This is a genomic window from Prevotella sp. KH2C16 (assembly GCF_900113305.1).
Taxonomy (GTDB): domain Bacteria; phylum Bacteroidota; class Bacteroidia; order Bacteroidales; family Bacteroidaceae; genus Prevotella.
Window position 1 is genome coordinate 1 of record NZ_FOOW01000011.1, and the last position, 57671, is coordinate 57671.

Annotated in this window: 48 protein-coding genes, 1 tRNA gene and 2 pseudogenes (1 of these 51 running past the window's edge); 24 read left to right on the plus strand and 27 right to left on the minus strand. The window is 52.8% G+C overall.

The genetic code is table 11. The annotated features are described in order from the left end of the window. The 8 genes and pseudogenes from BM114_RS08520 to BM114_RS08560 all read right to left on the minus strand — a co-directional run. Positions 1–262 (minus strand): annotated as a pseudogene (locus tag BM114_RS08520) (hypothetical protein); the annotation flags it as partial. 2 nt (positions 263–264) lie between these two features. After that, a pseudogene (locus BM114_RS08525) lies at positions 265–1185 on the minus strand (relaxase/mobilization nuclease domain-containing protein). After that, complete coding sequence (gene mobC / locus BM114_RS08535) at positions 1182–1535, minus strand: plasmid mobilization protein (RefSeq protein WP_092112438.1); 354 nt, start codon at positions 1533–1535, stop codon at positions 1182–1184. The pseudogene BM114_RS08525 and the gene mobC overlap by 4 nt, the downstream one beginning before the upstream one ends. Positions 1536–1678: 143 nt before the next feature. After that, positions 1679–2608: a toprim domain-containing protein gene (locus BM114_RS08540; RefSeq protein WP_092112440.1), complete on the minus strand. Its 930-nt coding sequence runs from the start codon at positions 2606–2608 to the stop codon at positions 1679–1681. Positions 2609–2868: 260 nt separating this feature from the next. Then, complete coding sequence (locus BM114_RS08545; RefSeq protein WP_092112442.1) at positions 2869–4059, minus strand: primase-helicase family protein; 1191 nt, start codon at positions 4057–4059, stop codon at positions 2869–2871. A 3-nt stretch (positions 4060–4062) separates the two neighbouring features. Then, a complete protein-coding gene (locus tag BM114_RS08550) occupies positions 4063–4356 on the minus strand; it encodes a helix-turn-helix domain-containing protein (protein WP_092112444.1) in 294 nt (97 codons plus the stop codon). Positions 4357–4480: 124 nt separating this feature from the next. After that, the gene (locus BM114_RS08555; protein ID WP_092112447.1) at positions 4481–5401 is read right to left on the minus strand and encodes a hypothetical protein; all 921 of its coding nucleotides are present in this window, start codon (positions 5399–5401) and stop codon (positions 4481–4483) included. 234 nt (positions 5402–5635) lie between these two features. Next, a tRNA-Leu gene (locus BM114_RS08560) sits at positions 5636–5720 on the minus strand. A 125-nt stretch (positions 5721–5845) separates the two neighbouring features. On the opposite strand from BM114_RS08560, the gene BM114_RS08565 reads away from it, so the two are divergent. Further along, a complete protein-coding gene (locus BM114_RS08565) occupies positions 5846–6937 on the plus strand; it encodes a mannose-1-phosphate guanylyltransferase (RefSeq protein ID WP_092112449.1) in 1092 nt (363 codons plus the stop codon). Between the two features lie 99 nt (positions 6938–7036). Here the strand turns inward: BM114_RS08565 and BM114_RS08570 are convergent, their stop codons facing one another. The 4 genes from BM114_RS08570 to BM114_RS08585 all read right to left on the minus strand — a co-directional run bounded on the left by BM114_RS08570 (position 7037) and on the right by BM114_RS08585 (position 13156). Beyond that, entirely contained in the window at positions 7037–7438 is a 402-nt protein-coding gene (locus tag BM114_RS08570) for an HIT family protein (RefSeq protein ID WP_092112451.1), read from the minus strand. Between the two features lie 34 nt (positions 7439–7472). After that, positions 7473–7943, minus strand: coding sequence for a transcription elongation factor GreA (greA, locus tag BM114_RS08575; protein WP_092112453.1), 471 nt, complete (start codon positions 7941–7943; stop codon positions 7473–7475). 688 nt (positions 7944–8631) lie between these two features. After that, on the minus strand, positions 8632–9186 hold the full coding sequence (locus tag BM114_RS08580; RefSeq protein ID WP_092112455.1) for a porin family protein: 555 nt from the start codon (positions 9184–9186) through the stop codon (positions 8632–8634). Between the two features lie 76 nt (positions 9187–9262). Then, positions 9263–13156 (minus strand): AAA domain-containing protein, encoded by a 3894-nt coding sequence (locus tag BM114_RS08585; protein ID WP_255406474.1) that lies wholly within the window; start codon positions 13154–13156, stop codon positions 9263–9265. Between the two features lie 77 nt (positions 13157–13233). Between BM114_RS08585 and BM114_RS08590 the strand changes: the two genes are divergently transcribed. Next, complete coding sequence (locus tag BM114_RS08590) at positions 13234–13701, plus strand: nucleoside deaminase (protein ID WP_092112457.1); 468 nt, start codon at positions 13234–13236, stop codon at positions 13699–13701. Positions 13702–13827: 126 nt separating this feature from the next. Here the strand turns inward: BM114_RS08590 and BM114_RS08595 are convergent, their stop codons facing one another. Then, a complete protein-coding gene (locus tag BM114_RS08595) occupies positions 13828–14823 on the minus strand; it encodes a YqiA/YcfP family alpha/beta fold hydrolase (RefSeq protein ID WP_092112459.1) in 996 nt (331 codons plus the stop codon). Positions 14824–14910: 87 nt separating this feature from the next. On the opposite strand from BM114_RS08595, the gene BM114_RS08600 reads away from it, so the two are divergent. The 4 genes from BM114_RS08600 to BM114_RS08615 all read left to right on the plus strand — a co-directional run bounded on the left by BM114_RS08600 (position 14911) and on the right by BM114_RS08615 (position 22741). Next, positions 14911–18054, plus strand: a complete 3144-nt coding sequence (locus BM114_RS08600; RefSeq protein WP_092112461.1) for a glycoside hydrolase family 2 TIM barrel-domain containing protein — start codon at positions 14911–14913, stop codon at positions 18052–18054. A gap of 264 nt (positions 18055–18318) precedes the next feature. Beyond that, on the plus strand, positions 18319–19188 hold the full coding sequence (dapF, locus tag BM114_RS08605) for a diaminopimelate epimerase (RefSeq protein WP_369808415.1): 870 nt from the start codon (positions 18319–18321) through the stop codon (positions 19186–19188). Between the two features lie 20 nt (positions 19189–19208). Continuing rightward, positions 19209–20441, plus strand: coding sequence for an LL-diaminopimelate aminotransferase (locus BM114_RS08610; protein WP_092112466.1), 1233 nt, complete (start codon positions 19209–19211; stop codon positions 20439–20441). 110 nt (positions 20442–20551) lie between these two features. Then, positions 20552–22741 (plus strand): glutamine synthetase III family protein, encoded by a 2190-nt coding sequence (locus tag BM114_RS08615; RefSeq protein ID WP_092112468.1) that lies wholly within the window; start codon positions 20552–20554, stop codon positions 22739–22741. 55 nt (positions 22742–22796) lie between these two features. Here the strand turns inward: BM114_RS08615 and BM114_RS08620 are convergent, their stop codons facing one another. The 9 genes from BM114_RS08620 to tsaB all read right to left on the minus strand — a co-directional run bounded on the left by BM114_RS08620 (position 22797) and on the right by tsaB (position 32096). Beyond that, the gene (locus BM114_RS08620; protein ID WP_092112470.1) at positions 22797–23960 is read right to left on the minus strand and encodes a purple acid phosphatase family protein; all 1164 of its coding nucleotides are present in this window, start codon (positions 23958–23960) and stop codon (positions 22797–22799) included. Between the two features lie 196 nt (positions 23961–24156). After that, entirely contained in the window at positions 24157–25125 is a 969-nt protein-coding gene (locus tag BM114_RS08625; protein WP_092112472.1) for a bile acid:sodium symporter family protein, read from the minus strand. Between the two features lie 111 nt (positions 25126–25236). Next, positions 25237–26325, minus strand: a complete 1089-nt coding sequence (gene trpS, locus BM114_RS08630; RefSeq protein ID WP_092112474.1) for a tryptophan--tRNA ligase — start codon at positions 26323–26325, stop codon at positions 25237–25239. Positions 26326–26378: 53 nt separating this feature from the next. Then, positions 26379–27770 carry an RIP metalloprotease RseP gene (rseP, locus tag BM114_RS08635; protein ID WP_092112477.1) on the minus strand — a complete coding sequence of 464 codons (1392 nt, stop codon included), beginning with the start codon at positions 27768–27770 and terminating at the stop codon, positions 26379–26381. Positions 27771–27790: 20 nt separating this feature from the next. Beyond that, complete coding sequence (locus BM114_RS08640; RefSeq protein ID WP_092112480.1) at positions 27791–28951, minus strand: 1-deoxy-D-xylulose-5-phosphate reductoisomerase; 1161 nt, start codon at positions 28949–28951, stop codon at positions 27791–27793. A gap of 9 nt (positions 28952–28960) precedes the next feature. Then, on the minus strand, positions 28961–29482 hold the full coding sequence (gene rimM / locus BM114_RS08645; protein WP_092112482.1) for a ribosome maturation factor RimM: 522 nt from the start codon (positions 29480–29482) through the stop codon (positions 28961–28963). Then, entirely contained in the window at positions 29482–30792 is a 1311-nt protein-coding gene (gene murA, locus BM114_RS08650; protein ID WP_092112484.1) for a UDP-N-acetylglucosamine 1-carboxyvinyltransferase, read from the minus strand. Before murA ends, rimM begins: the two co-directional genes overlap by 1 nt. Positions 30793–30801: 9 nt before the next feature. After that, positions 30802–31401 (minus strand): DUF4290 domain-containing protein, encoded by a 600-nt coding sequence (locus BM114_RS08655; RefSeq protein ID WP_092112486.1) that lies wholly within the window; start codon positions 31399–31401, stop codon positions 30802–30804. A gap of 2 nt (positions 31402–31403) precedes the next feature. Next, complete coding sequence (tsaB, locus tag BM114_RS08660) at positions 31404–32096, minus strand: tRNA (adenosine(37)-N6)-threonylcarbamoyltransferase complex dimerization subunit type 1 TsaB (protein WP_092112489.1); 693 nt, start codon at positions 32094–32096, stop codon at positions 31404–31406. Positions 32097–32207: 111 nt separating this feature from the next. Between tsaB and BM114_RS08665 the strand changes: the two genes are divergently transcribed. The 13 genes from BM114_RS08665 (at position 32208) to BM114_RS08730 (ending at position 46025) form a co-directional block, all read left to right on the plus strand. Next, positions 32208–33083, plus strand: coding sequence for a YicC/YloC family endoribonuclease (locus BM114_RS08665; protein ID WP_092112491.1), 876 nt, complete (start codon positions 32208–32210; stop codon positions 33081–33083). A 242-nt stretch (positions 33084–33325) separates the two neighbouring features. Beyond that, positions 33326–34528, plus strand: coding sequence for a guanylate kinase (gmk, locus tag BM114_RS08670; RefSeq protein ID WP_255406475.1), 1203 nt, complete (start codon positions 33326–33328; stop codon positions 34526–34528). A 65-nt stretch (positions 34529–34593) separates the two neighbouring features. Then, positions 34594–35241, plus strand: coding sequence for a nicotinate (nicotinamide) nucleotide adenylyltransferase (gene nadD, locus BM114_RS08675; protein ID WP_255406476.1), 648 nt, complete (start codon positions 34594–34596; stop codon positions 35239–35241). Between the two features lie 527 nt (positions 35242–35768). Next, the gene (locus tag BM114_RS08685; RefSeq protein ID WP_092112495.1) at positions 35769–36383 is read left to right on the plus strand and encodes a hypothetical protein; all 615 of its coding nucleotides are present in this window, start codon (positions 35769–35771) and stop codon (positions 36381–36383) included. A 331-nt stretch (positions 36384–36714) separates the two neighbouring features. After that, the gene (locus BM114_RS08690) at positions 36715–37329 is read left to right on the plus strand and encodes a hypothetical protein (protein WP_092112497.1); all 615 of its coding nucleotides are present in this window, start codon (positions 36715–36717) and stop codon (positions 37327–37329) included. A 168-nt stretch (positions 37330–37497) separates the two neighbouring features. Further along, positions 37498–39303, plus strand: coding sequence for a phosphoethanolamine transferase (locus BM114_RS08695; RefSeq protein WP_092112499.1), 1806 nt, complete (start codon positions 37498–37500; stop codon positions 39301–39303). Continuing rightward, on the plus strand, positions 39296–40396 hold the full coding sequence (locus BM114_RS08700; protein ID WP_092112501.1) for an acyltransferase family protein: 1101 nt from the start codon (positions 39296–39298) through the stop codon (positions 40394–40396). Before BM114_RS08695 ends, BM114_RS08700 begins: the two co-directional genes overlap by 8 nt. Then, on the plus strand, positions 40386–41387 hold the full coding sequence (locus BM114_RS08705; RefSeq protein WP_092112503.1) for an acyltransferase family protein: 1002 nt from the start codon (positions 40386–40388) through the stop codon (positions 41385–41387). Before BM114_RS08700 ends, BM114_RS08705 begins: the two co-directional genes overlap by 11 nt. After that, positions 41384–42262 carry a decaprenyl-phosphate phosphoribosyltransferase gene (locus BM114_RS08710; RefSeq protein ID WP_092112506.1) on the plus strand — a complete coding sequence of 293 codons (879 nt, stop codon included), beginning with the start codon at positions 41384–41386 and terminating at the stop codon, positions 42260–42262. Before BM114_RS08705 ends, BM114_RS08710 begins: the two co-directional genes overlap by 4 nt. Then, positions 42259–42843: an HAD family hydrolase gene (locus BM114_RS08715; RefSeq protein WP_092112508.1), complete on the plus strand. Its 585-nt coding sequence runs from the start codon at positions 42259–42261 to the stop codon at positions 42841–42843. Before BM114_RS08710 ends, BM114_RS08715 begins: the two co-directional genes overlap by 4 nt. Further along, positions 42815–43213, plus strand: a complete 399-nt coding sequence (locus BM114_RS08720) for a GtrA family protein (protein WP_177207083.1) — start codon at positions 42815–42817, stop codon at positions 43211–43213. The genes BM114_RS08715 and BM114_RS08720 overlap by 29 nt, the downstream gene beginning before the upstream one ends. Then, positions 43210–44610 carry a DUF6080 domain-containing protein gene (locus BM114_RS08725; protein WP_092112512.1) on the plus strand — a complete coding sequence of 467 codons (1401 nt, stop codon included), beginning with the start codon at positions 43210–43212 and terminating at the stop codon, positions 44608–44610. Before BM114_RS08720 ends, BM114_RS08725 begins: the two co-directional genes overlap by 4 nt. Beyond that, positions 44604–46025 (plus strand): DUF6080 domain-containing protein, encoded by a 1422-nt coding sequence (locus BM114_RS08730; protein WP_092112514.1) that lies wholly within the window; start codon positions 44604–44606, stop codon positions 46023–46025. Before BM114_RS08725 ends, BM114_RS08730 begins: the two co-directional genes overlap by 7 nt. Positions 46026–46173: 148 nt before the next feature. Here BM114_RS08730 and BM114_RS08735 read toward each other — a convergent pair whose 3' ends face one another. The 5 genes from BM114_RS08735 to BM114_RS08755 all read right to left on the minus strand — a co-directional run bounded on the left by BM114_RS08735 (position 46174) and on the right by BM114_RS08755 (position 52256). Then, complete coding sequence (locus BM114_RS08735) at positions 46174–47085, minus strand: glycosyltransferase (protein WP_092112516.1); 912 nt, start codon at positions 47083–47085, stop codon at positions 46174–46176. Beyond that, complete coding sequence (locus BM114_RS08740) at positions 47085–47975, minus strand: glycosyltransferase family 2 protein (RefSeq protein WP_092112518.1); 891 nt, start codon at positions 47973–47975, stop codon at positions 47085–47087. The genes BM114_RS08735 and BM114_RS08740 overlap by 1 nt, the downstream gene beginning before the upstream one ends. After that, on the minus strand, positions 47972–49801 hold the full coding sequence (locus BM114_RS08745) for a glycosyltransferase (protein ID WP_092112520.1): 1830 nt from the start codon (positions 49799–49801) through the stop codon (positions 47972–47974). Before BM114_RS08745 ends, BM114_RS08740 begins: the two co-directional genes overlap by 4 nt. Positions 49802–49804: 3 nt before the next feature. Next, the gene (locus BM114_RS08750; RefSeq protein WP_092112522.1) at positions 49805–51241 is read right to left on the minus strand and encodes a lipopolysaccharide biosynthesis protein; all 1437 of its coding nucleotides are present in this window, start codon (positions 51239–51241) and stop codon (positions 49805–49807) included. Between the two features lie 295 nt (positions 51242–51536). Further along, complete coding sequence (locus BM114_RS08755) at positions 51537–52256, minus strand: porin family protein (RefSeq protein ID WP_092112524.1); 720 nt, start codon at positions 52254–52256, stop codon at positions 51537–51539. Between the two features lie 789 nt (positions 52257–53045). Here BM114_RS08755 and rplM point away from each other — a divergent pair. The 5 genes from rplM to BM114_RS08780 form a co-directional block, all read left to right on the plus strand. Further along, entirely contained in the window at positions 53046–53507 is a 462-nt protein-coding gene (gene rplM / locus BM114_RS08760; RefSeq protein ID WP_092112526.1) for a 50S ribosomal protein L13, read from the plus strand. Between the two features lie 12 nt (positions 53508–53519). Continuing rightward, positions 53520–53906, plus strand: coding sequence for a 30S ribosomal protein S9 (rpsI, locus tag BM114_RS08765; protein ID WP_092112528.1), 387 nt, complete (start codon positions 53520–53522; stop codon positions 53904–53906). A gap of 167 nt (positions 53907–54073) precedes the next feature. Next, complete coding sequence (rpsB, locus tag BM114_RS08770; protein ID WP_092112530.1) at positions 54074–54949, plus strand: 30S ribosomal protein S2; 876 nt, start codon at positions 54074–54076, stop codon at positions 54947–54949. Between the two features lie 38 nt (positions 54950–54987). Continuing rightward, positions 54988–55986, plus strand: a complete 999-nt coding sequence (gene tsf / locus BM114_RS08775) for a translation elongation factor Ts (protein WP_092112532.1) — start codon at positions 54988–54990, stop codon at positions 55984–55986. 506 nt (positions 55987–56492) lie between these two features. Continuing rightward, a protein-coding gene (locus BM114_RS08780) for an anaerobic ribonucleoside triphosphate reductase (protein WP_092112535.1) crosses the window boundary here: on the plus strand, positions 56493–57671 show its 5' portion. It continues 1053 nt past the right edge of the window; only the first 1179 of its 2232 coding nucleotides appear in the window; it begins with the start codon at positions 56493–56495; the stop codon falls past the right edge of the window.

Below are 57671 nucleotides of genomic sequence, written 5' to 3' on the forward strand. Positions count from 1 at the left end.
CCAATTTGTCTATGGATTTAGCCTCCTCGTCCTTGATGCGCTTTTGCACATCAATGTACTTATTGATAAAGGCTTCTGTACGCTGCTCATACTGATTGAGCAATGCTTCTTCCCGTTGTTCGTCACTTTGTACTGGGGTAGATGAAACAGGGAGAGAGACAGAGCTGTTCTCATTTTCTTTCAACTCCTTCAGTTCCCTGTAAATTGTTTCCAGCTTTTTTTTGATTTCCTCAAAGAGGACAAATGTATTATTGTCTGCCATAATTATAAATGTATTTTACGTTTTTTCTTTTTCTTCTTTTTGTCGAGCGTATTGTAAACTTCTGCAGGGACAGTACCATGAGTCTGGAATAATCCCAATCCTCCTTCTATGAGGTCGTTAGTTATTTCGCTCGTAACATCTGCAATGTTAGATATAAGGTTTGTCGTTTCTTGCATCTGCTGGTCGTGTTCCCTATTGTTCTGTTGCAGGGCAAAGTCAATCTTGGAATAACTGAAACTCCTGTCCACCTTCGAGCCATTGAAATGATAACCGTTCTTTTCAAAGATGACACCCTGAACATCCTGAGAGTTGCCTTTGTACTTGAAACGGACATCAATATCTTGTTCTTTCAAATGACTAAGGAGAGTTGTCCAATCCCTGCACCGAGCTATTTCTGCTTTCAATGCCTGATAGATTTCATATTTGGTCTTGTCAGGTTCTTTCAGGCGGTATTCCTTGACTTTCTCCTTACCACCGGCGAAGTACAAACCATATTTGGCGGTCAGTTCCTTGCACATCTTCTCACTTCTGAATTGGTCGTTACGGTCAGAAATAGTTTTGCCATTATTATCTATCCGATTGAAAGCAATATGAACGTGTGGATGTTCCTTGTCGAAATGGCGACCGATGATGTACTGTGTATCTTTTATCCCCATCTTCTCCATGTACTCATGAGCCACTTTCGTCATTCATTCATTGATGAGTTTGGAAGAGTCCTGTATGGAGAAACTCAGGGAGATGTGTCCGACAACCCTACTTACTCGTGGATTCAATTTCGTCTGGTCAATGAAACTTTGGACAATATGGCTGATACTACCTGTTCTCACTCCGGAACTGTCTATAAGCTCCGTTCCTTTCTTCGGGTCAAGAATGTAATTGATGACTCCCTTGAAGCCAGAACCTTTCATTATCTTGGCAATCATCTTCGTATCAGGTTTAGTATTTCGTCAATTTTCCCAATGATGATTTTGTGAAAAGGAGCAACGGTATAATACCCTTCCACATTGGCACGATATGCCAACTGATTGAGATTATTTGCCATTCCACACAGCTTACGGATGAAGTCTGCTTGCTCTATGTTCAGTCGTTCAATGACGTACCCTTTTGCAAGAACTTTCCTTACAAACTCACTCATGGATGTTCCTGCACTCTTGGCTTTGCCTTTGAGCGTGTAGTAATCCTCTGTGGTAAGTTTTACCGTGATACGGTATTTCTTCTTTTCGGCTGCACCCTTGGCTGGGCGACCGCCTTTTTTGTATTCTGATTTAGCCATATTTGTTTCTTTAATTTGTTTTGATGGAGACCAGCGGGATAATCCTCTGCACCGAGTGGCAGGAGGTGGAGCAAGTGGTTTTGGTATGCCCAAAACATAAACTTGCTCCCCGAAAAACTGATTATGCAAAGCAAACCCAACAATCATAGCTTAATCCCTTTGGGTTTCTTTATTTCAACTCTCTCTGAATGCTTGGATTCAGCACACAGATACTCGTTCAAGTCCTTAAAACCATTGTATAGAGGCGAAGCATCTGTAACAGAATTTCCTAATTCTTTTGAAAGTTGCAGATAGGCATCTCTTCCTGCACCGTCATTATCCAAAAAACATTGAACACTATCATAGCGTGATAAATTCTTTGCAGCCTTATGAATATTCGTTACAGAATTGAGTATCAAATAATCCTGTTTCCGCAGTCCTGTACTCTGCGGATTCTTTTTCCTGTTCATCGTCATGAATGATAGGAAGTCCATAAAACCCTCGAAAAGAAAACATACTTTCTTCGGCTCATCGGCACAGAAATGACTGATGTCTTTCGGTGCAATGCAGCCCTTGAAAAATGGGTTACGCAATTCATACCCACCTGCTATGTTGGGAATGCCTATACCGAAGTAATGCTTGCCATTGAAATTGTAATGCAGTTCCTTACAGACAGAAGTTGCCACCTCTATATCAATACATCTGTCATCGAGATACCTTATCAAAGCAAGATGCGATAAAGGAAGCACCTGCAAATTTTCAAAAGAGTTTATACGCTGTACTGACTTAGCATTTGCAAATGATGTAGAAGATATTGGCGTACAATGCGGAGCATCACTCGCTATTTTGCGAATGAGATACGGCACATCAGAGGATTTGTAAAGTAGTTCTGCCAAGTCTATGATGTTTCCACCTTTTCCAATACCGAAATCATACCACTGGTTACGCTCGGTGTTTACTTTGAAAGAAGCATGGTCCTCCTGACGAAAGGGAGAAAGATACCACAGGTTGTTACCTTGTTGCTTGGTGGGAGAATATCCCAAACTCGCAAGAAAATCCTGCAACTTTATCGTTTTTATTTCTTGTATATTCATATTATAATGAAGTTGGATGGTTTGAAAAATTGATGATTTGATGAAAATGCACATAATCGTTTCATAACAAACAAGTTACCTGTTCATCATAGTTTCATCATAGGACTTCTCAAAAGAGAAACTTGATGTGTTTCTCTTTTGGACAGTATCAAAGAGTCCTTTCATCATTCTTTTATATTGATGAGTGGAAAGATGAATAGAATAGGCATTATCAGTCAATTTGTTATGTGTACTTTTCATCATTTCATCAAAAATAATGATTAAATGTTCGTGAGTTGTTCTTTGGTTACGGTATAATACCTACCTGTCCGTTTGATGGGTAAGTAGTTCCGCAAACTGTTGTAGTCTATCTGATAGGTTAGATATGTCAACGTGTTGGATGCAGGAATGAGTTTCCATATGTCCTGCACTATCCTGCGGACTTGACTTTTATCAGCTTTGCATCCAGTGTTGTTCAGCAGGCACACCATGTCATTGATACAAAATGAAAACTCGGCTATATTCATCTGCTCCATTACCTCTAAACAGAGTTCTGACATTTCCAACTCAACCTTATTTCGGTTACTGCGGATAATGCGCTGCAAGGCTGGCGTAAATGTCAGCTTGGGCGCAAACCACATACGGCTTTCCTTGTGGGTGGACAGGGTACGGTGCTGCAGGAAATAGAGAAAGGCTGGGATTTCTGCTTTCAGCTTTTGCAGAAAGTCGGTATCATCGTTTTTAAGACGCTCTATCTTCCTTACCCAATATCGGGTTTCTCCCACGTCTATGATGACAGGGAGTAACTCGTTATTGGAGCACAGCACGAACTTGGCAAAGAAGGAGATCTCGTCTCGGTCTTTGCCTTTTGCTTCCACCTTATAGGAGAGCGTTGTGCTAAGATTTTTCAATCGTTCACTGTCTTCCCTGCGGTTGAGCAGAACTTCATCCACAACAATGAGCAGTTTTCCAGCCCAATCTACATTGAATTGGCTACGAAAATCCTCGTTAGTGTTGAAAGTTACATTGTTCTGGAAAACGGCTTTAAGGAAATTGAGGAACGTACTCTTGCCAGTATTGCGTTCCTCTGACACCATCAGGAGGATGGGGAGCTTCTGCACAGGTTGGAGATAGAGCAACTGCAAATAATCCATACCCAACTCGTATTGATCCCCGAAGATGTGTCTTATCAGAGATTCAATGTGTGGAAACTCTCCTTCTTTTGGCTGGTGTCCTATCGGTTCATAGAGATTAAGGAACTTATCAACTACTGGTTGATAGTCCACATGATTGGGTACAGTACAGAAACCATCGTACTTCGGGACAGTGGCAATGAAATCCTTTCCATAGTCCTGCCGTAGCGTTTCATTGTTCCACACGATACGCTTCTTGACAAAACCGCCATTGATGCGTGGTTGGTTCACGATCTTGTATAAGGTCGTGCCAACACGGATAAATTCTTCTTGTGCCATGAACTACTTCTGCATTAAAGGTTTATTGCCCATGATATACCGCTGTGCTTCTTGCGTTATCTGCGCAGAAGTTTTAATGGGATTCTGGCGTAGCCATGCTTCAAGTTCTGCTTTCTCAAAGTAAAGCATTTTGCCTTGTGGCTTGTAATGCGGTATCAGATTACCCGATGTGAGTTTGTAGAGATAACTCTTTGAGAGGTTTAAGAACCTGCTGGCTTCTTCAAAACTCAGCACATTCTTATTCATGAATACCATTTGTTCGAGTTCTTCAACTCGGTTTTCTAATGTTTTTTCCATATTGTAAACATTTTGAATTAAACAATATGAAGGTGCACCTTCGCTAATTATTCGTTAACGAGGGCAAAATTAGAAACAATAAAAGTGGATGGCGTTGAGCGATGTTTGAGGTATCAACCTATGCTCAACCTTTTTTCAGTTGTTTGATGTATTTATCTATTGTTTCCCATCCTTTCGGCTGCTTCATGTTGATTTGGTCTGTTGCAGTGGAAAGGTCGGTGCGTGTCAGCGGCGTATCTTTTGTTTTCCCCAAGACAAGTTCATTACGGGCAATGGTTGATTGCCATTCATCAGTAATGAACCCTTTAAGATTAAGACTTTGCATGAGATATGCCAACTGACGGTTGTTGTTTGATTTCAGGACACCTTTTAGTTTACAAGCGAAAAAGTCTTTGAGTATCTTGGGAGATATGCAGGTCGTGAATAATTGGATTTCGTTGATACAGGTTGTAAGAACTTCTATTTGCTCTTCTGTAAAATTGGATTGAAATGGATTTGTTTCTTTGCCTACGATGACTGGTTTGTTTTTCTGCTCACATGGTTCGTCGTTTATTATGATTGAAGAGCAAGCCAGAGTGGTTTGTGCCTCTGTTAATTCAATTTGTTCTATTTCTCCTGTGAGATATTTTACATACCGTTCATACAGAATTGCATTAACAAGGTACGAGAACATCGGTAGAACATCATTATATACAGTGTGTTCCTCGATGTACTTCGCATATTCAAATGAAGAAACAGAGAAGGAGGTATATTTCTGTTTTTGTTCTTTGGTCAGTGATTCAAAGAAAGTGCTTTCCCACAAAAAATTATCTTCTGTGCAGTATTTCTCTACACATGCAAGGGCAGGATAATTCAGATAAATAGAAGAAAGTTTGTCAGTTATTCGGATATATTCTTTTTGCAAAATCTCTTTGAGTTGTATATTGCTAATACAACTCTTCTTCCTCAGAATATTTCCAATGAGCACATTGTAGGTCTGAGTAATGCAGTAACTTAATATTCGTTGAATACTGTCAAGTTGTATCTTTAGACTATCATTCTCCATTTTTGCAATTTCTAAGGTGAGTACTGCTTGCAAAGATAGGGCATTCGTTGGAGAAAACGCTAAGAAAGGGAAAGAAACAGAATAAAAGGGAAAAGTTGTCGTTAATTAAATATAAATCTGAGTGGCGAAAAACTATAAAAGTATACTTTTCTCATAATATTGTTGCAAAGTACACTTTTAGTACATGTTGAAAAAGGAAAATCCTTTGTAAATCAGTGACTTACAAAGGATTTGTGGTACCCAGACCCGGGCTCGAACCGGGATGGGTTGCCCCACTGGTGTTTGAGACCAGCGCGTCTACCGATTCCGCCATCTGGGCTTATTGAGCGGTGCAAAGGTAACATATTTTTTGGAATTAGCAAAGTTTTACTTGAAAAATATTAAAATTCTTGCAGGTGCGAAATATATTGGTTATATTCGCAATATAATTTTAAATCTGTAATTATGGCAAGCAGGCTCAATAATGACTATTGCGTTATTCTGGCAGGAGGAAAGGGGCGGCGACTCTGGCCGTGCAGCCGTGCAGAGAAGCCGAAGCAGTTTATTGACTTCTTCGGATTCGGCCGGACGCAGTTGCAGCAGACCTTCGACCGGATTGTGCAGATTCTTCCCAGGGAGCATATATTCATCAATACCAATGAGCTGTATGTGGATTTAGTGAAGGAGCAACTGCCCGGTATCTCCGACGATCATATCATGGCGGAGCCGATTCACCGGAATACGGCACCGAGCGTGGCATGGGCGTGCCATCGTATCGCCCACATCTGTCCGGACGCCAACCTGCTGGTAACGCCTTCCGACCAGGCCGTGAACAACGAGAGGGCTTTCTTCCAGAACATTGAGGAGGGCTTCGAATTTGTGCAGAATAATGACGGACTGCTCACCTTGGGCGTGAAGCCTACGCGTCCGGAGCCAGGATATGGGTATATTCAGTTGGGCGACGAGGCTACTCATGACATCTACAAGGTGAAATCGTTTACGGAAAAGCCCGAGCGGGAGTTTGCCAAGATGTTTCTCGAGAGCGGGGAGTTTTATTGGAATACAGGCGTGTTCCTCGCCCGAACTTCTTATCTCCGTGAGTGTTTCTATCGTTTCCTGCCGTCTATTCTGCGGGTTTTTGACCGCGAGCATGCCGACTGGACCATTGCTGAAGAAAACGAGTTTATCCGTGAAAACTTTCCTTCCTACCCCAATATCTCCATCGACTACGGTATTCTGGAGAAGTCGGAGCATGTCTTTGTGCTGAAGGGCGACTTCGGATGGGCTGACCTGGGCACCTGGCACAGCATTTACGAGGCAATGAGAAAGAGTGAGACCGACAATGTGGTCATCGATTCCGAGGTGATGCTCGACGACGCTCGCAACAATGTCATCAAGTTGCCGAAAGGTAAGCTGGCGGTCATCAATGGCCTCGACGGCTATATTGTGGCGGAGCAGGACAATGTGTTGCTGATTTGCAGAAAGGAGGATTCCTCGTCGTTGGTCCGCAAATATGTGAACGAGGTACAGATTCAGAAAGGCGACAAGTATGTCTGACATCCATGAAGCAGGGCCTGCCAGGAGAATCACTCCTGGCAGGCCCTGCTTTTTGTGGCTGCTTCGCACCTTCACCGCGGAAGGGTGAGGGGCGCGTTCCTATAGTTTTTTAAACTCCTTGAAGATTTTATCGGCGATGGCTTTCATCTCCTCATCTTCGAGCTTCAGGTGGGGCTTGCCGAAGTTGATGTCGGCCTCTGAGTTCATCGGAATCAGGTGGATGTGGGCGTGCGGCACCTCTAGTCCCAGCACAATCTGTGCCACTTTCTTGCACGGGATGGCTGCCTTGAGGGCACGAGCCACTTTCTTGGCGAACAGTTCGAACTCAGCCAATTCTTCGTCTTCCATGTCGAAGATGTAGTCTGTCTCCTTGCGGGGAATCACCAGGGTGTGCCCCTTCGCCACCGGACTGATGTCGAGGAAGGCATAGAACTTCTCGCTCTCGGCGCATTTGTAGCTTGGAATCTCGCCGGCTGCGATCTTTGTGAATATTGTTGCCATGTTGTCTTGTGGTTTTGGGTTTCCTGTTTTGTCGTTAGGTGCCTAAGGAGATTTTGTCGATGCGCAGCTTGATGGTGCCGTTGGGAATCTTGATTTCCGCAATGTCTCCCACCTTCTTGTTAAGCAGGCCCTGTGCGATGGGGGTCTTGATGGAAATCTTGCCCCCCTTGAGGTCTGCCTCGCTCTCGCTGACGAGGGTATAAGCCATCTTCGCCTTGTTTGCCATGTTGGTCATCTCCACCTTGGTGAGAATCTGCACGGAGTCTGCGCTCAGCCGGGTAGTGTCCACGATCTTAGCTTCTGCTACGGTCATCTTCAGCTGATTGATTTTGTCCTCGAGCCTGACCTGGGCCTCTTTGGCCGCCTCATACTCTGAATTCTCACTCAAGTCGCCCTTGTCGCGGGCTTCGGCGATTGCAGCCGATGCCTTCGGGCGCTCTATTGCTTCGAGCTCGTGAAGCTCTGCTACGAGCTTGTCGTAGCCTTCCTGTGACATGTAAGCCATAATCTTTCTATTTTATTTTTTATTGTTATCAGACCGTTGGATGATTAAAATAAAAGAATTCCAACAACCTTTGCCGTCGTCGGAATTCGTTATCTCCTAATGTCTTGTTGTTTCAATATCGTTTTGCAAAGGTAGGAAATTAAAATGAAAGCACCAAGCGAAAACGCGAAAATCTTCTCTTCGAGGTTGATTTATGTCAAGAAATGCGGAACGATGATGTAAAAAGCAGGGAAAAGTCTTGGTTGTTTGCGCAAACAATCGTAATTTTGCAATGTGTTTTTCATAGTATTAGATTTAAGGTTAACAAGGTAGGGACTCGGCGGAGTCCCATTTTTTATGCCCTTAAGTCTGGTGTCTTCATTGGTTGTTCTTGAACGGCATGGCTGCCTGCGATGGTTCCCGCCCGTGCATGAATTCGTTAGAGGCAAGCCCTCTGATGGTTGCGGGGCATGGCCTTGACAACGGAGAAAAATACCATGGGAGTCTGCTCAAAAAGTAAAAGGCCGTCGAAAGGCTGGAAAAATCGCCGATTTTGCCGCACAATCTCGCCGATTTTGTCCTGTGATTTCGCCGATTTTGTAAAACCCGCAGCCGCTCTTGGTAACAGGTTTCATGTCGTCCGCGACTGTAAACGAAAAAGGGGAGCACCCGTAAGGGCACTCCCCAGTAAGTTTTTATGCCGTAAGGCTTAGAGGTGGAACTTGTATCCGAGAGTAATCTGGAATACGCTGTTCTTGGCATCTCCATGTTCATAAGCCTTCGTCAGCCCCCAGTTGTAGCGGCCGTCGATCACGAAGTTGTTGATTTCATACGAGAGGCCTACGGGGATGGAGAAGTCAACGCTCTTGGCGTCATTGTCATCAACCTCTACTCCTTTCGCCTTAAAGCTGCTGTTTACATTGAATCCGGGCTGGATACCGAGCTTCACAGCCAAACCTTTTGTTACATAGACATTGGCCAGGATAGGGATGTTGATATAGTCGAGCTTCACGGTTGAGTTGTCGCCCTTGCATCCCTGCATAGAGTAGAGGGCACCTGCGCTGAGGCTGAAGATGTCGGTTACGCCGTATTCCAGTTCTGCGCCGGTAACGATTCCGATGCGGGCGTCGCTTCCATCAACTTCGGTGAGGTCGGCGATGCTCATACCGAACTTAGGCATGATGCTGAACTGACCTACTGCATTCTGTGCGAATGTTGCTACTGAAGACAGCATCAAGGCTGCCATTAAAATAACTTTTTTCATAATAACTCAAATAATTAAATGTTCACTAACAGGGTGCAAATTAAACAAATAATATCTATTTATCCAAATTTTTCTTTTAAAAAATAGTATTTTTATCCCTTTTTAGCTTTATTTTTTGAGCTATATCATTTATCAGCTGCTTAAAGACGGGGTTCAGGGAGAGCGTCTCGGGATTGCCGGTGAGGATGAGTTGCCGGCGTGCGCGCGTCATGGCCACATTCAGTTTGCGGTCGATGAGGCGGCCGTCTTCCGCGAAGGTGTTGCTCGTCAGGAAGTCGAGTTGGTACTGGTGTTGGATGGTGAAGGAATAGATGATGACATCCCGCTGGCTGCCCTGATACCGTTCCACGGTGTCGATGCTCACCTGCTGGAGCTCGGGAACGCCCTGCTGCTCGATGTTCTTGCGTATCATGGCTATCTGGTTGCGGTAGGGCACGATGACGCCTACGGTTTTCCGTGGGTCGAACCGTCGGCCGTAGAAGCGGTGGATACGGCGCAGCAGGTCGCTCACGATGGCGGCTTCGTCGGTGTTCACCTTATCGGAGAGGCCGGGCTGGCGGCAGAACCTGGAGGGCAGGAAAATCACGCGGTGTGCCTTCAGCAACTCGTCGAGCTCGTCTTCGGCAGGCAGGTCGTAGCCGAGGCGGCTTTCCTGCTGATGCTCCAATGGCACGGCTTCCAGCCGCTCCCGGCGGTAGAACATCCTGTTGGGAAACTCCGCGATGTCGGGGTGCATGCGTCCTTGTTTGCGCAGGATGCCGATGAAGTCGGTGCGTCCCTGCTTCCGTTCCCAGCGCAGGAGGCGCTCGAAGAGCGAGTTGCGGCAGTTGTCGAGGCAGAGGGCTCTCAGCATCGGCTCCTCTACCTCCGATTCCTGTGGGTTCTGTTGCACTACGGCGGGCAGTTGTTTGTGGTCTCCCACGAGGACAAACCGCCTGATGTAGGGCTCGCGATCGTGCCCGCAGAGCAGCCCTACGATGTTTGGTTCCAGTATCTGGCTCGCCTCGTCGATTACGGCGAGGTCGAAGTGCTTCAGGTTGAATAGGTTTGCGTTCGACTGCATCGCCGTCGTGGTGGCCACGAAGATGCGGGTGCTCAGGATTCTCTCCTTGATTTGCGAGAGCAGCGGCAGTCCCTCGATGGCATATTTAATAAGGTGGGGACGGTAACGCTCGTCGCACGAGAACTCCTGCCCTATGCGCAGGTAGTCGAGATGGTTGTCTTCGAGCATGCCGCAGATTTCGTCCACGGCGCGGTTGGTGTACGAGAGCAGGAGCACGGAGTGCCCCTCTGTGGCCAGTTCCTCCCTTACGAGGTATTGCAGGGCCAGCGAGGTCTTGCCCGTTCCGGGAGGTCCCACGAGCAGGAAGTAGTCCTGTGCCTGCTTGGTCCGTAGCAGGATGTTGTCGTAGTCGGGGTGATAGGGGCGGGTGAGGGTGAGGCTCTTGTCGGCTCTTGGCTCCCGTTGGCCGAGCAGCAGGGCGCGGCGGTCGGGCAGGGCGGCGGCGAATTGCGCCAGACTGCGCACCTGCGCACCGCTCCCCATGTCGCTGTGCTCTATGGCGAAGGTCTCTCCGCTGATGATGTCGGGATTCTGCTGTCCGTCGGAAAGGTGGACGACGAGGCGGCCGGGGTGGATTTCCGCGAGACATCCCTTGAACAGGAGGGCATGTCGCACATCGGGCGTGTCGCCCCGGCGGTAGGCATACAGGTAGACGAAGTCGCCCTGCCGGAAGTTCGGCAGGAAGTCTTCTCCCTGCTCGGGCACGCTCAGCGTGATGGTATCGAAGCCGTTGTAGGGCGAGCTTTTCTCCTTGCTTACGATGGTGAGGTCGGTGTAGATGCTGCCCGTCTCTTTCTTTTCGCTGAGCGGCATGTTCCAGAGGTCGGCACAGGCGTTGCCCTGCCCCTCCTGTGCGCCCAGCCGTGAGGAGAGCTGCTCACGGTAGACGAAGGTCATCATGCGGCACAGATAGGCTCGTTCTATGGGCTTCAAGTCATGCAGGCTGTCGGTGATGCGCCTGATTTCGGGCTCTTTCCATCGGCCGAAGAAGTCTGCCTTGCGTTCGTCTTGCAGGAAGATGCCGGGCTGGAGGTAGCCAATTACTTTGTCGAAGCCGTCCTGCGCTATATGAAAGTCATTCCACACCACCTGATTGCGGAACTTGACGGCCTCGCGGAAAAGCTCCCGATAGAAGCTCACCGCTACCAGTCCGCCCGGTAGCGGATAGCGTGAATAGAGCAGACGGAGGTCTGCCTGGTTGTTCGGCAGCCGGAAATTATGGAGCAGCACGCCGTAATAGAGCAGCAGCTGGACATAGTGTTCCTCCTTCTGGAAGCTCCCGTATTCGTTCGGGAAGTTGCGTTCTATGTTGTAGTTTTTGCCCGACTTCTGCTCTGCGAGCAGCCGCATGTCGGTCGTCATGAGGTCCACACGGCCTTGTATGCCCAGCTCCTCGCAAACAAACGACGGCTCCAGGATGGCCTTCGAGCGGTCGTAGCCGTCCTGCTTGCCGTCGAAGAGCGACTCCACGATTTGCTGGATGTTCACCGACTGCCGCAGCGCGGCAGCCTTGAAGTCTTCTTTCTGGTTCAAATCCGTGCAGGTGCAGTAGTCCAGAGCACGCTCCTTGAAGTTGTTGCGGAAGGTTTCTTCCCATCGGTAGCCGCCTTGCTGGTTGATGATGTCATCCAAGGCGCTGCCCGCAAAGTTACCCACGAGGATGGCCTGCGTGTTCGCCTTGGGAGCGAGTTGGTTCAGCAGATAGGATAGGGGGTGGTGGCCGTAGTCCTGAAAGCAGCGTGCGATTGAGGAAATGTCCAGCAGATAGTCGGGCTCGAGGATGATAAGGGAAGGGATGATTACAGCCTCTCCCCCGCCATTACCTTCCTCGCTTGTCTGTCGCACCGGCTCCGCCGACAGCGACAACTCGGTCGATGACCGTTGGTTCCCCTTTAGGGAGGGAGCTCTTAGCTCGCGAATCTTTTCTTGGATAAAGGATATTACCGAGTCTGTATTTCCTATAACCTCTTCATTGGTGAACCTTAAAAAGGTATAGCCCTTTGCCTCAAGGATTTCTTCTCTGCGCCTGTTCTCCTTTTCTTGATTAGGGTGATTGTGGTAACCACCATCCACTTCAATGATAAGCGACAATTCCAAGCAGACGAAATCGGGGATGAAGTCATCTATGGCATGTTGTCTCCTGAAGTGGGCTTGCAAGTTATTCCTTCGCAGAATCTCCCACATGATGCTTTCGCCGTCCGTAGGTGTGTTCCTGTTATTGAGCGCGTTGACCTTGAGAATGCTGTAGATGTCAGGATTAGAAGACTTTATAGGGGCTCTGAGGGCTCCCTCCCTGCAGGGGAGGGCGGGGGGAGAGGCTTTCTCGCAGTCTATCAGATTCAGCTGCATGCCTTCCTTCAGGAGCCCCTGCAAGTGGCGCAGGTGGTCGGCGGAGTAGTCTACGGTGAGGGTCTCCCCTGCTGAATCCTGATCCGGGAGCACTTCGATAAGGGTATCGGTGAAGCCCTTTACGATGCAGCGGATGTAACGGTAGTCGATGTGATGGTGCCCGGTGAGTGCCTTGCGTGATACGGGAATCCGCCCGACGAGATAGCCGGGGATGTCGCAGTCATAGACGGCGGAGATGAAGACGGCCATTGCCCGGCAGTCGTAGAGCTGCTCTTCGGGCTGTAGCGGTTGCTTCCGGTTGCTGTCGCGGCGCATACGCTGAATCTCGATGACATCGCTCACGCCCACCCGATGCCGCTTGCAGAGGAAGTCTACCTGTGAGAAAAGATTGCCGAAAGCTTGCCTCGACTCGCGCAGTCCTTCGTAGCAGGCCAGCACGAGGGTTTCGTGCAGCATCTTGTTGGCGACGGATCGCTCTGCTTCCAGCAGGTTGAGAATCGCCTCGAGGCGGCGGAATAACTCTTCGGAAGTGATGTTTCTATCGGGTAGGAATGGCATTTTGCTATTTTTATAATTGCAAATGTACCGAAAATATGCGGAAAATGCTTACCTTTGCTGTTGAAAATTAAAACTCTATGGACAAAAAAGATTTCATGCGCAGGGCGATAGCCTTGTCTGAAGAAAGCGTCAGGACGGGTGGCGGACCTTTCGGCGCGGTCATCGCCAAGGATGGAGAAATCGTCGCCGAGGCGTCAAACAGCGTTACCATCGACCACGACCCTACCGCCCATGCGGAGGTAAACGCCATCCGCAAGGCCGCCAGGAAGCTCGGCACCTTCGACCTCGAGGGCTGCGAAATCTATACTTCCTGCGAGCCGTGCCCCATGTGCTTGGGGGCTATCTATTGGGCTCATCTCGGCCGCATCTATTATGCCAACGACCGTAAGGATGCCGCCCGCATCGGTTTCGACGATGATTTCATCTATAAGGAGATTGCCCTGAAGCCGGAGGAACGCCACAAGCAGATGCAGATTCTGCTGCCCGAAGAGGCCAAGGAAGCCTTCCAAATGTGGGAGAGCAGCAGCGAGAAGACCGAGTATTAACGGCTTACGGGCATCTTACACACGGCGTGTAACACGATTACAAGCCGTGTGTAATGCGGTTACACGCCGTGTGTAATCCTATGGAAGATTTCCTCCTTTCCTGCGGGAAGCGGAAATCTTTTTCGCTTATTGCCCCCCAAGGCGTTCGAAATAGGTGATGATTTCCTCCCAGGTCTTGAACTCGTCGCTGCCGAAAGGTATGCCCGTCCCCATGAATGCGTCGTCGGGAGCGGCTGAAATCAGGTAGTCGCCATAGAGCAGCCGGGGCTGATTGGTGTAGACCACATGGTTCCAGGCGGGCGTGGAAAGGTATTCCTCTATCCAGGAATTGGCCTCCGCGAGCCGTTCGGGCTCGTTGGTGGGAGCGGGGACGAGGATGTAGACCTCATAGGTTTCTATCAGCATCCTGTAAGCCTTGCGCATGCTGGAGCGGTCCTTGCCGTAGTCGTCGCGCAGGGTGGCGAAGTCGATGTAGACAATCGGCCGCTCGCGGTGCTCCTGGCGGTCGTCTATCCAGCGGATGACGGGTACCACCCCGTTCAGAAACGACTCGTCGGTCATGCGGTGCTCGCCATGGAAGCGGGCTGCCTGAGCATAGTGCGACCGGAACAAGTCGAAGGTATGCACTACCGGGTCCTTGTCGCCGAAGAGCCCGAAGACGCGCCCTTGCTCCTCGGGCGTGATGCCCTGGAAGCACTGGGTGGTGATTTCCTTATACTCCTTTATCATCGCCTTGGTTACGATGAACTCCTGCACGCCGTCCTGTCGCGGGTTCTGGAAGGTCTGCTTGCCTGCCATGCCGTGGCTGGTCATGGTTTCTCCCATCTCGAAAGCCGGGTTTACGAGGATGCGGTCGTAGCCTCGCAGCATCTCGGCGTACATTCCTCCCATCGAGGTTCCTATGATGAGGTCGGGCTTCTCGGCGTCCGTTTTCTCCCGGAGGAGTGCCAAGGCCTCCTCGGGATGCAGCGGCAGGTCGTAGGCGATGACTTCCGCACTCGGGAAAGTCTCCGCGATTCGCCTCACCGTGCCCGACTGCGCCGAGGAGCCGAAGCCGTGTACATACATGATTCTCTTGCCCCGCATCAGGTCGGGGAACTGCTTTATATACTGATTTTCCATATCTTCTTCCGTTTAATATTGCAAAAGTAATATTTTTTTTCTATCTTTGTGGCAGATAAACTAAAAACATAAAATGATACCGATAATATGAAAAAACTGATGTTATTAACGGCTTTGTGCCTGACGCTGGATGTTCCTGCGCAGAGCGGTGGCGGCCCGGCATGGACGGAGTGGCAGGATCAGCAGGTGAACGAGGTAAACAGATTCCCGCTGCACACCGACTTCTTTGCCTATGAGTCGGAGGCAGGAGCGTTGAAGGGAGCGAAGACGCAGTCTTCTAATTTCCTCTCCCTCGACGGCGTGTGGAAATTCCATTTCGTGGAGAATGCCGATCAGCGTCCCACGGACTTCTACAAGACCGACCTCGACGAATCGTCGTGGAAAACCATCAAGGTGCCGGGCATGTGGGAACTGAACGGCTACGGCGACCCCGTCTATGTAAATATAGGCTTCCCGTGGAAAGGTCATTTCAAGAACAATCCTCCCTATGTGCCCAACGAACACAACCATGTGGGTTCCTACAGGCGCACCGTTACCATTCCCGCAGACTGGGACGGCAAGCAGGTGATAGCGCATTTCGGGTCGGTAACGAGCAACATCTATCTCTTCGTCAACGGCCGCTATGTGGGCTATGCGGAAGATTCCAAGGTGGCGGCAGAGTTCGACATCACCCCCTATATTAAGAAAGGTGAGAACCTGCTGGCGTTCCAGACTTTCCGTTGGAGCGACGGTACCTATCACGAAGACCAGGATTTCTGGCGCATGTCGGGCGTGGCAAGGGAGAGTTATCTGTTTGCCCGCGACGCAAAAGTTCATCTGGATAACATCAAGATAACGCCCGACCTGACCAATAACTATGCCGACGGCACGCTGGAGGTCAATGTGTCGGTGAGCGGCAGGCCCGTCGTGGAGTTCCAGCTGCTGAACGCCAACGGGATAACGGTGGCCAAGAGCACGGGTGATTTCAAGCGGCACGACTACGGAAACATTCATTTCACCATCCGGAATGTGAAGAAATGGACTGCCGAGACACCCTACCTCTTCACCCTCCTGACGACGGTAAAGTCAGAGGGAAAGGTCGTTGAGGTGGTTCCGCAGAAGGTGGGCTTCCGCAAAGTGGAGATCAAAGGCTCACAACTGCTCGTTAACGGCCAGCCCATCTATATCAAGGGAGCCAACCGGCACGAGATGGATCCCGACGAGGGATACAATGTAAGCTATGCTCGCATGGTTCAGGATGTGAAGCTGATGAAGCAGTTGAACATCAATGCGGTGCGCACCTGCCACTATGCCGACGACCCCCGCTGGTATGACTTGTGTGATGAATATGGTCTCTATGTATGTGCCGAGGCCAATCAGGAGAGCCACGGCTTCGGCTATGGGGAGAAGGCCCTCAGCTATGGAAAGTCGTTTGCCAAGCAGATTCTTGAGCGCAACCAGCACAATGTGGAGTCGTTCTTCAACCATCCGAGCGTCATCATCTGGTCGATGGGTAACGAGACGGCCGACGGGCCGAACTTCACGGACGCCTATAAATGGATTCGCCAGACCGATCCTTCTCGTCCCATTCACTGGGAAAGAGGCTTGAAAGGTGCCAATACCGACATCTATGCGGAGATGTATCAGACGCCGGAAGGCTGTGAGAGATATGCCAAGAGTACGAAGCCCGGCGACCAGAAGCCGCTCATCATGTGTGAGTATGCTCATGCCATGGGTAACTCCCAGGGAGGCTTCAAGGAATATTGGGACCTCGTCCGCAAGTATCCTAAGTTCCAGGGAGCGTATATCTGGGACTTTGTGGACCAAGCACTGCACGGCGTGGACAAGAATGGAGTGAAGATTCTGACCTATGCCGGCGACTATAACAACTGGGATAATAACGACGACAAGAACTTCAACAGCAACGGATTCATTACGGCCGACCGCGAGCTTCATCCCCATGCCTACGAGGTGAAGCACCAGTATCAGGACATCTGGGTTACTCCCGTAGATCTCAAGAGCGGCAAGATGAAGGTGTATAACGAGAACTTCTTCCGCGATTTGAGCAACTATAAGATGGTTTGGTGCATATTGGAAAATGGGAAACCCGTGAAGGACGGTGTCGTGGAGGATATCAATGTGGCGGCTCATCAGACGCGTGAATTCACCCTTCCCTATGCGCTCAGCGGCCTTGACCCTAATGCCGAGGTGCTCTTGAATGTGTCGTTCCAGATAAAGGAAGCGGAACCATTACTCCCGGCGGGCTATGAGGTGGCCTATCAGCAGTTTGCCATACAGCCCTATAAGGGTGTCGAGACGGCTCTGAACAACGACGGATTCTTCGGCGAAGAGATGTGGTCAAAGAAGGTGAAGGTGGTGGACAAGAAAAAGAATGCTACCCTTGATGTCAAGGAGGGATCCTTCTCTGCCTCGTTCAACCGGCAGAACGGACTGCTCGTGGCCTATAGTGTGAACGGGAAGAGTCTCCTCGGCGAGGGCGGCTGTCTGCGTCCGAACTTCTGGCGCGCCGTTACCGATAATGATATGGGAGCCGGTCTGCAGAAGCGTTACAAGGTATGGAGGAATCCGGTGATGACCCTGAAGGGTCTGACGGTTGACACGAAGGGTAAGTCTACGGCGGAGATTACCGCCCGATATGACATGCCCGAGGTGGGCGCAAGCCTGACCCTGGTGTATCGCATCTATGCCAACGGCCAGCTGAAGGTAGTGGAACACCTCGTTCCTAACGCCGGTTCCAAGGCGAGCAACATGCTCCGCTTCGGCATGGTGGCCGACCTTCCTTATGGTATGGACCAAAGCGAGTTCTACGGTCGCGGGCCGATAGAGAACTATGTAGACCGCCGCACCTCCCAGAACATCGGCATCTACAAGCAGTCGGCGGATGAGATGTTCCATCCATATATCCGCCCCCAGGAGACGGGAACCAAGACCGATATCCGCTGGTGGAAGCAGACCGACGCGGCGGGGGCAGGTTTCCAGATCGTAGCGGCTAAGCCTTTCTCCGCCTCAGCCCTGCATTATGCCATCAAGGACTTGGACGAGGGCGATGCGAAACACCAGCGCCATTCGCAGCAGGTGCCGAAGTCCAAGTACACGGAACTTTGCATCGATGAGGTCCAGGCCGGCGTCGGAGGCATCGACAGTTGGAGTGCCGACGCCGAGGCGTTGCCTCCCTATCGTGTAGAATTCAAGGAGCGTAGCTTCACCTTCTGGTTGATTCCATTGAAGTAAGCGGCATCAGCTTGGACAGAAGACGGCTTTCTGCCTTCCTGACGACGACAAGCAGGAGGCTGGGAAGCCGTCTTTTGCATTACTTGTGGCCGCTTTCTGTCAACCTGTAAGCCAGTGGTCTTCTTGTGGCTTACAGTTTTCTCTGTATCCTACGATTATAGTTTCGATTTGCAATAACCGCGGATTTTCAAGATGATAAAGTAAAAGAATCATTGCGGTTTCAGCCGATTTGTTGTAACTTTGCGTCGAAGAGGGAGGATTTGGATGACTCATAAAGGAGAAAACGATAGGATGACGCATGCTAAGATACCGTTCACCAAGATGCAGGGAGCGGGTAATGACTACATTTATGTCAACACGATGTTGTACGATATACCTAATCCTGGTCGTGCGTCGGTCAGGTGGAGTGCTCCCCATACGGGCATCGGCAGCGACGGGCTGGTGCTGATTGGTCGGCCGACGGGAGCGTGTGAGGCCGATTTTGCCATGCGCATCTTCAATGCCGACGGCTCCGAGGCACTCATGTGTGGGAATGCGAGCCGATGCATAGGCAAGTATCTCTATGAGAAAGGCCTCACCGAGAAGTCGGAAATCAGGTTGGAAACGCTGTCGGGAGTGAGAATCCTCAAACTCGACATCCGCGGAAAGCGGGTGGAAAGCGTAACCGTGGATATGCAGGAACCACGATTTGAGATTCCGGAGCAGTTCAATCCGACGGCCGGGGAGAGCATAAAGGCCGACGGCAGGCTGTTTTCCGGAACATTCGTGAGCATGGGAAATCCCCATTATGTTATCTTTGTGGACGATGTGGAGCATCTGGATATCGCTCGATATGGCAGTATTCTGGAGCGCGCGGAGGCCTTCCCCCAACGCTGCAATATAGAATTTGCCCAGAAGACCGCCGCCGACACCTTCCGCACCCGTGTCTGGGAGCGTGGCTCCGGCATCACGATGGCCTGTGGAACGGGGGCTTGTGCCACGGCGGTTGCAGCCTCCGTTACGGGCAGGGCTTCAAGAAGAAGCAGTATCGTGATGGATGGCGGAACCCTGAGGGTTGACTGGGATGCCGTTAGCAGGCATGTATTCCTCGGCGGTCCTGCCGAGTTTGCCTTTGAGGGAGAGATTGAATTGTAGGAAGAAAAACAAATACGGAGATGGCATTAGTTAACGAATATTATCTGCGATTGGCGAATAACTACCTCTTTCAGGAGGTCGCCAAGAAGGTGAACGCCTTCAAACTGGCACATCCGGAGATGCGGGTGATAAGCCTTGGGATAGGCGATGTAACGCAACCCCTTTGCCCCGCGGTCGTCGAGGCGATGCATAAGGCGGTAGACGAGATGGGCAGCAAGGATACCTTTCACGGCTACGGCCCCGAGCATGGGTATGACTTCTTGAGGGATGCGATTATCAAATACGACTTCCTTCCCCGTGGTGTCCATGTCCAAAGGGAGGAGGTCTTCATCAACGACGGGGCCAAGAGCGATACGGGAAACATTCAGGAACTCCTCAGATGGGACAACTCCGTGGGCGTAACAGACCCCATCTACCCGGTGTATCTGGACTCTAATACGATGATCGGGCGTACCGGCGTGATGGAGAACGGCAGGTGGACGAATGTAACTTACTTCCCCTGTACCGCCGAGAATGCATTTACCCCGCAGCTTCCCGACCATCGCGTGGACATGATCTATCTGTGTTATCCGAACAATCCCACGGGTACGGTCATCTCGAAGGGCGAGCTCCGCAAGTGGGTTGACTTTGCCCTTAGGAACGACGCGATCATCCTCTACGACGCTGCCTATGAGGCTTATATCCAAGACGAGGATATTCCCCATTCCATTTATGAGATTAAGGGTGCCCGCAGGTGCGCCATTGAGTTCCGCAGCTATTCAAAGACGGCCGGGTTTACGGGCGTCCGTTGCGGATATACCGTTATCCCCAAGGAGGTGATGGCGGTTACCTTTGACGGGAGGGAACGCGTGAGCCTGAACCGCTTGTGGGCACGAAGGCAGGGCACAAAGTTCAACGGGGCGAGCTACATTAGCCAGCGGGCGGCCGAGGCCATCTATACTCCCGAGGGCAGGAAGCAAGTGCAGGAGACCATCAACTATTACATGGGGAACGCCAAGATTATGACCGAAGCCTTGGAAAGCATGGGCTTCGAGGTCTACGGCGGTAAGAACGCACCCTATCTCTGGGTGAAGACTCCGGGCGGAGAGACGAGCTGGGCTTTCTTCGACGAACTGCTTTATGGAGCCGGAGTGGTGTGTACGCCGGGCGTGGGATTCGGCCCGAGCGGTGAGGGCTACTTCCGCCTTACGGCCTTTGGCGGCCGGGACGACTGCAAGGAGGCCATGCGCAGAATTTCGGACTGGTGCAAATAAAGGTATGGCGATTCTCCGGTTTGTCAGAAAAATGTAGTATCTTTGCGCCCATGTAAATAAGACGGGAAGTCTGATTCGTTAGTTATATAGTCTATAAAATTATTTAAACCATGGCAAATTTGAGATTTGAAGCGGTAACGGCGGCTTTCAGGCAGAGGCCGGTCAAGGTCGTAGCACCGAGTGAAAGGCCGTCGGACTACTTCGGGAAGTTCGTTTTCAACCGTGCCAAGATGTACAAGTATCTTCCGGCAGACATCTATCTCAAACTGGTGGATGTCATTGACAATGGTGCTACGCTCGACCGTTCGATTGCCGATGCGGTAGCGGCGGGAATGAAGCAGTGGGCACAGGAAAACGGGGTAACCCATTACACCCATTGGTTCCAGCCCCTTACGGAGGGCACGGCAGAAAAGCACGACGCTTTCATAGAGCACGACGGCAAGGGCGGAATGATAGAGGAGTTCTCTGGGAAGCTTCTTGTACAGCAGGAACCTGACGCCTCCAGTTTCCCCTCGGGAGGAATCCGAAACACCTTCGAGGCCCGCGGCTACTCGGCCTGGGACCCCACATCGCCGGTCTTTATTATAGACGACACCCTCTGTATCCCCACCATTTTCATTTCTTATACGGGTGAGGCGCTTGACTATAAGGCACCTCTGCTCCGCGCGTTGCATGCCGTAGATGTGGCGGCCACCGATGTTTGCCATTATTTCTATCCGGATGTAAAGAAGGTGAGGACGAATCTTGGCTGGGAGCAGGAGTACTTCCTTGTCGATGAGAATCTCTATGCCGCCCGTCCCGACCTGCTCCTTACGGGGCGCACATTGATGGGACACAGCTCGGCCAAGGACCAGCAGATGGACGATCATTACTTCGGAACCATCCCGGAGCGTGTCCAGGCCTTCATGAAAGACCTCGAAATACGCGCCCTCGAACTGGGCATTCCCTGCAAGACGCGGCATAACGAGGTGGCTCCTAACCAGTTTGAGTGTGCACCGATCTTCGAGGAAATGAACCTTGCGGTAGACCATAACATGCTCTTGATGAGCCTTATGAAGCGCGTGGCACGCAAGCACGGCTTCCAGGTATTGCTTCACGAGAAGCCGTTTGACGGCATCAACGGCTCGGGAAAGCACAATAACTGGTCGTTGTCTACCGATACAGGCATCCTGCTCCACAGTCCGGGCAAGACCTCGGAGGATAATCTTCGCTTCGTTACATTCATCGTGGAGACCCTGATGGGTGTCTACAGGCATAATGGTCTGCTGAAAGCTTCTATCATGAGTGCCACGAATGCCCATCGTCTGGGAGCCAACGAGGCTCCCCCGGCCATCATATCGTCCTTCCTCGGGAAGACGATTTCAGAGGTGCTTGACCACATCGTGAAGGCCGACAAGAAGGATCTCTTCAACATTCAGGGTAAGACGGGCGTGGAGATTGACATTCCCGAGATTCCCGATATCATGCAGGATAACACCGACAGAAACCGTACTTCGCCGTTCGCTTTTACCGGTAATCGCTTTGAATTCCGTGCCGTAGGTTCGGAGGCAAACTGCGCAAGTGCCATGATAGCCTTGAATTCGGCGGTCGCAGAGGCACTTGTCAACTTCAAGACCCGTGTGGATGCCCTCATTGAGGGAGGCGAAGACAAGTACTCGGCTATCCTGGAAATCATAAGAGAGGACATCAAGACCTGCGCCCCCATTCACTTCGACGGCAACGGGTATTCGGAAGAATGGGTAGAGGAGGCCGCCCGCCGTGGCCTTGACACCGAGAAATCGTGTCCCTTGATATTCGACCGTTACCTCGACGAGACCAGCATCAGCATGTTCGAGAGCCTCGGGGTGATGAAGCGCAACGAGCTTGAAGCACGCAACGAGGTGAAGTGGGAGACCTATACCAAGAAGCTTCAGATAGAAGCCCGGGTGCTGGGCGATCTCTGTATGAACCACATTATCCCCGTGGCTACTCACTATCAGAGCCAGCTGGCAAAGAATATCCAGAACATGATAGCCATCTTCGGCACCGAGGAAGGCAAGCAGCTGAGCGAGCGGAACATCAAGATCGTGAAGGAGATAGCCGAGCGTACGGCCGCTATAGAGAAAGGAGTGGAGGAACTGGTGAACGCCCGCAAGGTGGCCAACAAGATCGAGGCGGAGCGCGAGAAGGCGATAGCCTATCACGACACGGTGGAATCCAAGTTCCGCCCCATCCGCTATCAGATAGACAAGTTGGAGCTGCTGGTGAGCGACGAGCTTTGGACGCTGCCCAAATATCGCGAGCTCCTGTTCATCAGATAGCCGCCCGCACGGATACAGTAATCCCCTCGCTTGCCAGCAAGCGAGGGGATTTTTCTTAATAGTCCTTTTCCAGACTTACCGTTCCGTCAGCCTCCTGCACCTTCACATGGATTCTGTCGCCCTGCGTGCTGGCGGTTACCACCCCGTTGTTGGAGTTGATGATGACAGGAAAGTCGCAGCCCCTCACCTTGTCGCGGTATTCATATTTGTGAGTATGCCCGCATATCATGAGGTCAATTCCGCTGTTGTTAAGGATGGGGATGAACTTCTCGTTAACCTCCTGGGAGCCGTGCCAGATGGGCTCCTGATTGTCGAAAGGCGGGATGTGGCCTATCACGATGCGGAACTTAGCTTTCTTGAATTCCTTGCTCCTGACGACATCTTTCAGCCATTCCACTTGCTCCGTACGATAGTTGTCGTAGTCGGTGATGCCGCTGTATTCCCAGTCCGTGTCGGGCTTGTCTTCCCCAGTATCGAGACAGATGAAGTAGACGGGCCCCTGCTGGAAGGCATAGTAGAGGTTCGGCTTCCGCGGGCATACATAGTCGTGGAACCTGTCGGCAAACTGGCCGCGCGTCTCGTGGTTGCCTCTCACATAGTAAAGGGGGATGTCGGTGGCGAATTCCTTGACGGCGGTGTCCATGAAGCTATCGAAGAATTTTGCCTCGCTGTCGAAGATATTGAGCATGTCGCCGTTGAAGAACACCATGTCCCTCGACTTCACCTGCCCCATAGAGAGCAGCTTGGAGAGCACATCGTTGCGCTGGTGGATATCGTTCACGATGAGGAAGGAGGTCTCCGGCTTTGAAGTGTCGAGCGTGGTGAACCTCGGAAGAGCCACCTTGTAGGCCTCGGTTGCCACTATGTCGCCGTAGTGGACGCGGATTCCCTTATGGGAGAGCACATGCTGGGCGAAGACGCGATACCGATAGCTTGTGCCGGGCTTGAGGCCTTTCAGCGTTACGGAGTGAATCCTGCACTCTCGCTTGATGCCTATCGCGGTGTCGTAATAGCGTGCCCGGGTCTGGAGGTAGGCATTGGTGCCGTCGTCGGGAAACAGCTCCACCCAGCCAATGGAGGTGGAGTCGGAGAGCCACACCAGGGTGGCCTCGGTCTCTCCCACATCTTGGAGATAAGGGCCGTGGACGATTTTGATAGCCTTGGCAGCAGTCATGTGCATCAGGCAGAGCAGCAGGATAAACAGGGTGTTCTTCTTCATTATCTGATGGTTTTAGAATTATGGTGCAAAGGTAAGCTTTTATTCTGGAATATCAAAATATCGAATTGGAAAACTGCGAGCTGCCTCTAAGAAACCTGTTGGCGGCTTCCTGTCCGACAAAATCGGCGATTTTGCCGGATGATTTCGCCGATTTTGTCCTTCAATTTCGCCGATTTTGTCGAATTGTCAGCGGCCTTTAGGAAGCATGGAGGTTCCCCCGCTTCCTCTCGCGCCATATCTCCACGGAATTGATGATGTTCTGCCAGAGGATATAGCAGCCGGGGCCCACCGACGAGAGAGGGCTCAGATAGGTGTAGGCTATCCATATCGCGAAGGCCGTATTCTTCTGTCCGAGAGCCTGTCCGGCTTCTACGGTCGCGTCGAAATAGTGTCCGATGAAGCGTCCGGTGGCAAACTGGACGATGCAGAGCATGAGGGCCAGTCCGGCGATGAGTATCAGGAAGCTGACGGGCGAGTCGGCGTGCACGATGTGTTTCACCGTGGTTCCCGTTACGAGCATCAGCGAGCACCCCCAGAGATAGTAGCTCAGGTCTTTCACGCCGGTTACCCACCGATGGAACCGGTGCATCGTGTGCTTCACGATAAAGGCCAGGAGCATCGGCAGCAGGAGCACGATGCAGACCTGATAGAGTATCTTGAGAAAGGCCGCCATGAATGAGATGTCGGCCGCCTTGTCGATCATCGGGAAGCAGACGGGGATAAGCAGGGCGGTGATGAAGTTCGAGAGGAAGGTGTAGGTGGTCATTTCCTCCAGGTTTCCACCCAGTTTCGAGGTTACCACGGGCGCCGCCGCGGCACACGGACCGATGATGCAGGTAAGGATGGCCTCTGTCAGGATGAGCGTGTGCCCCGACATCCGGAACCACAGGATGAGCGCCACGATGATGAAAACGAACGCCACTTGCTGAACGCCCACCCACAGATGCCACTTCACGGGGACGAGTTTCCTGAAGTCGACCTTGCAGAATGTAACAAAGAGGATGAGGAACATGAAGAGCGGCAGTATCTGGTCGCAGATAGGGGAGAAGAAGGTGGCGGCACCGTCGAGGGCCGGGGTGAAGGCAAAAACAAAATAGATGAGGCTTCCGGAGAGCATGGCTACAGGGAGAGTCCAGTCTTTCAGAAATCGGATAAATGCTGTCATACGATGAAGATTTTCATTGCAAAGATACGAAAATACTGGGAATGACGAAAAAATCCGCCCCTTTAAAAGGTGGATTTTCTGGATTCGTGCTCTTCTGAACACCCGTACGGGTTAGTCTTTCTTGAACTTTTCAGCCTGCTGGCGGATGAGTTCTGTGTCGTCGAAGTAATTGATGCGCATGGCCGCGCGTACCTCGTCCATGGTCTTGGCGGCCGTTTCGCGGGCAGCGTCAGAGCCCTTTCTGAGGATATTGAATATTTCTGGAATGTCTTGCTCATACTGGTGGCGGCGCTCCCGGATAGGATCGAGCATGCGGTTGATGACATTGTTCAGGAGCTTCTTGCACTTCATGTCGCCGATGCCGCCGGCCGTATAGGCAGCCTTGAGTTCTTCGAGGTTGTGGAACTCGGGCCAGAAGTCGGCAAAGTCCTGGTCGGTGGAGAAGGCGTCAAGGTAGGTAAACACAGCGTTTCCTTCCAGATGACCAGGGTCGCTGACATTGATGTGGGTAGGATCGGTGTACATGGAGCGTACTTTCTGCCATACGGTGTCGGCATCATCGCTCAGATAGATGCAGTTGCCGAGGCTCTTGCTCATTTTTTCCTTGCCGTCGGTGCCGGGCAGACGACGGGCAGTGGCATTCTCGGGGAGCATGATGTTGGGCTCTACGAGTACTTCCGCATATGTCTGATTGAAGCGGCGTACGAGTTCCCGGGTCAGTTCCAGCATGGGTTCCTGGTCTTCTCCGGCAGGCACGGTGGTAGCCTTGAAGGCTGCGATGTCGGCCGCCTGTGAAACGGGATAGCAGAAGAAGCCCAGCGGGATGTTGGCTTCGAAGTTGCGCATCTTGATTTCGGTCTTTACCGTCGGATTGCGCTGTACGCGCGACACGCTGACGAGATTCATCAGATAGGTGGTGAGCTCGGCCAGTTCCGGTATCTGGCTTTGGACATAGAGTGTGCATTTGTCCGGATCAAGGCCGGCAGAAAGGTAGTCGAGAGCTACCTCGACCATGTTCTGGCGAATCTTCTCGGGGTCGTCGGCGTTATCTGTGAGGGCCTGTACATCGGCCATGAATACGAACATGCGGTCGTAGTCTCCCTCGTCTTGGAGCTGTACTCGGCGGCGCAGGGAGCCTACATAGTGTCCCAGGTGGAGCTTGCCGGTTGGGCGATCACCTGTCAAAATGATTTTTCCCATTTTCTTTTAGTGTCTTTTCTTGTTTTTGTTTTTAATAGTTCTTGTTATCGTCTTTACATTACACCAATCCACCTTAATATGTCATTGAGGTTTGCCACCACCATGAGCAGGAGCAGGATGCTGATGCCGATATACTCGGCGCGGATCATGAAAGTCTCCGATGGCTTGCGTCCCGTTATCATCTCGTAGAGCAAAAAGAGTACATGACCTCCGTCAAGGGCTGGGATGGGCAGGATGTTCATAAAGGCGAGGATGATGCTGAGGAAGGCTGTCATGAGCCAGAACATGTGCCAGTCCCATGTGGGAGGAAAGAGGCTGCCGATGGCACCGAAGCCTCCAAGCGACTTGGCACCGTCGGCCGAGAACACATATTGCAGGTCGCTGACATAGCCGCCGAGTACATGGACGCCGTATTTGATGCCGGCCGGGAAGCTCTCGAAGAATCCGTAGTCTTTCTGGACAGGCTTGTAGTAGCTGTAGATGGAGGTCATCTGCGTGCCCATCATCAGGTCAGGGGTGAGGACAATGCCTGCGGAATCGGGCGTGGAAGCGCCTTTACGCTGGAAGACGACGGATGTCGTGCGGATGGCAAGGCTGTCCTGGTGGGTCTCGGCGGCGGTCATGGCATCCCGTAGCCGTCCTACTTCGTCCTGGTATTCGTTCCAGGAATCAATGGCTTTACCCCCTATGGCAAGCACTTTATCTCCTTTCTTCATCCCCAATTTGGCGGCAGGAGAGCCGGGCAGCACGCTGTCTATGTCGGCCGGAAGATAGGGGCGGACGAACTGGGGAGTAACCTTCAGCATGCCGAGTAGATTCAGATCGCCCGGCAAGTTGAGGCTCATCTTCTTGCCGCCGCGTATGATGTCAGCCCGCTTTGCCGATGCCAAGTCCCTGTAGAGGTCGGCATTGAAGTCTTTGAACTCTCCTTGATCCGTTCCCAAAAGGATGTCTCCGTCCTTGAAGCCAAGGGCCTTTGCCTCGCTGTTGAACTTCATTCCCAGGGTCATATCCTTTACTTGGATATAGCTTTCACCCCAATGGAAGAGCACCATGGAGTAGATGAAGAGGGCAAGGAGGAAGTTGACGAGCACGCCGCCAATCATGATGAGCAGTCGCTGCCATGTGGGTTTGGATCGGAACTCCCAAGGTTCGGCCGGCTTTTTCATTTGCTCGGTGTCGAAACTCTCGTCTATCATGCCGGCTATCTTGCAGTATCCGCCCAGCGGAAGCCAGCCTATTCCGTATTCAGTATCGCTGTTCCTGGGTTTGAAATGGAACAGGCTACCGTTCCATTTGCCGATTCCGATATCGAAGAACATGAAGAATTTCTCAACTCTCACACCGAAGAGCTTGGAGAAAAACATGTGCCCGCCCTCGTGGAGGAGCACCAGTAAGGAGATTGCCAGTAGGAACTGGAGCAGTCTGATCAAAAAAACTTCCATCTGTTATGTTGGGTTTTACTTTATTTATAGTTGTTCATTAATTCTCTCGCGATACGGCGCGCCTCGGCATCCGTCTGCACATAGACATCGTAGTCGGGACTGGCGTCGAAGGTGGCCTTGGCCATGGTCTGCTCAATAATCCGTCCCATCCCGAGGAAGGAGCACCTGCCACGGCGGAATCCCTCGTTTACTATTTCGTTGGCAGCATTCACGATGCACGGCATGTTGCCGCCCTGCCTGATGGCCTCGAAGGCCAACGCAAGGCACTGGAACCTCTCAAGATCGGGCTCGAAGAACTCGAGCCTGTGTTTGAAGAGGTCGAGGCGTTCGCCGTCAAGCGGCAGTCTCTTGGGAAAGGAGAAGGCATATTGGATGGGCAGACGCATGTCCGGGACGCCAAGTTGTGCCTTTACCGAGCCGTCGGCGAACTGTACGGCACTATGGATGATGCTCTGCGGGTGGATCAGAACTTGTATCCTGTCGGCCGGGACACCGAAGAGCCACTTGGCTTCTATCACCTCGAAGCCTTTGTTCATCAGCGACGCGGAGTCTATGGTAATCTTTGCGCCCATGTCCCAGGTAGGGTGCTTGAGGGCGTCTGCTGCTGTTACGCTCTTCAGCTGGTCGTCGCTGAACAGTCTGAAAGGCCCTCCGGAACAGGTGAGGAGTATCTTGTCTATCTCATTTTCGTCCTCGCCCACGAGGCTTTGGAATATGGCCGAGTGCTCGGAATCCACGGGCAGGATGGGGGCATGGTACTGTGTTGCCAGATTGCGGATGAGTTCTCCTGCCACCACAAGGGTTTCCTTGTTGGCCAGACATATCTTCTTGCGTGCCTTGATGGCGTGAATCGTAGGGGCGAGACCGGCAAATCCCACCATGGCGGTAAGCACCATGTCTATCGGCTCGGCCTCTACAATCTGGCAGAGGGCATCCTTTCCGGCATAGACCTTTATGTCAGGCTGGTCGGAAAGCAGCTGCGAGAGTTCCTCATAGCGGTCCTCGTTGGCGATGACCACGGCTGCGGGATGAAACCTGCGTGCCTGTTCGGCCAGCTCCTCGACCCGGTTGTTGGCGGTCAGGGCATAGACCTCATAGAGGTCAGGGTGCTGCAGGATGACATCGAGTGCCTGAGTGCCTATCGAGCCGGTGCTTCCGAGTATGCAAATTTGCTTCTTCATTCTTGTCGGTTATAAATCTAAAATGCCCTCAGGCAGATTGATTTTGATTTCTTTTCTTTCTTTGTCGATGTTCTGGATGAGGTCTTCGCTGGCAGGAATCAGCAGCTCCTTTTGGCCTGCGGTCATCACTTCGAAAAGGATATTGAGGGTGGAATCGTCCACATTCGTAATTTCCCCGATGGTTTTTCCCGTGTTTGTGTCCACGAGTTGGTAGCCTGCAATCTCACTCCAGGATACCTCTTGCTCGTCTCTCTCTGACAATTTACGGGGAAAGAAGACCTTGCATCCGGTAAGTTGTCGCGCCTGTTCCTGCGTCTCTATGTCGCAGAACTTTACCAAGGCGGTAGCATTTCCATGGAAGCGATATGCCTCGATGAAGAACGGGACGAGGATGCCGTCGACCTCGAGAACAAGATAATCGGCATCTGTCCGGTCGAAAATGTCGTCATCGAAGAGGAAGTTTATCTCTCCCTTCACGCCGTGCGGCTTGCCTAACTTACCTATCTTGAAGACTTCTTCCTGCTTGATCATCAGCTTTCTACGCGTTTGATGTTGGCTCCGAGCTTGTTCAGCCGGCCCTCGATGTTCTCGTATCCACGGTCGATTTGCGCTATATTGTCGATGCGGCTGGTGCCGTTGGCACTCATGGCAGCTATCAGGAGGGCGATTCCGGCGCGGATATCCGGGCTCGTCATACGCCCTGCGCGGAGGCGGAGCTTATGGTCGTGTCCGATGACGACGGCTCTGTGGGGGTCGCAAAGGATAATCTGTGCACCCATGTCGATGAGTTTGTCGACGAAAAAGAGCCGGCTTTCAAACATCTTCTGATGGAAGAGCACGCTCCCGCGGCATTGTGTAGCCACCACGATGAGCACCGACAGCAGGTCGGGAGTCAGTCCCGGCCACGGCGCATCGGCAAGAGTCATAATGGAACCGTCGATAAACGAGTCGACTACATAATGCTGTTGTTTGGGGATAATGAGGTCGTCGCCCTCTGCTTTCATCTTTACTCCCAGTCTGCGGAAAGCCTCCGGGATAATCCCGAGGTTATGTAGGGCGACATGCTTGATACGCACTCCGTCGCCCACCATGGCCGCCATGCCGATGAAGGAGCCGACCTCAATCATGTCGGGAAGTACCGTGTGGGTTGCTCCATGCAGCTCTTTTACGCCGATAATGGTCAGCAGATTGCTCCCGATGCCGCTGATTTCAGCCCCCATGGCGTTCAGCAGGTGGCATAACTGCTGTATATAAGGCTCGCAGGCGGCGTTGTAGATGGTCGTGGTGCCGTCGGCCATGACAGCGGTCATGATGATATTGGCCGTTCCGGTTACCGAGGCCTCGTCGAGAAGCATGTAACAACCCTTGAGCTTTTTGGCTTGGATTTCAAAGACATTGCGCTCCTCGATGTGCACGAACTTAGCTCCCAGATGCTTGAAACCCAGGAAATGGGTGTCCAGGCGCCGTCTCCCGATCTTGTCGCCGCCGGGTTGTGCGACGGTGGCTTTTCCGAATCGTCCCAGAAGAGGCCCTATCATGAGCACGGAACCGCGAAGGGAAGCACACTTCCTGACAAACTCGTCGCTTGCCAGATAGTCCAGATTCAACTCCTTTGCCTGAAAGGTGAAGTCGTTGCGGGCATTCTTCTTGACGCCCACCCCGATGTCCTTGAGCAACTGGATGAGGTTATTCACATCCAGAATGTCGGGTATGTTCTTGATTCTTACCGGTTCTGCCGTCAGCAGACAGGCACAAATCACCTCAAGAGCCTCGTTCTTGGCACCCTGTGGAACAATCTCCCCTTTCAGGGGATGGCCGCCTTCTATGATGAATGACTCCATAAGCCAATGTTATTTTTTCTTCTTTTTCTTGCCGTTGTCGTCCGTCCGGGGGGCGATTTTATCAAAGGTGAAATTGTCCAAGTCGAGCTGCACCTTGCCGTCAGTATAGTTGGCGAGGTCCGAGGCTACCTTCTCGTTGTCGGCAGAACCATGGCTCCACTGGTAGAGGTTGCGCTTCATCTGGTTGGCCGTGAGGGCTATCAGCTCGTCGCGCTCTTCTCCCGGTTCCATGGTTTTGAGCTTCTCGAAGAGTTCGAAAATCATCTTTCCGTAGTGCTTGACCGGTATCTGAGCCATGGGATATTCCATCGGGGCAGGCTTCTTGCTGATAACCTTGGCTCCGGAGATATCTACCGGCCAGTCGATATCAAGCTTGAAGTCGCTCATGATGGCGAGGTTGTCCCAGAGCTTTTGTTTCAAATCTCCGTTCTCGCGGTTCTGCGGAAACATACGGCTCATGATGGCGATGATGGTCTCGGCACACCTCTGGCGCTCTTCCTTGTCCTCCAGACCTGTGCAGTAGTTTACCATGTTCTGCAGCTCGCGCCCGTATTCAGGCAGCACGAGCTTCTCCCTTTGTGTATTATAGTCTAATCCTTCTATGTTCATTTTTATAGTAATTTCTTGGGTTTCTTTGCTACGAAGTCTTTCAGGTACATCGGCACGAAGTAGGCCACATCCTCAAACTTCCGCACGGCAATTCTCTTTTCGGCCAGCGGAAACATGTTCTTTGCCAGCGGTTCGATACCTTTTATCAGGTGGGCGTTAGGGTGATTGATGACCTCCATGCACTTCTCGGCTCCGTTTCCGAAGAAATAGACCGGATGCTCATCGAGGAACTTCTTGTAGGTATCGGCCTCCACGATGTCTGCCTGTATCTCGCGTACCTCCTTCAGGGAACGGTCGAATACCTGGGCATATACTTCCATCCTACGGGCATCCAGCATCGGGCAGAGCAGGGCATCCTCTTCCTCTATCAATTCGCGCAGCAGGACGGGCACGCAGAGCAGTTCCAGAGTCGGCACGGCCACCAGTTTCAGGTTGCGCCCGTAGCAGATGCCCTTGGCCATGGAGGTTCCGATGCGCAGCCCGGTATAGCTTCCGGGACCGCTGCTGACGGCCACATAGTCCACAGGAACGGCATGGTCGTCAATGAACGACAGCGCCTCGTCCACAAAGCTGCCAAGCTGCTCGTTGTGGTTAGGTCCCGTGCGGTCTTCTTTCTCAAAGACACAGGCGGAGTCGACGCTGACAGCCACGGAGCAGATGTTGGTGCTTGTTTCGATGTTTAATATACAAGACATAATTATATTTTGGCTCTATTAAAGTGCAAATTTACTCTTTTTTCTGCAAATAAGCTCCCCTTTGTCCCGTATTTTTTGTATTTTTGCCGAAAATATAAGATTTCACAGCCTATGATACAATCGATGACAGGTTACGGGAAAGCGGTCGTAACCTACAAGCACAAGAAGATTAATGTTGAGATAAAATCACTGAACAGCAAGGCGATAGACCTCTCCACCCGCATCGCTCCCCTCTATCGGGAGAAGGAAATGGAGATTCGCAAGATGCTCGTCAAAGCCCTTGAAAGGGGAAAGATTGACTTCGCCATCTGGACGGAGCAGGATGCGGACAGCGAGGCGACTCCTATCAACGCGGCTCTTGTTGAGAATTATTACCATCAGATTAAGTCTATAGCTGCCCAGACGGGTATTCCCGAGCCTCAGGACTGGTTCTATGCCTTGTTGCGGTTGCCGGATGTAACCAGCAATACGGTGGCAGAGGAGCTTGAAGAGGAGGAATGGCAGGCTGCCGAACAGGCCATCAACCAGGCGCTTGAGAACATCATTGCCTATCGCAGACAGGAGGGGGCGGCCCTCGAAAAGAAGTTCAACGAGAAGGTGGACAACATTGAGCGGCTCCTTGCGAGCATCGAACCTTACGAGCAGGAGCGGGTTCCGAAGATCAAGGCGCAGATTCTGAAGGGTCTGGAACAGATTCCGGAGGCCGACTATAGCCAGAACCGACTGGAGCAGGAACTCATCTATTATATCGAGAAACTCGATATTAGCGAGGAGAAGCAGCGCCTGACCAACCACCTGAAGTACTTCCGTGAAACCATGGCCGAGAGTCATCCGAACGGCAAGAAACTCGGGTTCATCGCCCAGGAGATGGGCAGGGAAATCAACACCACGGGCTCAAAGAGCAACAATGCACAGATGCAGAACATCGTGGTGCAGATGAAAGACGAACTGGAACAGATCAAGGAACAGGTGCTGAATGCGCTGTAGGAAACCTCTCCCGGCCCTTCTAAAACCCACCCCGGCCCTCCCGAAGGGAGGGAGAACGAAACTCTCAATAGGTTCCTAACTTGCTTGAGAAGGAGAACATGAGTCCTCAATGAACCGCTCTGACCTCCCCAAGGGAGGGAAAACGAAGTTCTCAATATCCACCCGAACCTCCTTAAGAGAAGGGAATTTAGCTCTCTTCAATCGTGAAAATGGGATGATGAAAGATGAAAAATCGTAAAGCAATGAGATTTAGGTATGAGACAACAGACGGTGAAGCCTATCAGATGCTGTTGGAAAAAGCCAAATGGAACAGGAATCATCCCACTCAGGCTGAGGCTCTTCTATGGAAACACTTGGTAAGTGATAAAATCGGAGCTCATTTTAGACGGCAACATCCGATATGCGGATATATTCCTGATTTCGTCTGTTTGCGCAAGAAGTTAATCATCGAGATAGATGGAGGGTATCATTTTGAAGGTGAACAGCCGGAGAAAGATGCAGAGCGTACCAGAGAACTGCAAGCACAAGGCTATAAGGTAATTCGCTTCAGTAATGAAGAAGTTTATTCAGAAATAGATAAAGTTTTACAATACATTAGACAAGCAATAATGGAAATCGAAGATAACTCAGCCTCTCCTGTGGAGCGACAAAACGCTTCAACTCGCTTCAAAGAATCCTCTCAATCGCAAAGAGCTCCTTCCCTCGGGTCAAGTCAGAGGGATATAGCGTGCCCCAAGGAAGTCCCCCATGCGCAAAGAATTCTCTCCCCCGAGGAGAGCCGGAGGGATATAGCGTGCCCCAAGGAAGCCCCCCATGCGTATAGGGCTCCCTCCCTTGGGGAGGGCTGGGGTAGGTTAATCATCTTCTCCGCCCCCTCCGGCTCGGGCAAGAGCACCTTGGTGCAGTGGCTCATGCGGGAGCATCCGGAGCTGAAGCTGGCTTTCTCCGTTTCCTGCACCTCCCGTGCGCCACGCGGAACGGAGCGGGACGGCGTGGAATACTTCTTCCTCACGCCCGGGGAATTCCGCAAGAAGATTCAGGACGGGGAGTTTCTGGAATACGAGGAGGTGTATGCCGACCGCTTCTACGGCACGCTGAAGTCGCAGGTGGAAACGCAGACGCGGCGGGGAGAGAATGTGGTCTTCGATGTCGATGTCAAAGGCGGCTGCAACATCAAGCAGTATTACGGCTCTCGGGCGTTGAGCATCTTCGTGCAGGCTCCTTCCATTGAGGAACTGGAGAGGCGGTTGCGCGCCCGGAATACAGATAGTGAGGAGGCCATCAAGAGCCGCCTTGCCAAGGCCTCTTATGAGATGACTTTTGCGCCGAAGTTCGACCATGTGGTCGTCAACGACGACCTCGAGCGTGCCAAGGAGGAAACTTACAGGATTGTGAAGGAGTTTCTGAATACCTCTCCAAGCCTCCCCAAAGGGGAGGATGTCTAATCAGCCAATCAGAGAAACATCTTCCAAAGAGGGATGATGTCTAACTCTTGTATCTCCAGAATTTAATGATGAAGACGAACGAGCAACCTCAGCTAATCAGAGAAACATCCTCCCCTTTGGGGAGGCTTGGAGAGGTATTCCCTCCCCGCATCGGCATCTTCGGCGGCTCCTTCAACCCGATTCACAAGGGGCACATCGCCCTTGCGCGCCAGATTCTCCGGAAGGCGGGGCTCGACGAGGTATGGTTTATGGTAACGCCGCTGAACCCCTTCAAGCGGGGAGCCTCCGATCTGCTCGACGATGAGCTGCGCCTCGAGATGGCACGGACGGCTCTCTCCGGCGAGGAGGGGCTCGTGGCGAGCGACTATGAGTTCCGTCTGCCCAAGCCGTCATATACCTGGGACACGCTCCAACACCTTTCCAAAGACTATCCGAATCGTGAGTTCGTCCTGATTATCGGTGCCGACAACTGGCTGAAATGGGACAAATGGTATCATGCCGGGGATATTCTCCGGAGCCACGAGCTCGTGGTCTATCCCCGTGAGGGCTGTCCCGTGGATGCAGATACGCTGCCCGAGGGGGTGCGGTTGCTGAACACCCGGCTCTACAAGATGAGTTCCACGGACATCCGCAGACGCGTGAAAGAGGGGAGGGGCATTGCCCGGCTCGTGCCTGCCAGTATCCTCGAGTTAGTCAAAAAATATTATCGTTGACCAAGGGAAGCTTCTGACATTTTGATTATTTTTGTCTGACCATAACTCCCACGAAATTCACCAACCTTACTTCCGGCCTCAAAACAGCCCTTAATTTGTGATTTCTTAAATTTCTGATAATCACGGAGTTGTAAACCAAATGCCGTTCTATAGCTTGCTGTTGACCGCGAATTTGCTTGCAAAAGGCGGCAAACAGCCCGGTAAAAGACGGCAAAGAGGAATGTCGGAAGCCGTTAGGAGGATTGTCGGAGGCCGTTAGAAGCCGACCAAAAGGCCGTCTTTTGTAAGATGGGAGGTGTCTGGAAGCCTCTTTTAAGGCTACTCTCGCTCCAGAATGCGGTTTCTTGCGCAACTTTTCGGAGTGTCTCTTTGTAAGGCAAACACCTGTTTTTCTGTCTTTTTGTCTTTGTTTCTCCTGAAAATGTTTCCCGTCCGTTTCCTCGCTTTCAAATATTTTCAGTTGACGCACCGACTTTGCAAAATAATGCTTATCTTTGCGGCAAGACAAACCCTTTAAAACCTAAGATATGGAAAAATCAATCGCTCAGCGTTCCCTGCACATGCTTTTGCCCCTTGCCCTCACGGCCCTGTTGTTTGCTGGCTGCGGTTCCGGCAAGACGGAGAAGTCGTCTGCAAGCCCCGACCTGTCGCCTCTCACGCTGATGGATACCGCCCAGATGCGCCCGAGCCTGCTGCGGGAATTGAGGAACTATATCAAGAAGTTCCCGGCTTTTAAGGCCTATATTTTGGCTCCTACCTATCTTTTCGACTGGAACGGAATAACCTCGAACGGCTCGAATGTGCACAACGACATCTTCTTCCTGCAGCCCGCCCGCTATGGGCTCTTTGACGGCAGCGAGTGGTCTATAGGCGAACTCTATCCAAGTCATTATTTCATGGTAGACGGAAAGGTGGTCTTCGTGCCCTCCCGCAGCGATGCCTATTTGGCTCAGACACCTTTAAAGGAAGTCTACGATAAGTTTGCGAACGACTTTAAGGGTTTCAGTTCTGTCAAGAGAGAATACCTATTGGTCGTGCACAAGAGAGATTCTGTCAGGATAATTTCCAGTCTCTACGAGGGAAACCTACGCACAATCACATCCCCTCCACCTGCCTTGAGGTGTATTGATTCTACGCCATAGAGGACTGAAAAGGGCACTTTGGAAGTCGCCTGTGCGGCAAATCCGGAGTGGAATGGCGACCTTCTACACAATCCATGGCTATTTTCTGTAAGATGGGAGGTGTCTTGAAGCCTCTTTTGAGATGTCTCCCGCTCCGGAATACAGTTTCTGGCGTTGCTTTTCGAAGTGTCTCTTTGTAAGGCAAACGCCTGTTTTTCTGTCTTTTTGTCTTTGTTTCTCCTGAAACTGTTTTCTGTCTCTTCTCTCGCTTTCAAATATTTTCGGCAGGCGCACCGGCTTTGCAAAATAATGCTTATCTTTGCGACAAGACAAACCCTTTAAAACCTAAGATATGGAAAAATCAACCGGTAAGTGTGCCCTGCGCATGCTTTTGTCCCTTGTCCTCACGGCCCTGCTGTTTACGGGTTGTGGTTCCGGCAGGACGGAGAAACCGTCTGCAAGCCCCGACCTGTCGCCTCTCACGCTGATGGACACCGCCCAGATGCGCCCGAGTCTGCTGCGTACGATGCGGAAGTTCATGGCTCAGTTTCCCGTCCGCAAGGCCTTTATCCTGGACTGCACTTACCTCTACAAATATGAGGGAATGCTGTCTAATGGTGTCGATATCCACAACGACATCTTCCGTTTCCAACCTGCGTATCAGTCTGCTTTCGATGGCGGCGAGTGGTCTATGGGCGATTGCTACCCCAGTCGCTATTTCGTGTTAGACGGAAAGGTGGTCTTCGTGCCCTCCCGCAGCGATGGCTTCATGCGGCAGGAGGTGCTCAAGCAGGCCTACGAAAGCATGGTGGGTGAGGATGACAGCTTCAGCTATCCCAACATGCGCTATCTGCTGGTGGTGCACGGAAAGGATTCCGTGCAGGTGCTTCCCGATTTGGAGGATGACGCCATTGAGCCGATTGTGGCGCCTGTGCACAGGGTAAAGTTCGAGCCTCCAACCCCGTAGCAGGGTCGAAAAAGGCTTTCTGCCGGTAGGGCAGGGGCAGCCCCGGGGCACGGCGATGACTTTCCGTGGTGTGGCGGGCAAAGGCTGCGGCGAGGGAATAAAACTATGTTTTATTTGCTTATCCGCTGAATTTAGTGTAACTTTGCACCCGAAATTGGGAAAGACTGCATGAAATTGCGAAATATTCTGAACAAAGTGCTCGCCCTGGGGCTGCGTCCCGTCAAGACCAATGCCGCCTTCTTCGTGGCCATGTATGTGCTTGGCGAGGTGGTGGAGTGGCTCACGCTCGTCCGGGCGCCGGGCATCCACCTCTATGGCAACCTCTGGCTCGAGCTTTTCCTCGACCTCTATGTGGTGTGCGTGGTGCTCACCCTGCTGCCCGAAGGCATTCGCCGATGGGTGCGCAGGCTGCTCTATGTAGTGCTCTATGCCGTGGCCGTGGTGGATGTCTACTGCTTCTGGAAGTTCGACTCCACGCTCACGCCCACGATGCTCCTGCTGGTGGGTGAGACCGACAGCCGCGAAGCGGGCGAGTTCCTGCGGCAGTATCTGTCGCCGGAGGTCATCTTCTCCCCCGTGGGCTGCGTGCTCTTGCTGGCCGTCCTGCATGCCGTGGGGGCGTGGAAGCAGAAGTGGATTCGGGCGAAGGCAGGGCCATTCCTCGGCAGGCTGTCGCCCGGGCTTGGTCTGCTCGTCATCGGCCTTTTCGTGTGGAGCTGTTTTTCGAGCTACGACAACAAGCGAGCCACCGCGAAGATTTACGCCAGCCGCACCATCGGCGATGTGGAGCACACGCTCACGGAGCCCGGCCACGCGGTGTTCTATACGCCCCTGTATCGCCTCGTGTTCAGTCTCTATGCCAACTCCTTAGCATCGAAGCAGATCGCGCAGCTGATAAAGACGAGCGAGAATATCGAGGTGGACAGCTGCTCCTTCCGGTCGCCGCACATCGTGCTCATCATCGGCGAGAGCTATGGCAAGCACCACTCGCAGCAATACGGCTACTTCATGCCCACCACGCCGCGGCAGACGGCGCGCGAGAAGACGGGCTTGCTCGTGAAGTTCAGCGATGTCGTGTCGCCCCATAACCTGACGAGCTTCGTCTTCAAGGATGTCTTCTCCATGCATGTCATCGGGCAGAAAGGAGAGTGGTGCGACTATCCGCTCTTCACGGAGGTGTTCCGCAAGGCGGGCTATCATGTGTCGTTCCTCACCAATCAGTTCCTGCCCAAGGCCAAGGAGGCCGTCTACGACTTCAGCGGCGGCTTCTTCCTGAACAACCCGAGGTTGAGTGCGGAGCAGTTCGACACGCGCAACGACAAGATTCATCGCTTTGACGAGGGACTCTTGGACGACTACGACGACCTCAAGGGACGGCTCGGAACCCATAACCTGACGATATTCCACCTCATCGGACAGCATGTGGGCTACAAGCTGCGGTTTCCTAAGGACAGGGCGAAGTTCTCCGCCGCCGACTACGAGAAGCGCCGGCCGGAGCTCACGCCGCGGCAGCGCAAGATGCTGAGCTACTATGATAACGCCTGTCTTTACAACGACTCGGTGGTCGACGAGATATGCCGGCGGTTTGAAAAGGAGGACGCCATCGTCATCTACATGCCCGATCACGGCGAGGAATGCTATGAGGGAACGCGAGGAATCGTATGCCGTAACCACTCCGCAAGGGTCGACTACGACCTCGCGAAATATGAGTTTGAGATTCCGTTCTGGATTTACTGCTCGCATACCTATGCCGTGAAGCATCCGGAAATCTATCATGAGATTATACAGGCAAAGGACAGAAGGTTGATGACCGACGCCCTCCCGCACCTGCTCTTGTATCTGGCGGGCATATCGGCACCCACCTATCATGCGGAATACAACATTCTGAGCCCGGACTACGACGAGCTGCGACCGCGGATATTGAAGTCGTCGGCCGACTATGACAAGTTGAGAAAGGAGGCCGGAGATGAGTAAGGAGCTGCTTACGCGGGCGGAGTGCAATGCGCTCCGGGGGCTTGCCATCATCGGCATCTTCCTCCACAACTACTGCCATTGGCTGTCGCCGATCGTGAAGGAGAACGAGTATACCTTCACCCGCCACAATGTGGAGGTGTTCGGTCAGGTGCTTTCCCATCCCGACGCGAACCTTCCCCTTCATCTGCTTTCTTTCTTCGGGCACTACGGCGTGCCGATATTCCTCTTCTTGAGTGCCTTCGGCCTGGTGAACAAATACGAGTTGGCGTCCTCCCGGAGCGTGCCTGTGGTGCCCTTCGTGAGGTATCATTACCTGAAGCTTTTCAAGATGATGATTGTGGGTTTCGTGGCTTTCGTACTCGTGGATGCCATCACGCCCGGGAGCTGGCACTACGATGTGGTGAAGGTGGTGGCGCAGTTGCTGATGCTGAACAATCTCCTTCCCGACCCCGACCACATGATCTGGCCGGGTCCCTATTGGTTCTTTGGTCTCATGTTGCAGCTCTATGTGGTCTATCGCTGCATGCTCTACAAGCGGCATTGGGGGTGGACGGCAGGACTGATGGCTGTCTGCCTCGCCGTCCAACTTTGCCTTGCGCCCGAGGGCGAGGAGCTCAACCGCTACCGGTATAACTTCATGGGGGGCATGCTTCCTTTCGGTGCGGGACTGCTCTATGCACGGTTTGGTGGACGGCTGATTGGGCGGGCGGGTCTTAAAGGCTGCTGGCTCTTCGGCGGCTTCCTGCTGTTCTCGGCATTGGTAGTGGCTATGAGCTACGACTTTGTGGCCTGGGCGGTAGTACCGTTGGCCGTCTGCGGGGCCAGCATCTGCCTCGTCAAGTGGCTCACGAGGATGCCAGGCAGCATTTCCAAGGCGGTCTTTGCAGTCCTTGAGTGGATGGGCGGCATCAGCGCGGCGCTGTTTGTCTGCCACCCGATAACGCGTAAAATCCTGATTCCCATCAGTCGCCATGGCGACATCTATACGGGACTGATCCTCTATATCGTTGCAAGCATCTGCGTGGCATGGCTCTTCAAGGAGCTCATGAAGCGCATCCCGAATCCTAAAATGAAGTTGAAAGATGAAGCTTAAGGAAATTGAACTGGCCGGTATCTCCCGCTATCGGGGGGAGTTGATGGGGGCTGCCATCCTCTTCATCATCCTCTTTCATGTGGGTTTGTCCCGCAACGACCCGTTCTTCGGGCTGCGGAGGATGGGCAATGTGGGTGTCGACATGTTCTTCTTCCTTAGCGGGATCGGTCTCTGGTTCTCGTGGCTGAAGACCCCGTCGGTCGCTCATTTCTACAAGCGACGCCTCCTCCGCATCTATCCGGCATGGCTCGTTATGGCCACGCTGTTCTATCTCCCTGACTATCTGGGCGACCGGAAGTTCTCCTCGAGCTTGCCGGACTTGGTAGGCGACATCACCGTTAACTGGGATTTCTGGATTCACGACGAGCTCACCTTCTGGTATATTCCCGCCATCCTGATGCTCTATGTCTTCGCCCCTTACTACATGATGCTCATACGCAAGCATCCCGTTTACCGATGGCTGCCGGTTGCCATGATAGCCTGGTGCGTCGTCGTGCAGTACATAACGCCCGTTCACCACGCCTTGGGGCATCTTGAAATCTTCTGGAGCCGCGTCCCCATCTTCTTCATCGGCATCAATTGTGCGGAACAGGTGCGGCAGAAGCGAACGCTCGAGGCCTCCTCCCTGTGGCTGGTTCTCCTCTTGTTCGTGATGACCTTTGCGTCGTGTGTCTATCTGGAGCAGTTCCTTCACGGGCGTTTTCCCCTCTTCCTGGAGCGCATGCTGTATATTCCGATGACGGTATCGGGCATTATCCTGCTGGTAATTGTCTTCCGCCATGCCGGGAAATGGTTCTCCCGGTGGCTGGCTTTTGTGGGTACCTTGAGCCTTGAGATTTACCTCATACACGCCCATTTCGTGCTTCCGCACCTCGAAAAGCTGGGCTGGACTTATTGGCCGAAGGCCTTAAGCTGTGCCGCCGTCAGCATTCCGCTGGCCTGGCTGTTGCACCATGCTATTGGTTTTATCATGAAAAGAATCACGAAATGAAGAATATCCTAAGACTGATACGGCTTCGCCAATGGGTGAAAAACCTCTTCGTGCTCGTGCCTCTGTTCTTCGGAGGTGCCCTGCTGAATGCCGAAGCCGTCTTTGCGGGCATTATCACTCTCGCCTCGTTCTGCTTCGTAGCCTCGTCGATATACTGCCTGAACGACATCCGAGATGTCGAAGCCGACCGGCGGCACCCCGTGAAATGTAAGCGGCCGATAGCCTCGGGTGCGGTAACCATTGGCCAGGCCTACGCCTTTATGATAGTGATGTTTGCACTTTCGTTAGCCGTCTTGTTCCTGCTTCCGGCTCATCAGCTGGAGGTGGGAGGAGTGATTGTCTTCTATTTTGTCCTGAATGTAGCCTACTGTTTGAAGCTCAAGGAGTATGCCATCGTGGATGTCTGCATCGTGGCTTTCGGCTTCGTGCTCCGCATCTTGGCGGGAGGTGTCGCCGCGGAGGTGGTTCTCAGCAAGTGGATTATCCTCATGACCTTCCTTCTGACGCTGTTCCTGAGCTTCGCGAAGAGGCGCGACGATGTGCTTCGGATGGACGAAACGGGCATCGCGCCGCGGAAGAATACCATCCGATATAACCTCACTTTTATCAATCAGGCCATCACTATCACCGCCTCGGTAACGCTGGTGTGTTACATCATGTATACTGTTTCGCCCGAGGTTGTTGCCAATCTGCACACCGAGAACTTATATCTCACGAGCGTATTCGTGCTTGTGGGTCTGCTCCGCTACATCCAGATAGCGGTGGTAGACCAGCAGAGCGGCGACCCGACGAAGGTGATTCTCAAGGACCGCTTTACCCAACTGGTGGTCTTGGCATGGCTCATATCCTTCCTTTTCATCATCTATGTGGCATGAAACAGGTGTGGGTGTTTGACTTCGACGGTACGATTACCCGGCGCGATTCGCTGCTTGAGTTCATCCGGTTTGCCTCAGGCAACGGGCGTTTCTGCCTCGGATTCCTACTCTATAGTCCGCTGCTCGTGCTCATGAAATTGCGTCTCTATCCCAACTGGAAAGCCAAGCAGAAGGTCTTCTCTTACTTTTTCAGGGGCAAGACGACAGCGGAATTTGATGCTCTGTGCCGCTCTTTTGTAGAGGAGAAACGGTCTCTGATACGACCGGAGGCCGCTGAGAAGATAGCCGAAGGCCGTCGGCAGGGGGTGCAGGTGATGGTTGTGAGCGCGAGTGTCGACAACTGGGTGCAACCCTTCTTCCCGTCAGTCAAGGTGCTGGGGACGAAGGTTGAGGTGGCCGATGGTCGGCTTACGGGCCGCTTTCTGACCAGGAACTGCTATGGCGCGGAGAAGGTAAACCGCCTCAAGGAGGTGCTCACCGACCCTCGGGAGGCATACCATATCGTGGCTTTCGGCGACAGCCGGGGCGACAAGGAACTTCTGGAATATGCGGATGAAGGATATTTTAGGCCGTTTGGATGAAACCAAGAGGCGATGGTTAGGCGAGGTGGTGCGCTTCGGAATCGTAGGAATCACCGCCACGCTGATTCAGTATCTGGTCTACTGGGTCTGCCTGCGCTGGTTCAGTCCGGGGCTTTCGCTCACCGTGGGATATGTCGTGAGCTTCCTCTATAACTTCTATGCGTCCACGCATTTCACCTTCCGGGTGAAGGCAAATGCCCGGCACGGGGCGGGCTTCCTGCTCTCCCACGGAGTCAACTATCTGCTCCAGATGCTCACGCTGCAGTTCTTTCTCTGGCTGGGAGTCGGCGAGCAGTGGGCTCCGATACCGATGTTTGCCATCTGCGTGCCCGTGAATTTCTTGTTGGTTAGATATTTTTTGAAGCGATGAAGATAGGGAGTCTCTTTCAAATCAGGCGCGAGGAACGCTGGATTGCACTGTCGATCCTGCTCCTGCTGGTGGCTCTGAATGCCCTGACAATACTCAAATATGCCGCCCTTTTTACGCCCCTCCAGGGTAATTACTGGAACCTTTTCATCGGCAGATTCCATGTATCGGGCTTTGATCCGATCACCTATTATGTGGTTTCAGACTGGGAAGCGCGCTACAATGTCTATCGCCATCCGCTCTTGAGCTTCCTCATGTGGGTGCCCTATGTCGTCAACCGGGGTTGCATGGTGCTCTTCGGCATCAACTGCGTGCAGTTCATCGTCGCCTTGATGCTCATCTTCGCCGCCTTCTACGCCTTCATCTTCCTGCATCGTATATGTCGGGATGTGATAGGATTAGGGCGTTTTGACTCCGCCCTGCTCAGCTTTTTCCTCTATTCATTCGCCTTCGTGATGCTCTCGGCGATGGTGCCCGACCACTTCATTCTCTCCATGTTTGTGCTCTTGCTGACGCTCTATGTCTCGGGAATACTGATAAGAGAACACCGGAAAATGGGCATCTGGCAGACCGTCGTGCTGTTTTTCCTCACGGCGGGAATCTCCCTGAACAATGGCCTGAAGGTCTTTCTGGCTGGACTTTTCGTAAACCGAGGCCGCTTTTTCCACATTCGCTATCTGCTTCTTGCCGTCATTTTGCCGGCTTTGCTGCTATGGATGGGGGCACGGTATGAATACCACTATCTGGTGGCTCCCGGTGAGAATGCCCGCCATGCACAGCAAGCTAAGCGCAAGGCGGAGAAGAAACGCCGGGATTCCATCCGTCTGGCGGAGGCCGTGAAGCTGCGTCAGACGCCGGGAGACACCGCCCGCAAGACGGCTCCGAAACCCAAGCCGAAGCGGCGCGTGCGGCAAGGCGCGCCGTTCATGCAGGGCCAGTTCATGCGCTGGAGCGACAAGACCACGCCCCGATGGGAGTCTGTCGTGGAGAACTTGTTTGGTGAAAGCATCCAGCTTCACCCCGATTACCTGCTGCAAGACGAGTTTCGGGTGCGCCCGATGATCGTGAAATACCGCTGGACGGTCAACTATGTAGCGGAGGGCTTGCTCGTGCTGCTCTTCCTCGTGGGCATCTGGTGCGGGCGACGCAGTCGTTTCCTGTGGCTCGCCCTGTCGTGGTTTGCGCTCGACCTGTTGCTCCACATCGGACTGGGCTTCGGCATCAACGAGGTCTATATCATGTCGGCACACTGGATTTTCGTCATCCCCATTGCCGTCGGCTATCTCCTGAAAGGCCTGTCCGCCTTGCCCCGCAGGATTGTCAGGACGGTTCTCGTGCTGCTGACCCTCTACCTATATGTTTATAACGGATACTTTATAATCGACTACATGACATGCTGAAGATATTCAAGATCAAGCCCGAGGAACGATGGCTGGCCGTCGTCGCCCTGCTCTTCGTGGGCACACTCAACGCCTTGGTGGTGGCAGAATACTTCCCGCCGCTGGCCCAACCAGCTGCCGACTACCACAGCCTTGCCCGAGACACCTTTCATATCTCGGGCTTCGACGCGTGGACCTATTCCATCTTGAGCGACTGGCACGGCTGGGAATTCAATATCTATCGCCACCCGCTATTAGCCGTTTTCTGTCTTGTTCCTTTCCTGTTGAACCAAGCATTGCTGGCTCTTACGGGCGTGAACTGTGCCGTTCCCATCATGGCGGTCATCGAATTGTTTTTCGGATTCTACTCCGTTATTTTCCTTTACCGCATCCTGCGCGAGGTGGTGGGTGCCTCCCGTCCCGATGCGACGCTGCTCACCGCCCTGTTTTTCACCTTTGCCTTCATCATCCTTACCGTCATGGTGCCCGACCACTTTAATATGTCGATGTGTATGATGCTCATCTGCCTCTACATAGCGGGTGTCAAAATCGGGAAGAAGCGGTTGATGACCGTGTGGCAGACGGTGCTCCTCTTCCTCTTCACGGCGGGCGTATCGCTCAACAACGGGATAAAGATTTTCCTCGCGGCACTATTCACCAATGGGCGCAGATTCTTCCATCCGCGCTACCTGTTGCCTGCCGTCATCCTTCCCGCGGCCGTGATGTGGGGCATCGCCGTGCTCGAGTTTCAGGTCTGGGCACAGCCTTTGGAGACGGCGGCGCACCAGCGCATGGCCGCCCGCAACCGCTTTGTCAGGGACAGCGTGTATCAGGCCTTTCGGCAACGGCATCCTGAAATGGACAGCGCCGGCATCAAGGCCGCGGCCGACAAGGAGCTCAAGCGCATGGCCTACAAGAAGTATCTGGCCAATCATACCAACCCGAAGATTGGCCGTCCGATGTCGAAGAAGGGCTTCATGGCGTGGACCGACAAGGAGACCGACCGCTGGCGCAGCGTGGTGGAGAACCTTTTCGGCGAGTCGTTACAGCTTCACAAGGCCAACCTTCTCCAGGATATCATGAAGGACAAGCGGCCGATGATCGTGCCGTATGAGAAGGATTACTACTATGGGATTGAGGCTTTGCTGGTCTTGCTGTTCCTTGCAGGCGTCTTCTTTGCCCGTCGCAGCAGGTTTTTCTGGCTCGTCTTCTCGTGGTTTGCGTTCGATATGGCCATCTATATCGTACTGGGCTTCGGCATCAACGAGGTCTACATCATGACCTCGCAATGGGCTTTCATCCTCCCGATAGCCATGGCCTTCCTCTTCCGTGATACCCGCGGATGGCTCCGCATGGCGTTGCGGGCGACGACGGGAGCACTCGCCTTGTATCTCATTATCTATAACGGCAGCCTGATCTTGACGCACCTGAGCTGACCTCGTGCGGCCGTTGTCTTGACGGTCTGCCGTCAGAAGCTTGACAAAATCGGCGATTTTGTCAGACAATCTCGCCGATTTTGTCCCACGATTTCGCCGATTTTGTCGCGCTGAAAGCCGTTAGAAAGAAACGGTCTTGCCGTCGGCCTTAGAATCGGAACCAGCCTTTCACCATGCCGCGGAGCCGTCTGAAGACTTTTGCCCGGAAGCTGTTGGTGCGGCCGTAGTAGCGTTCGAAGGCCTTACGGGCGGCTTCGTTTTCCTCGACGGGCGATATTTTCTCCACCCGGAGAGGCTGCATCCACAGGCGGGAGACATAGGGATCGCCCGAGATGGAGTTCGTGCCCGACCCGTCGAGACCCTCGTTGGAGACGAGGGAACGCCCTACATTCAGCGACAGGATGTCCTCTAAGAAGAGCGAGGCGTTCCAACGGATGGCCCAGGAATTGTTTTTCCCCTCAATCTGACGGCGCAGCATGCGTGTGAAGCCGTAGGTGCCGTTGAAGTCGAAGCGTCTCGTGAGTCTTCTTTCCTCTAATTTCCGCAAAAGTTCCCGCCCGTCGGGATTGAAGTGCGCCCACGCCCGTTGCCAGGTGGCCCACCCCCAACTACCCGTCCATTGGATGAGGAAGGTGTCGGGCAGGGTGGCATCCTGCGTGAAGTCGCACGCCTGGATGTGTCCCACGCGGGGCTCGTCCTTGTAGGTCTCGAGGGCCTCGTTCATGAACCGTAGGAAGTAGGGCGACACCACGAGGTCGTCTTCGAGCACGATGACGCGCCCGTGCCGGTTGATAACCGTCGACACGCCGTCGATCACATTGCGGGCTAACCCCCAGTTCTCGGTACGCTCGATGATGTGCACCTGCCTGAAACCGGTGGCACCATGCACGGTTTTCCTCACCTGCCTGACGGCCTCCTCATCGGCTGCCGACCGTGCCGCGTCGGAATAGACATAGAGTTCTGAATCCTTCGCCTCCGCGTTTTGCAGGAGCGAGGCCAGTCCCCGCTCCACATGGAGGGGGCGATTATAGACAAAGAGTAATATCGGTGCAAGTTCCATTATACATAGTTTCTTAGGTCTACATGCTGTGAAAGTTCGCGCGCCTTGACCACTTCTCCCGTGCGGAAGAGCAGTCCGAGGCCGATGGAGAGATAGGTGAAGCCGTAGCCCCAGCGGCCCTTGGCAAACGACTGCAGGGACTTCTTGCCCACCGCCAGCACGCCTAAGGCGAAGGCCTTGCCGAAGGCGTAGTTGATATTGGTGTATTCCGAGAGGTGATAGACGCGCTCCGTGCGGAAGAACGACTGCCTCGTCTGCTGCCGGAACTCACGGTCGTGGTAGCCGAAGACGGTCGGTACGAAGCCCGTTCGCCATCCGTAGTGGTGCAAACGGTTGGAGAGGTCCTTGTCTTCGCCGTAGTGATAGAAGACGGGAGCGAAGAATCCCACCTCGCGCAGCGCCTTCATGGGCATATACCAGATGGCCGCGTTGATGAAGGGCACCTCTATGAGCTCGTCTTTCGGCAGGTTTTCGGGGCTGTCGATGCCGCAGTAGACGCTGAAGCCGTGCTCTATCTTATCGCCGTTGCCCGTCAGATGGACGGGCGAGAGAACCCCGAAGTCGGGATGGCGGCGACTGGTCTCCACGAGGGCGGCCAGGGTGTCGGCGTCAATCCATGCGTCCTGGTTCAGCAGGAGCACGCCGTCGTAGTCTTCACGGTCGGCCTTGTGCAGCCCGATGTTGTTCGCCTTGCCGAAGCCGAGGTTGCTCTTGTTCTCGATGAGGGTTATTTCCGGGTAGCGTTCCCGCAGGGTTCTCACGGTGTCGTCCCTGGAGCCGTTGTCCAGAACGATGATGTCTACCGGCATCGAGGACGCCTTCAGGGAACCCAGACAGCGGTTCATCCACTTCGTGAAGTTATAGGAAACGATGATGGCGAGTATTTTCATGACGGGTCTTTTTTGATGATTTCTACTTCAATTCGTCCTATGGTGGCGGCCGTGAGGGAGTAGGTGCTGCCGAAGGAGCCGATGATGCGGCGGGTGCGCGACAGGGTGTAGAGCTCCACGAGGGCGTCTTCCATGCCCTCGGGCGTGCCTCTCTCCGCTTTCCGGGGCAGGGTGATGATGCGCCCGGGGAACTCTCTGCGCAGGTCGACCTTTACTTCCTCGTCGTCGGAAGCCAGATAGAAGCGGGTGTCTTCGGGCTCTTCCCGCATGCGGGCGACGAACAGCGAGGTGGGACTATACTGTATGGAGCGTTCCTGATCGGTGCGGCGGATGTGCACGCCGACCACTTTCCCGTTGAAACCGGCGGTCGTCAGGTCGATTCGCTGCTGTAGCTCGGAGACAGGACGGAAACCGTCGAAGGCGTCGGCGGGGATGTTCTGTGCCATGAAATACACATGGCTGGCAAGCCATACCTTCCTGCCCTGCGCCCAGGAGGTGAAGTTGAAGCCGGCATACATGCGCCGCGTGGCTTCCTCCTCGTCCATCCTTGCGTCAAAGAAGAGCTTTTGAAAGAGCCTTGGAAGCTGGAGGTTGCGCTTGCGGGGACGGTCGTAGACCAGCTTGTCGACGAGCGTTGCCTGTCGCAGGGATACCCCCTCGATGTCGAGCGGACGGAAAAGACGGTCGAAGCGGCAGCCCAGTCCCCAGTCTTCAAACCACAGGACGGTGAGCTTTGTGTTGCATTCCTTCGCCAGGCGGACGGCTGCCGAGATGGCTTTCATGCGGTTGCCGAGACCGCCGGAGGGTACGAAGACGATGCTTCCAGCAGCCCGCTGCCGGATTCGGGGTAAAGGAATGAACTTTGAAACCACCTTCCGGCATGTCGTCAGCGTGTGTTTCAGTAGTGAGGGGTTTTGCTCCGAGACCTTCAGAAACTCGGTTTCCCTCGTGATGTCGGCCTCCGTCCACTCGGGCATATACTGATGGGCGAGCTGTAGGAAATCGTCGGCATCGGCGTCTTCACCCTCGCTTCGGAGGAGGATTGACTGGTTGAGGCAGTTGCGGGCGTTGGCTTTGCGGAGCAGAGCGTAGACCTCCCGGTCGCGTTCCTGGAAGTAGCCGAGGAGCAGGTCTCGGTTTTTCAGGGAGATGAGGGCACGCTTCTTGCGCCCTCCTCCCGTCCAGATGCTCGACTCGAGCTTGCGATAGACCGCCATCACGCGCCTCATGTAGTAGACATCCCCATGCTGCGCGTTGAGCATGTGCATGATGAAGTCGTAGCTCGTAACCTGGTCCATCCAGTCGGGGAGCGGTCCGAAGAGGCCGCGGCGATAGAATACGGAGACATTGGTGATGGGGTTGCAGAGGGCAAGATCGTGCAAGGAGACGGTCTCTTTCTGGCCTCCGTTGCTGAGGCTCTTGGTTCCGTTGGCCTCATAGAAGTTCACCACGCGATGGAAACACATGCTGTATTGTGGGTGGGCATCCATGAAGTCGGCCTGTATCTGGAGCTTGCGCGCGTCCGTCCAGTAGTCGTCAGCCTCGCAGACGGCGATGTACTGTCCTCTTGCGAGGTTATAGGTCTCGATGTAATTGCGCGCCAGTCCGAGGTTCTCGGTGTTCTCGTGGAGGACGATCTGTTCCGGATAGCGCTCCTTCCAGGCCTGGCAGCGGGTCAGGGTGCCGTCGCAGCTGTGGTCGTCGCCGATGATGAGCTCTATCGGGAACGAGGTCTGCTGCAAGACCACGCTGCGGATGGCCTCGTCGATGTATTGCTCTTGGTTGTAGGCGAGCATCAGCACGCTCACCTTGATGGCGTTCTCCATATCTTATTTCCTTGTTTTCAGCAGTTCGAGCGACTCCCGCAGTATCTTGCTTCCGCTACAGTAAGTGATGAGAAAGTAGACCGCCACACCCGTAATCATCTGGCAGACGAGTAGCAGGAGTTGGTTGCCGATGACGAGGCTTACCGCCCATACCGCCGCCATCATGAGCAGGGAGACGGCCAGATAGGGCAGGATGTCGCGCACCTGGTGCATGAACCGGTAGCCCGTATACCGCTGGGTGTAGGCCATGTTGATAATGTAGACGAAGAGGCGGACGCTGATGAGCCCGGCCACCATCGCCAGTACGCCCTGTCGGAGGAGCAGGATGATGGCCACGGCGGTGAGCGCAATCTTGAAGAGTTCTATCTTCAGAATGCCCGACGAGCGGCCGCTCACCTTGATGAAGTTATTGTTGATGGCCGTGAGAATCGTGAAACAGCCGCCCATGCAGAGCAGTTGGAAGAACGGGATGGCCGCCCACCAGGCCTCCTTGAACAGCAGGCGGAAGAGGGCGGGGGCCACGGCAATGGCTCCGCACATCATCGGAAAGGTGAGGAAGGCCGTGAAGCGGATGGACTTGCGATAGGCGTTTATCAGTCGTTCGTGCTCGTCCTGTATGCCCGAGAATATCGGGTAGGTGGCGTTCTGGATGCTTCCGTAGACGAGGCTCACGATAGGGTCGCAGATTTTATTTCCCTGCGTGAAGTAGCCGAGTTCGCGTTTCGGATAGAGTTTGGGCAGCACGAGGGAGTATATATTCAGGAAAACGGTGTTGACGAGGCCGGCGGCGAGCAGACTGGAGGAGAACCCGAAGAGCTCGCGGAGCAGTCGGAAGCTGAAGTAACGCTTGGGCCGCCAGTCGTTCCAGAGCCAGAGCAGGGTGCTCTTCGAGGCCGCGAGCGTTACGGGTTGCCATGCCAGCGTCCACACGCCGCAGCCGCTGGCGGCCATGCCGACGGCACATGCCGACGAGAAGAGCATCGAGAGGAGGTCGACCTTGGCCAGGTGACGGAAGCGGATGTGCTTGTTCAGCAGGGTGTTCTGTATCAGCATGGTGGCATTGAGGGGCAGGACGAGGAATACCACGGCGGCAAGCCGTGTGAGCAGGGGCTCGTGGAAGTAGGCCACGATGAGGGGAGTGGCCGCCATCAAGAGGGCGTAGAGCAGGAGGCTCATGGCCAGGTTGAACCAGAAGACGGTGCTGAAATCGCGGTCGTCGGCCTGTTTCTTCTGGATGAGTGCCGCCCCGAATCCGCTCTCGATGATGAGGTTGCCGATGGCAGTGAAGATGGCGAGCATGGCCACGAGGGCATAGTCGTCGGGAAACAGGATGTTTGCCACGATGACGGCGACGACGAATTGCAGGACTTGCTGTCCGAAGCGGTCGACGAAATTCCATAGTAAAGCACCTATCGTTTTCTCTTTCAGGGATTCGGGCATGGATATCTTTCTTAGTAGGTAAGGAGTTATGGAGTTAAGGGAGTTAAGACATTAGCCTGTTCCGTGCCTCCCCGCTCCGCAGCATTGAGGAGTTGGAGGAGTTAGGGAGTTAAGAAGTTAAGACGAAAGTCTTTGTTCTTGGGCCTGCTCCTGCCATTCCTATACCTTATATTATATAGGCGCAAAGATAAATAAAAAAAACGAGAAAGACTCCCAAATATCAAAAGAAACTGCGGGGGGCAGGGTCTTTTGGGGGAATCTTTCCCGTTTTCCGAAGTTCGCTCGGCCGCTTTGGTCAGAGTCCGAACTTATAGCCGAGGGTGAAGGTGAACACGCTGTTGCGCGAAGAACCCATGCCGCTCTTTTCGAGATTGGTGAGCCCGAGAAGATAGTGAGCGTCGAGCACCACCTGCTTATACTCGTAGGAAATACCCATGGGGATGCCGAGGTCGAACTTGCGCACGGCATCCTTCATCGAAGCGTCTACATAAGTGCTTTGCACAGAGATGTCGTTTGGGTCGAAGTTGATAATTCCCGTATTTCCGGAAGGTTGTTCCGACAGCTTTGCGGAAAGGATGTTTCCCTTTTCGTGTGCCCTCAACAGGTAGCCCATCTGCAGGCCGGCATGTAGGGCGAGGCCTTTCCAGACATAGAAGTTGGCCTGTACGGGCAGCGTGAGGAAGTCTAAGTCTTCACGCACATTGTCGGCCTTGATGATATAGGCCACCTGTTTTCCGTTCTCCTCCCCTATAGCTCCAAAGGCATTGTTGGCCTTGTCGCCATACTGGGCATAGGCCAGCCCGGCCGACAGCGACCACCGGTCGGAGAGTCCGTATTCGCAGTCGATGCCTACGGTGAAGCCCGGTTTGATCTTGGAACCCTCGGTGAGGCTGCCCGCCTGGTTGCCCAAGGTGAGACCCACACGGGGCTGGAGGGTGAGCATTCCTTTGCTGGTCTGTGCATAAATGCCGCTTACGGAAAGGGCAAGCAGCAGAGATAGAATTGTTTTCTTCATTGCTTATTATATCTTAAAGTTTCAAATTCAGATTGCAAAAGTATGATTTTTTTTTTTACACAGCAAAGGTTTTGACTAAAAAATATATAAAAAAGAGGTCTCAAGGACTATTTTCTGGAAAATCCGGACACCGATTCCTATAGATGTAGAGATGGCCGCCGGCAGCGGTAGCAGGTGCCTTTTTCTGTTATAGAGACCGTTAACGGGAAAATAAAATAACTGATTTTATAGACTAAAATAACTGATTTCATAATGTAAAATAACTTATTTTACTTATTAAAATAACTTATTTTGCTCAATGAATCTGCTTACTTTATTCTTCCGATAGCGACAAAAAGGATTCCGGGGAACGGCTTTTCAGGTGTGGCGGGACGGCTTCATGGATTTTCGCTTGTGTCTCGCGACATCTTCCGCGTCCATTTTCGGGGAGACTGGAGCTTGCTCTCCGTGCTCTCTACGATTGTTTTTCCCTGCGCTTCCAATATCATGGAGTGATAAATAAACTTAATTTTGTTAATAATTCAAAAATCCCTTTGTTTTGCTCCCTCCTGTTCTTGTCGGATTTATAAATAATGAGTAATTTTGCAATCCGATTGATTGGGGCACGCTTAGAGCCCCGCGCAGGGTTGTGTTAATAGTGCCGCCTTTGGCCGGACGGTGCGGTTAGTGAATCAGCCGTGCATCAGAGCGAAAGCCATGGATGGTCTCTTTTAGACTGGAGGCGCCGTGAGGTCTCTGTTAGAATTAACAAGGAAAAATGTTTTTTAGTAGTAAAATTTAAATTTTAAGATGAACACTTTAAGTTACAAGACTATTTCCGTGAACAAGGAAACAGCTACAAAGGAGTGGGTGGTAGTGGATGCCACCGACCAGATTGTTGGTCGCCTCTGCACAAAAGTAGCCAAGTTGCTTCGTGGAAAGTACAAGCCAAACTTCACTCCCCATGTGGACTGTGGAGACAATGTAATCATTATCAATGCCGAAAAGGTGGTTTTCACTGGTAAGAAGGAAACCGATAAGGTTTACACTCGCTATACTGGTTATCCCGGCGGTCAGCGTTTCAACACGCCTGCGGAGCTTCGCACTCGCAAGAACGGCGTGGAGCGCATCGTCCGCCATGCAGTAAAGGGCATGCTGCCAAAGGGTCCTCTGGGCCGAGCTCTGCTCAAGAACCTCTATGTCTATGAAGGTCCGGAGCATCAGCAGCAGGCTCAAAAACCAAAGTCAATCGATATTAACCAGTATAAATAATTGAGGATAAAGATGGAACAAATCAATGCAATAGGTCGCCGCAAGAGCTCTGTGGCTCGTGTATACCTCACGGAGGGTACCGGTAAGATCACAATCAATAAGAGGGACATCACCGTATACTTTCCGTCGGCCATCCTGCAGTATGTGGTTAAACAGCCACTGGAGCTGCTTGAGGTCGCTGAGAAGTATGACATCAAGGCTAATCTTGACGGCGGCGGCTATACAGGCCAGAGCCAGGCACTCCGCCTCGCCATTGCCCGCGCACTCGTCAAGGTGAACGCAGAAGACAAGAAACAGCTGAAGGATGCCGGCTTCCTCACACGCGACTCTCGTGCTGTTGAGCGTAAGAAGCCAGGTCAGCCCAAGGCTCGTCGCCGCTTCCAGTTCAGTAAGCGTTAATATCCTGTCGGGACGATGTGTGGCAATGCCTCCTTCGTCCGGCATGATAGACTGAACTACCGTTTAGTATCTAAATCCGTGCGACTCGCTTTCCGTGCGATTACCCATGGATTGGTTCTGAGCAAATAGAATTAAAAGGAAAGTAAACAATTAAAAAGAAAGAAGAAATGTCAAGAACAAATTTCGACCAATTACTTCAGGCAGGTTGCCACTTTGGCCACCTCCGCCGCAAGTGGAACCCAGCTATGGCTCCTTATATCTTCATGGAGCGCAATGGCATTCACATCATCGACCTGAACAAGACGGTAGCTAAGATTGACGAGGCTGCCGAGGCTTTGAAGGGCATCGCTAAGTCAGGAAAGAAAATCCTGTTTGTCGCTACTAAAAAACAGGCCAAGGAAATCGTGGCTGACAAGGCCACTTCCGTTAATATGCCTTATGTAATCGAGCGTTGGCCGGGCGGTATGCTTACCAACTTCCCTACCATCCGCAAGGCTGTTAAGAAAATGACAAACATCGACAAGCTGATGAACGACGGTACATTTGCCAACCTCTCAAAGCGCGAACTGCTGCAGATTACCCGCCAGCGCGCCAAGTTGGAGAAGAACCTCGGTTCCATTGCCGACCTGACTCGTCTTCCTTCTGCACTCTTCGTAGTGGATGTCATGAAGGAGCACATTGCCGTGAAGGAGGCCGTTCGTCTGGGTATCCCCGTATTTGCGATGGTGGATACGAACTCAAACCCGAATGATATCGACTATGTCATCCCGGCTAACGACGACGCAAAGGACTCTATTGAGGTAGTTCTGAGTGCTTGCTGCGCTGCCATTGCGGAGGGTCTTGAGGAGCGCAAGGCAGAGAAGGCCGACGAAAAGGCTGCCAATGAGCAGAGCGAAGAGGTTACCGACGCAAAGCCGAAGCGTACTCGCCGGGCCCGCAAGGAAACTCCCGTAGAGGAGGCTCCTAAGACCGAAGAGCCTGTAGAGGCAAAGGCTGAAGAGGAGGTACCCGCCGCAGAGGAGGAAACTCCTGCTGCTGAGTAATTTTATCAATATCATTTTAAACTTTAATTTTCAAGAAAATGGCTGTTTCTATAGAAGATATTAAGAAGCTTCGCGCTATGACCGGCGCAGGTCTTGCTGATGTAAAGAAGGCACTGACAGAGGCTGAAGGCGATTTCGACAAGGCTAAGGACCTCCTCCGCGAGCGTGGCCTTGCCATCGCGGCAAAGCGTTCCGACCGCGAGACTTCGAATGGTTGTGTACTCGTTAAGAATGTTGACGGCTTCGCCGCAACGCTTGCTTTGAAGTGCGAGACCGACTTCGTGGCTAACGGAAAGGACTTCATCCAGCTTACAAGCGATATCCTGGATGCTGCCATCGCTGCCAAGGCTCATACTCTCGAGGAGGTGAAAGAGCTGGTTCTGGCTGATGGGCAGAAGGCTCAGGATGCCGTTACGCATCGCTCCGGCATCACCGGAGAGAAGATGGAGCTTGACGGATACCATGTCCTCGAGGGCGCCAACATCGAGACTTACGACCACATGGGCAAGCATACGCTTTGCACTATGGTTCAGCTCAACAAGGATCTTCCCGAGGCAGGGCACAAGATTGCCATGCAGGTGGCCGCTATGAAGCCGGTTGCCCTTGACGAGGCTTCCGTTCCGCAGTCTGTTAAGGACGAGGAATTGAAGGTCGCCATCGAGAAGACAAAGGAAGAACAGGTGGAGAAGGCGGTGTTCAATGCCATCAAGAAAGCTGGCATCAACGCTAATCTCGTTGACTCTGACGACCACATCGAGAGCAATATCGCCAAGGGTTGGCTGACCCGTGAGGATGCCGACAAGGCGCGTGAAATCCGTGCGACGGTGGCTGCCGAGAAAGCTGCCAACCTTCCCGAGCAGATGATTCAGAACATCGCAAAGGGTCGTATGGCTAAGTTCTTCAAGGATAACTGCCTCGTTGACCAGGAATTCCAATTCGGCGATGGCGACAAGGCAAGTGTCAACGAGTGGCTCAAGCGTCAGGACAAGGATGCTGCCATCGTGGCTTACACACGCTTCACGCTCGTCTCCGAGTAATTGAGTACTGACAGAACTTTACCCTGACGGCCTCGTTTCATCGAGGTGTCAGGTGTAGATTATAGTGGGAGGGGCTATCGGAATCATTCCGATAGCCCCTCTTCCTTTTTGTAATTTACCGGTTGGTTAGCCCTGATTTGTTGTCCTCGGAGGGCGCCTGTTTACCTTTTTATTATTATGGTAGCAGGGAACCCCGGAACGGGTTGCGGCCGCTTGCGCTCTTGTGGTTGCTTTTAAATCAGCGGGTTATCAGTTTCAAGCGGCTTCAGAAATCGCCGTTTTGGGAAACTTTATTTGTAAATAAATCGGATATATTTCCCGATTTATTTTGCAAATAACTGAAAATCATTTGATTGACATTAATTAACATATAAAAAGTTAGCCAAAAGTATCAACTTAAATAATAATTTGCTATCTTTGCACCGGTATTGGAGATTCCCTCTGATAACGAACGGAAAATGAGGAAATAGTCAATCTACATAACTGAAAACAAGGTAAATTTAGAAATGATACAGACTGTAGTAAAGCGCGATGGGCGCATTGTAGGGTTTAATGAGCAGAAGATTCAGGCGGCTGTCCGTAAGGCTATGCTCCATACAGAGAAAGGAGAAGACGAGGTGCTGTTGGAACGCATCACTGACCACATAGCCTTTCATGGCAAGTCGCAGATGAGTGTCGAGGACATTCAGGACGCTGTTGAGGTGGAACTCATGAAGAGTTCGCGCAAGGATGTGGCGCAGAAGTACATTCAATACCGCAACCAGCGCTCCATTGCCCGTAAGGCCAAGACCCGCGATGTGTTCCTTGACATCGTGAACATCAAGAACAACGACATCACCCGCGAGAACGCCAACATGAACGCCGACACGCCCGCGGGCATGATGATGAAGTTCTCTTCGGAGACCACGAAGCCTTTCGTGGACGACTATCTCTTGTCGGAAGAGGTGCGCGAGGCGGTGGATGGTAACTACATCCATATCCACGACAAGGACTATTATCCCACGAAGTCGCTCACATGTGTGCAGCATCCTCTGGACAACATCCTTCAGCACGGCTTTACGGCGGGTCATGGGAGCAGTCGACCGGCAAAGCGTATCGAGACGGCAGCCGTCCTGGCTTGCATCTCCCTTGAGACTTGTCAGAACGAAATGCATGGCGGACAGGCCATTCCGGCCTTTGATTTCTATCTTGCACCTTATGTCCGCCTCAGCTATATCGAAGAAGTGAAGAAGCTGGAGCAGCTTTCGGGCATGAAGCTCGGGCATCTTTACGAGGCGGAAATCAATGATTACGAGGAGAAACCGTGCGAAGGACTCGAGGGAGAAGCCCGTCTGAAGCAGCACGCCATCAACATGACCGTTCACCGCGTGCATCAGGCGATGGAGGCGTTCATCCACAACATGAACACCATTCATTCCCGTGGCGGTAACCAGGTGGTGTTCTCGAGCATCAACTATGGTACGGATACCTCGGCCGAAGGACGCTGCATCATGCGCGAGATCCTGCGCTCCACCTACAAGGGAGTGGGCAACGGCGAGACAGCTATCTTCCCCATACAGATATGGAAGAAGAAACGAGGCGTCAACTATCTACCCTCCGACCGCAACTACGATCTCTACCAGATGGCCTGCAAGGTAACGGCCCGCCGCTTCTTCCCCAACTTCCTGAACCTTGACGCCAGCTTC

Coding starts and splice junctions, on each gene's coding strand:
- BM114_RS08720 (WP_177207083.1), top strand. CDS start 42,815: ATGAAGGATATTTTAGGCCGTTTGGATGAAACCAAGAGGCGATGGTTA.
- BM114_RS08565 (WP_092112449.1), top strand. CDS start 5,846: ATGGCAAGCAGGCTCAATAATGACTATTGCGTTATTCTGGCAGGAGGA.
- BM114_RS08580 (WP_092112455.1), bottom strand. CDS start 9,186: ATGAAAAAAGTTATTTTAATGGCAGCCTTGATGCTGTCTTCAGTAGCA.
- BM114_RS08600 (WP_092112461.1), top strand. CDS start 14,911: ATGAAAAAACTGATGTTATTAACGGCTTTGTGCCTGACGCTGGATGTT.
- rpsB (WP_092112530.1), top strand. CDS start 54,074: ATGTCAAGAACAAATTTCGACCAATTACTTCAGGCAGGTTGCCACTTT.
- BM114_RS08700 (WP_092112501.1), top strand. CDS start 39,296: ATGAGTAAGGAGCTGCTTACGCGGGCGGAGTGCAATGCGCTCCGGGGG.
- trpS (WP_092112474.1), bottom strand. CDS start 26,325: ATGGGAAAAATCATTTTGACAGGTGATCGCCCAACCGGCAAGCTCCAC.
- BM114_RS08750 (WP_092112522.1), bottom strand. CDS start 51,241: ATGCCCGAATCCCTGAAAGAGAAAACGATAGGTGCTTTACTATGGAAT.
- BM114_RS08555 (WP_092112447.1), bottom strand. CDS start 5,401: ATGGAGAATGATAGTCTAAAGATACAACTTGACAGTATTCAACGAATA.
- BM114_RS08740 (WP_092112518.1), bottom strand. CDS start 47,975: ATGAAAATACTCGCCATCATCGTTTCCTATAACTTCACGAAGTGGATG.
- BM114_RS08665 (WP_092112491.1), top strand. CDS start 32,208: ATGATACAATCGATGACAGGTTACGGGAAAGCGGTCGTAACCTACAAG.
- BM114_RS08710 (WP_092112506.1), top strand. CDS start 41,384: ATGAAGAATATCCTAAGACTGATACGGCTTCGCCAATGGGTGAAAAAC.
- BM114_RS08725 (WP_092112512.1), top strand. CDS start 43,210: ATGAAGATAGGGAGTCTCTTTCAAATCAGGCGCGAGGAACGCTGGATT.
- rplM (WP_092112526.1), top strand. CDS start 53,046: ATGAACACTTTAAGTTACAAGACTATTTCCGTGAACAAGGAAACAGCT.
- mobC (WP_092112438.1), bottom strand. CDS start 1,535: ATGGCTAAATCAGAATACAAAAAAGGCGGTCGCCCAGCCAAGGGTGCA.
- tsaB (WP_092112489.1), bottom strand. CDS start 32,096: ATGTCTTGTATATTAAACATCGAAACAAGCACCAACATCTGCTCCGTG.
- BM114_RS08640 (WP_092112480.1), bottom strand. CDS start 28,951: ATGAAGAAGCAAATTTGCATACTCGGAAGCACCGGCTCGATAGGCACT.
- tsf (WP_092112532.1), top strand. CDS start 54,988: ATGGCTGTTTCTATAGAAGATATTAAGAAGCTTCGCGCTATGACCGGC.
- BM114_RS08595 (WP_092112459.1), bottom strand. CDS start 14,823: ATGGAAAATCAGTATATAAAGCAGTTCCCCGACCTGATGCGGGGCAAG.
- BM114_RS08590 (WP_092112457.1), top strand. CDS start 13,234: ATGGACAAAAAAGATTTCATGCGCAGGGCGATAGCCTTGTCTGAAGAA.
- BM114_RS08745 (WP_092112520.1), bottom strand. CDS start 49,801: ATGGAGAACGCCATCAAGGTGAGCGTGCTGATGCTCGCCTACAACCAA.
- BM114_RS08570 (WP_092112451.1), bottom strand. CDS start 7,438: ATGGCAACAATATTCACAAAGATCGCAGCCGGCGAGATTCCAAGCTAC.
- nadD (WP_255406476.1), top strand. CDS start 34,594: ATGATGAAGACGAACGAGCAACCTCAGCTAATCAGAGAAACATCCTCC.
- BM114_RS08550 (WP_092112444.1), bottom strand. CDS start 4,356: ATGGAAAAAACATTAGAAAACCGAGTTGAAGAACTCGAACAAATGGTA.
- murA (WP_092112484.1), bottom strand. CDS start 30,792: ATGGAGTCATTCATCATAGAAGGCGGCCATCCCCTGAAAGGGGAGATT.
- BM114_RS08610 (WP_092112466.1), top strand. CDS start 19,209: ATGGCATTAGTTAACGAATATTATCTGCGATTGGCGAATAACTACCTC.
- BM114_RS08685 (WP_092112495.1), top strand. CDS start 35,769: ATGGAAAAATCAATCGCTCAGCGTTCCCTGCACATGCTTTTGCCCCTT.
- BM114_RS08615 (WP_092112468.1), top strand. CDS start 20,552: ATGGCAAATTTGAGATTTGAAGCGGTAACGGCGGCTTTCAGGCAGAGG.
- BM114_RS08735 (WP_092112516.1), bottom strand. CDS start 47,085: ATGGAACTTGCACCGATATTACTCTTTGTCTATAATCGCCCCCTCCAT.
- BM114_RS08715 (WP_092112508.1), top strand. CDS start 42,259: ATGAAACAGGTGTGGGTGTTTGACTTCGACGGTACGATTACCCGGCGC.
- BM114_RS08705 (WP_092112503.1), top strand. CDS start 40,386: ATGAAGCTTAAGGAAATTGAACTGGCCGGTATCTCCCGCTATCGGGGG.
- BM114_RS08585 (WP_255406474.1), bottom strand. CDS start 13,156: ATGCCATTCCTACCCGATAGAAACATCACTTCCGAAGAGTTATTCCGC.
- BM114_RS08620 (WP_092112470.1), bottom strand. CDS start 23,960: ATGAAGAAGAACACCCTGTTTATCCTGCTGCTCTGCCTGATGCACATG.
- BM114_RS08695 (WP_092112499.1), top strand. CDS start 37,498: ATGAAATTGCGAAATATTCTGAACAAAGTGCTCGCCCTGGGGCTGCGT.
- BM114_RS08625 (WP_092112472.1), bottom strand. CDS start 25,125: ATGACAGCATTTATCCGATTTCTGAAAGACTGGACTCTCCCTGTAGCC.
- BM114_RS08540 (WP_092112440.1), bottom strand. CDS start 2,608: ATGAATATACAAGAAATAAAAACGATAAAGTTGCAGGATTTTCTTGCG.
- rpsI (WP_092112528.1), top strand. CDS start 53,520: ATGGAACAAATCAATGCAATAGGTCGCCGCAAGAGCTCTGTGGCTCGT.
- BM114_RS08730 (WP_092112514.1), top strand. CDS start 44,604: ATGCTGAAGATATTCAAGATCAAGCCCGAGGAACGATGGCTGGCCGTC.
- dapF (WP_369808415.1), top strand. CDS start 18,319: ATGACTCATAAAGGAGAAAACGATAGGATGACGCATGCTAAGATACCG.
- BM114_RS08655 (WP_092112486.1), bottom strand. CDS start 31,401: ATGAACATAGAAGGATTAGACTATAATACACAAAGGGAGAAGCTCGTG.
- greA (WP_092112453.1), bottom strand. CDS start 7,943: ATGGCTTACATGTCACAGGAAGGCTACGACAAGCTCGTAGCAGAGCTT.
- BM114_RS08755 (WP_092112524.1), bottom strand. CDS start 52,256: ATGAAGAAAACAATTCTATCTCTGCTGCTTGCCCTTTCCGTAAGCGGC.
- gmk (WP_255406475.1), top strand. CDS start 33,326: ATGAGATTTAGGTATGAGACAACAGACGGTGAAGCCTATCAGATGCTG.
- rseP (WP_092112477.1), bottom strand. CDS start 27,770: ATGGAAGTTTTTTTGATCAGACTGCTCCAGTTCCTACTGGCAATCTCC.
- BM114_RS08690 (WP_092112497.1), top strand. CDS start 36,715: ATGGAAAAATCAACCGGTAAGTGTGCCCTGCGCATGCTTTTGTCCCTT.
- rimM (WP_092112482.1), bottom strand. CDS start 29,482: ATGATCAAGCAGGAAGAAGTCTTCAAGATAGGTAAGTTAGGCAAGCCG.
- BM114_RS08545 (WP_092112442.1), bottom strand. CDS start 4,059: ATGGCACAAGAAGAATTTATCCGTGTTGGCACGACCTTATACAAGATC.